Source organism: Rhizobium fabae (assembly GCF_003985135.1).
In the GTDB taxonomy this organism is placed as follows: Bacteria; Pseudomonadota; Alphaproteobacteria; order Rhizobiales; family Rhizobiaceae; genus Rhizobium; species Rhizobium pisi.
Map to the genome: position 1 here is coordinate 281,755 of NZ_ML133652.1, position 55,361 is coordinate 337,115.

Sequence of the window (55,361 nt, forward strand, 5' to 3'; positions counted from 1 at the left end):
ACGCCGTTGACATTGTCGTCGACATCGATCTTGGAGCAGAACAACCCGATGCGGAAGGGATAGCCGCGGAATTCGATATCGGAGCATTCACCGCTGACGCCGGCCTGATCGCGCGGGGCGATTGCTTTCAGTACCGTGGTCTTCAATGCGGAGGCCGCATAGAACCAGCCGCCGGTGTAGAGCGCGATTACCAGGAGGATGCCGCCACCCAGCAACCAGAATTTCTTGCCGCTGCTGGATTCGCCGCTGCCGGATCGGCTTGACGCTGCCATGATGTTCTCCAATGGTGAGTCGCAAATGTGATTCCGGTCTGGCGTGCGATATGGACGAATTTTGGGTATTTGGCTACGGCTCACTGATGTGGAATCCGGGCTTCGAGTTCTTGGAGCGGGCAGAAGCTCGGGTGCATGGCTACAGGCGTTCGCTCTGCGTTCGCTCCTTCGTCCACCGCGGCACCCGCGACAATCCCGGCCTCGTTCTCGGCCTCGACAGGGGCGGGGCCTGCCGCGGCATGGCGTTCCGCATTTCGCCGGAAAAATGGGATGAGGTGATCGACTATCTCCGCGCCCGCGAGCTTGTCACCAACGTCTACCTGGAGCGCCGGGTGCGGCTGCAATTTGCCGGCGGCCGCAAGGTCGAAGCGGTCTCCTACATCGTCGATCGCGATCATGAGCAATATGCAGGAAGCCTCGATGCGGTTGAGGCGGCACAGGTGGTGAACGTCGCCAAGGGCCAGTCCGGCCCGAACGATGCCTATGTCTTCAACACGCTCGCGCATCTGAGGCAGATGGGCATTCGCGACCATTGGCTGGAGCAGGTCGCCGGCGAAGTGGAGCGGCTGCGGGCTGCCTGACCGGGAAGGCGCTAATTTCAGGCCGTCGCGGCCTTCAGCCTGCGCAGCTCCCTCAGCCTTTCGACCGCTGTCGGCGGCAATGGCAGATGCGGATTGCGCTCGACCGTATCGATGAGCAGCTCGTCGCTTGCCCGCTCCGTCACCTCGATCAGATGGGCGAAGAAGGCGTCCGGATCCATTCCCGGCATGATCGGCGGCAGGATCTTCACCTTGAAATGACCGGGATAGCGCCGGAAACTCCGCCGCGGCCAGAAAAGACCGGGATGCATGGCGACCGGCACGACGGGAATGCCGAGATCGCGGTACATGCGGGCAATGCCGAATTTATAGACCGGCTCGGCGCCCGGCGGGCGGCGGGTGCCCTCGGGATAGATGATGAGCTGGCGGCCGGTCGAAAGCTCTTCCTTCGTGCGTTTCAGCACTTCCACCATCACCTTGCCGCGGGCGCCGCGGTCGACCGGAATCATGCGCTGCTTCTTCGCGTACCAGCCGAAGAGCGGAATCCACATCAGCTCGCGCTTCAGGATGTAGACCGGGTCCTTGAGCCTGGGCAGCAGCGCATAGGTATCCCAGAAGGATTGGTGCTTCGGCGCCAGGATGTAGCTACCATCAGGCAAGTTTTCCAGACCTTCGATCTCGAAGGTCGTGCCGACGATGATGCGCATCAGCCAGTGGTTGGAGCGTGCCCAGTTCTTCGGGATCGCATAGGCCGTCAGGCGCGGCACCACGAAATAATAGGGCGAGAGCACGATCATCCGTGTGATGAGATTGGCATAGAAGATCGTGTTGAAGAGAATGGAACGCAGGGCGATCATGAAACTTTCCCGAGGCATGCTCACGCGACCGGCCTACACGATATTGCCCGCCAGAAAAAGCGTTTGATGACGCCCTGGTGCAAAAGCCTCAGTCCGAGGCGGAAACGCTTGCCGAGCGCAGCCCGGTGTGGCGCCCGAAGCCGGTGACGTTGCGGGCGCCGGCCAGCAGCACCTTCACATATTCGGCGAGCATGACGCGCATCGCGTTCGGGTCGGTGAACCAGTTTCGGGTCTTCAAATCGGAATTGACCACCGGATAGGGGATGAACTCGATGTCGGGATCGACGTAGGAGAGTTCGGCGAGGCTCCGCGGCATATGATAGTTGTTAGTGACGACGATGACGCTCCTGTATCCGTTGGCATGGATCCAGTTGGAGGTCTCTTCGGCGTTGCCGATCGTGTCTATGGCGTCGTGGCCGATATCGACGCAGCAGGAAAAGAGATCGGCCGAACCCTGCGTCATCTTGCGGATCTGCCTCGGCGTTGTCGTCGGGTGGACACCGGAGATCAGGAGCCGCTTGCCGGCGCCCTTCTGCAGCAGCTCCACGGCCTGGTCGATGCGCTGGTAGCCGCCGGTCAGCACCACGATCGCATCCGCCTTCGGTTCGGCCGGGGGCTTCAGCGTCGTCACGGAATCGGCGAAACGCAGGAAGCCGCCGAACACCAGGGCAATCGCCAGCACGCAGGCAAAGCCGCCCCAGCGCAGCAGGCGGCGGACCGGTCCACGCCGCGGCGGCAGACCCGCCGGGCGATGAAGCTCCGGGTCCTGCCGAGTCGAATTGTGTGTCGTATGGCCCATGGTCATGAATCGTGATTATACGCTGATTGCGGCGCGGAACAGACGCTTTTCATGACAATGCGGCATGGTTGCGATCAACTTGCGATGCCGTCGGTGCGCGTCGGATCCGACCGCAGCGTATCGATTTCGTAGATCGTCCGCATGACAGTCAGCCGCGCTGTGAAGGTTGTCAGCAGTGCGATGACGATCATCGTCGCGAAGATGCCGGCATAACCGAGCACGCCGACGGAAAAGGTGCCGAAGAGCGCGGTCGCCTGGTCCGTTTCCGGGGTTGCGAGGGTGCGGCTCTGCCAGAAGCCGGCCGTGGCGAAGAAAAGTGCGGCAAGCGCGCTGCCGATCGCCGATCCCTTGAGGCTGATTTTCAGGAAATGTTTTTGGAATTCGGTGGCGACGAAGGAGCTCTCGGCGCCGACGAAATGCAGCACTTCGACGACGTGCCGGTTGCCCGACAGCGCGCCGCGCGTGGCGAAAACGACGGTGAGCACCATTGCCGTGAAGACCAGGAGCAGGATGCCGGTGCCGATCATGACAGTCGTGTGCGCCATGGACACCAGCCGATCGACCCAGGTGCGGTGATCGTCGAGGCTCGCCTGCGGGATGCTGTCCTTGAGGAGCGACCGCATCGCGTCGAAATCCGGCGGATTGCTTTCGTCGATGGTGACGACGATGAGGCGGGGAACGGGCAGGTCCTTGAGATCGAGGCCGGGGCCGAGCCAGGGTTCGAGCAGGCGGGCGGTCGCAGCCTCGTCGACGATCTGGCCGCTCTTGGTGCCGACGAAGGTCATGGCCAGGTCGCGCGCCTGCGTCAGCGCCTTTTCCATGTCGAGATTGTCGTCCGGCTTGATCTGGATGGTGATCTCGCGGGAGATCTGGCTCTCCCAGCTTGCTGCCGTCGAGCGCACCATGCTGACGCCGCCGAGCGTCAGGCAGGCGAGAAAGGCCATGATCGCGATGACCACCATCAGGGCATTGCCCTGGATGTTGGAGGGCGGCAGGATCGGCGCGGTCGGACGCACGCGCATTTCGGGCCGCTTCTGCTCCGCCTTGTCAGGCGCCTTCTCCCGGCTTCTGGATGGGGGCTCAGTCATAGATATCGAGATGCCCCCCCGAAAGGATCATGCGGCGGGCTTCCACTTGCTCCATCAGCGCCAGGTCGTGCGTCGCGATTACGACGGCGGTGCCGAGCCGGTTCAGCTCGAGGAAGAGATTGAGCAGGCGCCTCGCCATCGGCGGGTCGACATTGCCCGTCGGCTCGTCGGCCAGCAGCACTTCAGGCCGGTCCATCAGAGCCCGGGCAATCGCGGCGCGCTGTTTCTCACCGCCTGAAAGCACGGGCGGCAGCACGTTGATGCGCTCGCCGAGGCCGACCCATTTCAAAAGCTCCAGGACATCGGTCTTGTAGGAACTCTCATCCTTGCCGCGTACCCGCAGCGGCAGGGCGACATTCTCATAGGTGGTCAAATGGTCGAGGAGACGGAAATCCTGGAAAACGATGCCGACGCGGCGGCGCAGCAGCGGCAGTTCGGGGCGGGGAATTTCGGAAATATCGCGCCCGAACATGCGGATCAGGCCGCGCGTCGGCTGCAGCGACATGAAGAGCAGCCGCAGCAGCGAGGTCTTGCCGGCGCCCGAGGGGCCTGTCAGGAACTGAAAGGATTTCTTCGGAATGTCGAAGGTCAGGTCTCGGAGGATTTCCGGGCCCATGCCATAGCGCAAACCGACATTCTCGAAGTGGATCAACGGGCAGCTCAGTCTGTTGTGGGTTTCACCGCGTGACTTGTTAACCAACACCGTTAACAGCCGGTAAATTTTGCCGGAAAGACGCCCGTTTGATGGCAATCTTTGCGAAGCATTAACCATTAAAATTTACGACTGAGCGGGATTCGTTTCAATGCCAAGATTTCCCTTGGCATCGAAACCATGTGGACATCTGCGAGGCAGCCACCATGGAAGCATCCTCCTTCAGCCGCCGGACGCCGGGCCAGGCCTATGATTTCCTGCCGCCGGAACCCGCACGCCACCAATACCGCAGGGCGCGGCCTGCCGATATTTCCGACGCCGAATTCGTGACGGTCGGCAAAGTCCGGCCGCAGGAATTCAATGCCAGAACCCACAACGACAATCGCAGGCGCATGGCCGCCGCAAGCGTCGCGCAGCCGCCGTTCATGCAGGCGGCGTCTTCCGCCCTGCGGACGGCGGAATCCTGGCTGCAGCGCGCCTCTCTGCGCAGTTTTGCGGCGCTGGTGCTGGCGCTCGCCGTACTCGTCTTCGGGCTTGCCGGCGGTTTTTCCGGTCTTTCCGGCGAGCGGGCCTCTTCGGGAGCGCCGCTGCACTTCACCCATGTGACGGTGACGCCGCGCGATGCGAACGGCATGCGCGTGCTTGTCATCAATGGCATCGTCGAAAACGAGAGCGGCACGACGCAGACGGTGCATCCGATCCGCGCCGATTTCGTGACCGATGAACGGCTCACCGCAAGCATCGTCATCGATCCGCCTGTCGATGTCATCTACAGCGGCCAGAGCCGGGGCTTTTCGGCGCGTGTCCAGCATGCTGGTGGTAAGATGCCGGAGGTTCGGCTTTCCTTCCTGCCGTAGAGCTTTGAGATGTAAAATGGTCGACTTCCCGCCAGAGGTAGCGCCAATCGCGTTAATTTCATGGTCGGCGAGGCTGTTTCAGATCCGCATTTGTGCTAACGGCTTACCCTTCTTTTCATGGAGCAAGCCCTTATGCCTGTCGTGCGCGGAAAAAACATCGAGCCGCTCTTCACCGCCGAGCAGATCGCCGAGCGCAATCATTCGATGGCGCGGGAGATCGCCAGCGGCCCGACCAAGGACCTGCTCGTCATTGCCGTGCTCAAGGGGTCGTTCATTTTCGCCGCCGACCTGATTCGTGCCCTGCATGACAGCGGCCTTGCCCCGGAGGTCGAATTCATCACGCTGTCGAGCTATGGCAGCGGCACGGTTTCGCAGGGCGTGCGCATCGTCAAGGATATCGACAGCGACGTGCACGGCCGCGATGTGCTGCTGATCGACGATATTCTCGAATCCGGCCGCACATTGCTCTTTGCCAAGGAGCTGCTTTTCGAGCGTGGCGCGCGCAATGTCACGATCGCCGTGCTGCTCGACAAGCGCGTCAAGCGCAAGGAAAAGCTGGAGGCCGACTATGTCGGCTTCGAATGCCCTGACTACTTCGTCGTCGGCTACGGTATGGATGTTGCCTATGCCTTTCGCGAATTGCCTTTCGTCGGCGTCGTTACCGGGGATGCCTGAGCATCATCCGGTTTGGTGATCAAGACGGGTTGTTAACCATTCCGCTCATCGCTTCGTCATCTTTACCGATCGAAAAGGAAAGTCTGGTGATTTCCGTCGCGGGGCTGAAGACGGAGCAATGCACATATGGCAAGAATTCTGATTACGGAAGACGAGGACTCCCTGCGGTCTTTCGTAGCCCGGGCCTTGCGGCTCGACGGTCATGAGACCGATGAGGCGGCCGACGGCGCCGAGGGGCTGGAGAAGCTGAAGGACGGGGTCTACGATCTGCTGCTTTCGGATATCCGCATGCCCGTGATGGACGGTATCGAACTCGCCCATCAAGCAAAAGACGCCTTTCCAGGCCTGAAGATCCTGCTGATGACCGGCTATGCCGAGCAGCGCGAACGGGCTGACGACCTTGCCGAAAAGATCATCGACGTCGTTGCCAAGCCATTCGCGCTTCCCGATATCCGCAAGGCAGTTGCCCGGGCGCTCGTCGCTTAGCGAGCGCTCCTGATCATTGCACGGCGGTGTGAGGCTTACTGGATGTCCAGAAGACGTTCGAGATACCGCCGTTCCATCTCCTGCGGCGGATTATTGCTGAGCTTCTCGCGGATCGCATCGAGGATTTCGCGGGCGCGCTGAACGTCGATTTCGTCGGGAACCTTCACCTTGTTGTCGCCGAAATCCGGGCCTTCGGCACGCCGCAACCGTCCGAGTGGGTCGCGGCCGTTCTGGTCGCCCTGGCCAACCTGACCGTCCGGGCCCTGGCCCTGCTGGCCTCGTTGTGCCTGCATCATCTGGTTCATCATGTCGCGGGCGCCCTGGCGAAGCGCTTCCAGCGCGCGGCCCTGGTTCTCGACAGCCGTGTCGCCGCGGCCCTGGCCGAGTTCGCGGCCGGCGCCGTCCATCTCGCGTTGGGCCTGGCCGAAGCCCGGGCCGGGCTTCATGCCCATATCGCCCAGGTTTTTCTGCAGTTCACCGAGCTGCTTGCCGAGCGCATCCTGCTGGGCGCGCAACTGTTTCAGCGCTTCCTTGAGCTGCTCAGCCGTCATCTGGTCGGAGGGGTTCTGGCCCTGCTGGCCTTGCTGCTTATCCTGCGGCTCGCCATTTTCTCCCGGATTCATTTCGTCGAGCAGCGGGTCGTTCTCGCCCATATCCGGGTCGCCGCGCTGCATGCGGTCCTTGAGCTGCTGATCGAGGCGGAAGGTCTGTTCCATCAGTTTCTGCTGGTCGCGCAAGATCTCGCCGAGCTTATCGATCTGCTTGCGCGCCTCGCTGTTTTCCTGGCCCTGCTGGCCCCGCTGCGGGCGGCCCGCCTGCAGGTTGTTCATCATGCGCTGCAAGTCCGACAGCATCTGCTGGGCCGCATCACGATTGCCCGAGCGGGCGAGATTCTCGATCTGGTCCATCATCCGTTCCAGATCCTGCTGGCGCAGGATGTTCTGCGCATTCTGGTTCGGCTGCATCGGCGCGTTCTGCATGCGCTCCGCAAGCTCCGTCAGGTAATCCTGCATCGCTTTGCGCAGCTCATCCATCAGCTTCTTGATCTCCTCGTCGGATGCGTTGCGGTTCAACGCATCGGCAAGCTTCTGCTGGGCTTCGCGCAGCTTGCGTTCGGCAAGCGAAAGATCGCCGTCCTCCATGCCGAGCGCGATCTCCCAGAGATACTGGGCCGTATCCTTCAGCGCATCCTCGCCCCTTGCGAGCTTCATCCGCGCCAGGGCGGATTCGAGGAGCAGGTAGTTGGTGAGCTTGGGGATCGTCTCCTCCGGACGAATGGTCAGCGCCTCGTTCAGCGCGATCGCTTGCGGCATCTTGCGCGTGTCGAGCGCGAAAACCTGCCGCTCCTCGGCGACGGCGGCGGCAAGCGGCTCATTGAAGGGCCGCGACGGCAACGTCATCTCATAGGGCGGACTGCGGCCGGTCTGGCCGGCGGCATCCTTGGCGACGAGGGTGATGCGCACGCGTTTGCCGGAAAGCGGATGTTCGGTCAGGTTCCGGCTGGTGACGCCCTTGGTGTCGCGGGCGTTGCGGCGGGGAATATCCAGCCGGTATTCCGGCAGCGGATAGAGCGGTGTTGCGGCCGGATCGGTTTCAACGGGAACGATCTCGGCATGGCCCTCCTGGACCCCGTAATCATCCTTGACGGTGAAGCCGATTTCGAGGGCTCCGTTGACGCTGTGCTTCGGCAAACCGTCGAAGGCGATCTCCGGCGCCTTGTCGGGGAGAACGTTGAAACCCCAGCGGCGGCCGTTGACTTCAAGCGCGCCGTTTTCCTCGAGCTTCATCACATGCGTCTGGGCGATAAGAGCCTGGTTGGCGGGCGTGCCATCCGGCTGCTCTCCGGCTGTTGCCGGCGGTTGTTGCGGCTTTGTGTCCGCCTGCACCGCAATATCCTGGGCCTCGCCATTCGCCTTGCGAAACACGACTTTCTCGGCCGTTTTCCCACCGCTGACGCGCACGGTGAGGCCCGAAAACTGCGGAATGCCGATCGGCGCCTGCTCGCTGCCGTCTGTAGTCAGATAGACCGGCGCTCGGCCGGTATAGGATGGCGGCGTCACCCAGGCGTCGATGCGTACCGCCGGATCGACCGTTACCTGCTCGGGCGCCGCCTGCAACGCGTCACCGATCGAGCCGCCGTTGATCGACAGCGAATAGCCGAAGGCGGTGACGAGCAGCAGCGCCGGGATGGCGCGAAGGGCGAAGCGGTCATGCGCGGCGATATCAGGCCTCGGCATGCCGGCATCGAGGGCTGCGATCTTTTCGGCCATGCGCGCCTGGTGCTCGCGCCAAAGCACGTGCGCGAAGCGCGAGTCGAAGGCCGGCTCGTCTTCCTGGACTGTCACCGGCTGATGCGGCAGGCCGTTACGCTCTTCCAGCATGCGGTCGGCGTCAGCGACATCAGGCCAGCGCAGATTGCGGAAGGGGAGGAGCGAGACAAGGAAGGCAGCGGCGAAGGCCAACAGCAGCAGGATGCGCAGCCAGTCAGGCACGCTGCGGAAGAGCCCAAACCAGGAAACGCAGAGATAGAAGGCAATGACCGACAGGACGGGCATCAGAGGCGGCAGCAACTGCTCGAAGAAGAGCACCATGCGCGCCAGCATGCGTTTCGTCGTCACCAGCCGGGCGAGCGAAGGGCGGAGCGCAAATGCACCTTTCTTCTGCCTTGAGGGGCTGGTCATCAGTCCGGTCTCCGCGATCTGGCGTTCTGGTACAGAGGGCGCTTCCGGCGATTGCGGGGCAATACGCTCATGAACGAAAGGATAACACTCTTTGTGGCGAAGGCGAGGGCGAGCGGCCGGTAATGCCGGCTTTTCACGTTTATTCGCCAAAAAGTGATGGGCGGTTCAGTCGAGCCAGGTTGGAACCGAGTCGAGGCTGATCAGCTCGGCATAGGTTCTGCGCGGGCGAATCACATGGAAATCACCGCCCTTGACGAGAACCTCGGGCACCAGCAGGCGGCTGTTATAGGTGCCTGCCTGAACCGCGCCATAGGCGCCGGCGGTGCTGACCGCCATGAGGTCGCCGGGCTTCGGCATCGCCATTTCGCGGTCGAGCGCCAGATAATCGCCGGTCTCGCAGACGGGGCCGACCACATCGGCGCGGATGCGCGGGGCGTTCGCCGCTGAAATCGTTACCGGGCGGATCTCATGATAGGCCTCGTACAGCGTCGGGCGAATGAGATCGTTCATCGCGCCATCAACGATGACGAAGGTCTTTTCGCCGCCGTCCTTCACATAGAGGACTTCGGTCACGAGGATGCCGGCATTGCCGACGATCAGGCGGCCGGGCTCGGTGATGATCTTACAGTCCAGCCCGCGCAGCTGGTTCTTGACGATTGCGGCATAGGCATCGGGCAGCGGCGGCGGATTGTTATCGTCCTTGTAGGGAACGCCAAGGCCGCCGCCGATATCGACGTGATGGATGGTGTGGCCGTCGGCGCGCAACGTCGCGACTAGGTCGCGCAGCAGCTTGAAGGCGTCGTCAAAGGGCTGCAGCTCGGTGATCTGGCTGCCGATATGCATGTCGATGCCGGTGACTTCGATGCCCGGGAGCTTGGCGGCATGGGTATAGATGGCGCGGGCGCGCTCCCAGGATATGCCGAACTTGTTTTCCTTCTTGCCGGTCGAGATCTTCGCATGCGTCTTCGCATCGACATCCGGGTTTATGCGGAAGGAAACCGGCGCCTTCTTGCCCGCCTTGACTGCGCGCTGGTTGAGGATTTCAAGTTCCGGCTCGGATTCGACGTTGAAGCAGTAGATGCCGGCCTCAAGGGCGAAATCCATCTCCTGCGGCGTCTTGCCGACGCCCGAAAACATGATGCGGCTCGCCGGAATGCCGGCCGCAAGCGCGCGGCGCAACTCGCCTTCCGAGACGACGTCGATGCCGGCGCCGAGGCGCCCCAGCGTCTTCAGCACCGCCTGGTTCGAATTCGCCTTCATCGCGTAGCAGACCATGGAGTCGACATCGGCGAAGGCTTCGGAGAAGACGCGGTAGTGGCGCTCCAGCGTCGCGGTGGAGTAGACGTAGAAGGGCGTGCCGACCGCCTTGGCGATCTCGGGAACGGGAACGTTCTCAGCGTGGAGGATGCCGTCGCGGTATTCAAAGTGGTTCACGAGTGCGCGCCTTAAAGAAGGGGATCGAGAAGGAAGGGCTTGTCGACGGTGCCGGGCTGCTTCGTCGGCTTGGAAGAGTCGCCTTCCTTGGTTGCCGCTGCGCTCGGCGGATCGAGATCGCCTTTGCGCCCGCATCCGGCAACGGCAAGGCCGATGACGGCGAGCACCGCCGTCAGGCGGATGAGGTGCGGCAAGCTCTTCTGCATGGATATCCTCTTGTGCGGCATATGACGGACATCATTCCTATGGGACGATGGACATCTTCATAGCGAAGTTTAACCGCCTTGTGCACCCTGATTGTTGGGCGGTTTTCCCGCGCTGGCGGGAAGGGCGGGGCGAATTTTCGCCCACCCGATATCTCTCAGTTGCGGCCGCGCCAGAAGGCGATCTGCTTGCGCACCTCGGAGGGCGCCGTGCCGCCGAAGCTCTTGCGGCTGGCGACGGAAGCCTCCACCGTCAAGACGTCGTAGACCTTGTCGGTGATATCGGGATGGATCGCCTGCAGGTCGGCGAGCGGCAGTTCGGCAAGATCGCAGCCCTTGCTTTCGGCCAGCGCCACGGCGCGGCCGGTGACGTGATGGGCATCGCGGAAGGGGAGGCCCGCTTCGCGCACCAGCCAGTCGGCAAGGTCGGTCGCCGTCGAAAAACCGGAGCCGGCCGCCGCCTTCATGCGCGCGGTGTTGACGGTCATGTCGCGCACCATGCCTGTCATGGCGGCGATTGCCAGTTCCAGGCTCTCGGCGGCGTCGAAGACCTGTTCCTTGTCTTCCTGCATGTCCTTGGAATAGGCGAGCGGCAGGCCCTTCATGATCGTCAGCAGCGCGATCAGCGAGCCGTTGATGCGACCGGTCTTGGCGCGCACCAGCTCGGCCGCGTCAGGGTTTTTCTTCTGCGGCATGATCGAGGAGCCGGTCGAGAAAGCGTCGGAGAGGCGTACGAAGCCGAATTGCGGGGTCGACCAGATGACGATCTCCTCGGCAAGGCGCGACAGATGCATGGCTGAGATCGCGGCAATTGCGAGGAATTCGATGGCGAAGTCGCGGTCGGAAACCGTATCGATCGAATTGCGGGTCGGCTCACGGAAGCCGAGCGCCTTGGCCGTCATGTGGCGGTCGATCGGATAGCCGGTGCCGGCAAGGGCGGCAGCGCCGATCGGGCTTTCGTCCAGATGCTCGATGGCGTGGCGCACGCGCGAGCGGTCGCGGCCGAACATTTCGACATAGGCCATGCAATGATGGCCGAAGGTGACGGGCTGGGCGGTCTGCAGATGGGTAAAGCCCGGCATGACACTTTCGGCGTGCTCTTCGGCGCGGTCGAGGAAGGCGGCGATCAGGCCGGTCAGCATCCGTTCGGTCTTTTGCAGCTCTTCTTTCACCCAGAGGCGGAAGTCGAGCGCCACCTGGTCGTTGCGCGAGCGGGCGGTATGCAGCCGGCCGGCCGCCGGTCCGATCAGCGTCGCCAGCCGCGCCTCGACATTCATGTGGATGTCTTCGAGCCGGCGCGAAAATTCGAAATTGCCGCTTTCGATTTCTGACAGGATCGTGTTTAGCCCGTGAACGATCTTGTCCTTATCCTCGGCGGAAATGATCCCCCGATGGGCGAGCATCGTCGCATGGGCGACCGAACCACGGATATCCTGCGCGAATAGCTTCTTGTCGAAACCGATCGAGGCATTTATCTCCTCCATGATCGCGTCCGGGCCGGAGGCGAAGCGCCCACCCCACATCTGGTTGGAGGATTTGGTGTCCGTGTTGTTCTCGGCCATGGAAAATGCCCGTCCTGGAGAATGAAATGACGACAAAAAAACCCTTCGGCCTGCCGTCCGTAAAACTGATCGCAATCGCCGCCGTTGCAGGCGTCGTTGCCGGTGCGGCAGCGGTATACGTGAAGGAGACGGGGATTGGCAATGGTATCGGCGATAGCGCTTCGGCCGAATGCCCGCTGACGAAGGAGCGTGCTGCCAGTCTGACGCCGCTCATGAAGGGTCAGGTTGCCGCCATGGTTGCCGCCAACGAGCCGCGCAAGCTGACCGCGGTTTCCTTCAATGGCCCGGACGGCAAGCCGATGACGCTCGATCATTTCGCCGGCAAGACCGTGCTTCTCAATCTCTGGGCAACCTGGTGCGTGCCGTGCCGCGAGGAGATGCCGGCCCTGAACGCGCTGGAAAAGAATATGGGAAGCGACAAGTTTCAGGTCGTGCCGGTCAATATCGATACCGGCGACGATGAGAAGCCGAAGGCTTTCTTGAGCGAAATCGGCGTCGATGCGCTGCAGCTTTACCGCGACAATACGATCGGCGTCTTCAACAGCCTGAAGAAGGAAGGTCTCGCATTCGGTCTTCCAGTCACGCTGCTGCTCGACGACAAGGGCTGCCTGATCTCCGCGATGAACGGTCCAGCCGCCTGGGACAGCGAGGATGCCAAGGCGCTGATCAAGGGGGCGATCGGGTCGTAAGGACGCCGGTCAGGAATCTCCGTCCCCTTTGATGAGGAACACACCCGCAAGTCCGATAAGGACGAAGCATTGCAGCAGGAACATGGGTGTTTCGGTCGACATGATATTTCCTCCCCTTCACGGCAAGGAAAGCATTTCGCCGGCGTTTGTTCCATTCGCCCTTTGTGACGATAATCCGCTTTAGCGGGTGGGGACCGGCACTTCGCCGCGATAGTCGTAGAAGCCGCGGCCGGATTTGCGTCCGAGCCAGCCGGCTTCGACATATTTCACCAGCAGCGGGCAAGGACGGTATTTCGAGTCGGCCAGGCCGTCATGCAGCACCTGCATGATCGACAGGCAGGTGTCGAGGCCGATGAAATCGGCAAGCTGCAGCGGCCCCATCGGATGGTTGGCGCCAAGCTTCATCGCCGTATCGATGGCGTCGACGGTACCGACGCCTTCATAAAGCGTGTAGATCGCCTCGTTGATCATCGGCAGCAGGATGCGGTTGACGATGAAGGCCGGGAAGTCCTCGGCAACGGTGATGGTCTTCTCCAGCGTGCCGACGAATTCCTTGGCCGCGGAGAAGGTTTTCTCGTCGGTCGCGATGCCGCGCACCAGTTCGACCAGCTTCATCACCGGCACCGGGTTCATGAAATGTATGCCCATGAAGCGTTCGGGGCGGTCGGTGGCGGCGGCCAGCCTGGTGATGGAAAGGGAAGACGTGTTGGTGGCGAGCAGCGCCTCCGGCTTCAGCACCGGGCAGACCTGCGTGTAAATCTTGCGCTTGACGCTTTCGTCCTCGGTCGCGGCCTCGATGACGAGATCGGACGGAGCGAGATCGTTGACGTCGGCGGAGCCTGATATGCGCGACAAGGTCGATTTACGTTCCTCATCGGTCATCTTGCCATTCGTCACCAGCCGCGCGAGGTTGCCGTTGATGGTGGCAAGGCCGGATTCGATGCGGTCCTGCGAGAGATCGTAGATGTGAACCCTGTAACCTGCGGCGGCCGAAACATGCGCGATGCCGCAGCCCATCTGGCCGGCACCGATAATCCCAATATTCTTCAACACCGCATTCATCTCCAAACCCCCGCTCGGCACTCGCCCCCGCGTTGCCGCATTATTGTAGCAATACTGCCGGGCGAAGGATCGCCCGGCAGCAGTAGTAGCCCGATAAAAGACAAATTTCCAGTCATTCGCACGTGCGAAAGAAAAGCATTTGGCCCGGTCAGAGCGCCTTCTCGAGTTCCGGCAGGATGTCGAAGAGATCGCCGACGAGGCCGTAGTCGGCGACCTGGAAGATCGGCGCCTCCTCGTCCTTGTTGATGGCGACGATCACCTTCGAATCCTTCATGCCGGCCAGATGCTGGATGGCGCCCGAGATGCCGCAGGCGATATAGAGCTGCGGCGCCACCACCTTGCCGGTCTGGCCGACCTGCCAGTCGTTCGGCGCATAACCGGCATCGACGGCCGCACGGCTGGCGCCGACGGCAGCCCCGAGCTTATCGGCGAGCGGCAGGATGACTTCCTTGAACTTCTCGGCAGAGCCGAGCGCCCGGCCGCCGGAGATGATGATCTTCGCCGACGTCAGTTCCGGACGGTCGGAAGCCGACAGCGCATCGGAGACAAAGCGCGACAGACCCGGATCTGAAATCGCCGGGATCGCCTCGACGGTCGCCGAACCGCCTTCCGCTGCGGAGGCGAAGGAGGCGGTGCGCACGGTGATCACTTTCTTTGCATCCGTCGACTGCACCGTCTGGATGGCATTGCCGGCATAGATCGGCCGCTTGAAGGTATCGGCGGAGATCACCTCTGTGATCTCCGAGACCTGGGCGACATCGAGAAGGGCGGCCACCCGCGGCAGCACGTTCTTGCCGACCGAGGTCGCCGCCGAGAGGATCGTGTCATAGCCGCCGGCCAGCGAGACGATCAGGTCGGAGAGCGGTTCGGCGAGATTGTTGGCAAGCTCGTCGCTTTCGGCGAGCAGCACCTTGGAGACGCCGGACAGTTTTGCCGCCGCATCGGCGGCAGCCTTGGTGCCCTTGCCGGCGACGAGAATATGGATATCGCTTGCCTGTTCCTTGGCAATCTGGGTTGCCGCCGTCAGCGCCTTGGCGGTCTGATCGGAGAGGGTGACATTGTCGTGGTCGGCCAGAAGAAGAATGGTCATGATAATTTACTCCTGTTCCTGCCCGATCAGAGCACGCCGGCTTCGTTCTTGAGCTTGTCGACCAGTTCGGCGACCGACTTGACCTTGACGCCGGCCTTGCGGCCCGACGGCTCCTCGGTCTTCAGCACCTTCAGCCGCGGCGTCGTGTCGACGCCGAAATCGGCCGGAGCCTTCTTGTCGAGCGGCTTCTTCTTCGCCTTCATGATGTTCGGCAGCGAGGCGTAGCGCGGCTCGTTCAGGCGCAGGTCCGATGTGACCACCGCCGGCAGCTTGATCTCGATCGTCTGCAGGCCGCCATCGACCTCGCGGGTCACGGTCGCCTTGCCGTCACCGATCTCGATCTTCGAGGCAAAGGTCGCCTGGGCCGCGCCCATCAGTGCCGCCAGCATCTGGCCGGTCTGGTTCGAGTCGTCGTCGATCGCCTGCTTGCCGACGATAACAAGCCCCGGCTGCTCGGCCTCGGCCACGCCCTTCAGGATCTTGGCAACCGCCAGCGGCTCGACCGCATCGTCGGTCTCAACGAGGATAGCGCGATCGGCTCCCATGGCGAGCGCCGTCCTCAGCGTCTCCTCGGCCTTGGCAGGACCGATCGATACAACGATCACCTCTTCAGCCTTGCCGGCTTCCTTCAGCCGCAGCGCCTCTTCCACCGAGATCTCGTCGAACGGGTTCATCGACATCTTCACATTGGCAAGCTCAACACCCGTGCCATCCGGGCGAACCCGGATCTTCACGTTGTAGTCGACAACCCGTTTGACTGGGACGAGAATCTTCATGGGGTCCTTCCTTCGAGAGAAACTGGCTTCAGCGTTTTTAGGAAAATGCGCGCTTAGGCGCCGCTCCGATTGTCGAATGGCGACATGGATACGCGTTTTTCCTCCAAAGACAACGCTTCCATGACGCTGACAGGCGATTTGCCTCGGCAATATATAACGTTGACGTTCACGTCAATATCACTGCCGGCCTCGACCCCAAGGAAGGCGCGGCGCCGTTCGTCCGTCCGTGCCGGCCGCAACGGCTGGGCCGCTGCCGGTTTCATTTCTCACCGCGCGAGGTGTCACGATTTCCCGATCGAAGAGCGGCACGTCGGACCGGCGCAAGACTAGGATCAGAAGAGCGCCGGCAAGGATGCCGCCGACATGGGCGCCCCAGGAAACGTCGCCATCGGGAGCAATCGCCAGCATGAGGAATTGTTGGCCGATCCACAAAAGCAGCGGCACGAAGGCCGGCAGCGGCAAGGGTACACGGAAGAACACCAGCACCCAGACCCTGACGCGCGGATGCAGCATGACATAGGCGGCAATGACGCCGGAGATCGCCCCCGACGCGCCGACCAGCGGCGCTTCCGAGGTCGTGCCCAGCAGGCCATGGCAAAGCGCGCCGGCCGCCGCGCAGGCAATGTAGAAAACCAGGAATCGCAGATGCCCCATCGCATCCTCGACATTGTCTCCGAAGACCCAAAGGAAGATCATGTTGGAAGCCAGGTGCCAGAAGCCCGTATGGACGAAGGCATAGGTGAGGTAGGTCAGCGGCTCGGGCACGATTTCGAGGCCCTGCGCCAGCACAGCGTGGCCGAAAGCAATCGCCGGGATATAGCCGAGAGCGACCGTCGTCGCCTGGGCGGCCTGTTCGCTTTCCAGGCTGGTCAGAAGCCATATCGCTACATTCAGGGTGATCAGGGCGAGCGTCACCCACTGAACCTTGATATGTTTCAGCGTATTGGCATCATGGAGTGGTATGAACATTAAGGCCCCCCGGCGTGATGGCGGCAAGCCTATCTGTTTTTTCCCGGAACCCAAAGTACATCCGCCTGGCCCCCGTCATTTGCGTGACGCGCCGCGACGAAGAGGAAATCGGAAAGGCGATTGACATATTTCATCGCCGCCTCGCTGACGATCTCGCCGTCCGCGCGGCCAAGCGCCACCATCAGGCGTTCGGCGCGGCGCGCAATCGTGCGGGCAAGATGCAGATGCGCGGCCGCGGGGCTGCCGCCGGGCAGGATGAAGGATTTCAAGGGCTCCAGGCCGGCGTTCAACTGATCGATATCGCGCTCGATGCGGTCGACCTGCGTCTCGACGATCCGCAGCGGCTCGTAGGCAGGCGGCTCGCCGGTATCGGGCGTGGCGAGATCGGCGCCGAGATCGAAGAGGTCGTTCTGGATCAGCATCAGCATGGCGTCGAGCTCCGGCAAGCCTGTTGTGTGCAGGCGCGCCAGGCCGATCGCCGAATTGGCCTCGTCGATCGTGCCATAGGCCTCGACGCGCAGGTCGTCCTTTGTCCGGCGCGGGCCGGAGACCAGCCCGGTCGTGCCGTCATCGCCGGTTTTCGTGTAGATCTTGTTGAGTTTGACCACGATCTCCCCCTACGAACCCGGTCAGGTCGGCCGGCCGCCGCCGGTCAGCCAGAGCGTCAGCATGATCAGAATGACCGCGATCGCCTGCAACAGGACGCGAAGCTGCATCAGCTTGTTGGAAAGATTGGCATCGCCGCCCTTCATCATGTTGAAGAGGCCGCGGATCAGGACGAGGGCGACGACGCCCATGACGATGATCGCAAGGATATAGGTGACGGTGGACATGGCATTCAGCTTTCTCAGTCCGTCCAGCGCATCAGGCGGTAGAAGAGATCTGCCGGAAGCAGCCGCTTCAGGACCATGCCCTGTTTAGCCGGAGTCGTTACAGGATAATGTGGCCTCGGTTTTTTCGAGTTCAATGCGTGCTTCAACACCGAATAGACCGCCTCGGGGCCAAGTTTGTGGCGATTGACCGGCCCCGAACCGTCGAGCCTTGCCAACTGTCTGATATAGTCGACCGCGTGCGGCGAATTCTCGAGGTCGATATTCTCTTTGATCTTAGCGAGCGCATTGGCGGTGAAACGTGTCGCGATCGGACCGGGCTCGATCAGGCTCACATGAATGCCGCTGCCCTGCAGCTCCATGCGGAGCGTGACACTGAGGCCTTCGAGCGCGAATTTGGAGGCGGTGTAGGCGCCGCGATAGCGATAGGGCAGGACGCCGAGGATCGACGAGCACTGCACAATCCGTCCCTGGCCTCGTTTGCGCATCGGCGGAATGACCTGACGGGTCAATTCGTGCCAGCCAAAGAAGTTCGCCTCGAACTGCGCCCGCAACGCCGCCGTCGAAAGGTCCTCGACGGCGCCGGGCTGGCCGTAGGCGCCGTTATTGAAGAGCGCGTCGATGCGGCCGCCGCTGCGCTCCAGAACCGCTCCGACCAGCGTGGAAATCGTCTCGGCCCTGGTGTAGTCCATCAGGAAGGCTTCGATGCCGTCCGCTTCCAGTCCGGCTAGATCTTCCGCCTTGCGCACCGTCGCAAAGACACGCCAGCCGTCGGCTTTCAGCGCTCGCGCGCAATGCGCGCCAATACCGGACGAGCATCCGGTCACGACGATGGTGCGCTGCTCCGCCATGGAATGATTCCTGTACAAAATGGGACTCGTTTCCCATATTCGGCCAGAGGATACAATCTGGAAAGCCGGAGACGGAATGCCGAAGGTGCTGCGCACGATCTACGACGTGGTTTATGATGCGATCTGTCACCTGATCGAGGACGACGGCTTCGCCATGGCAAGCCATGTGGCACTGTCGAGCCTGCTTGCGGTTTTCCCCTTCCTGATCTTCGGCACGGCGCTCGCAAGCTTCCTCGGCGCCAATCAGTTTTCGTCGACCGCCATCCACCTGATCTTCGATACCTGGCCGGAGGCGATCGCCAAGCCGGTCGCCGACCAAGTGCTGCAGGTTCTGACCATTCCGCGCGGCGGGCTGCTGACGATATCGGTGCTGGCGGCGGCCTATTTCGCCTCGAACGGCGTCGAGGCACTGCGCATCTCGCTCAACCGCGCCTATCGGGTGCAGGAAACGCGGCCATGGTATCTCACGCGTCTCGCCAGCCTTGGCTACGTACTGATCGCGGTCGTCATCTTTGCGGCGATCAGCATACTGCTGGTCGCGCTGCCGCTCGCCCTCGATTATGCGCGCGGCTGGTTTCCGCTGTTTGCCGATACGCTCGACATCGTCTTCAGCTGGCGCATCTACGGCACGCTGGTGGTGCTGACGATCGCCCTGCTCGTCGTGCATCTCTGGCTGCCGGCCGGCAAACGGCGGGTCTTTGACGTCATTCCCGGCGTGCTGCTGACCCTGCTTCTCTGGCTCGCCGGCGCGCTAATCTTCGCCTACTATCTCGCGACCTTCGCCAATTATACGGCAACCTATGCCGGTCTCGCATCCGTCATGATCGTGCTGATCTTCCTTTATATGGTCAGCGTCATTTTCATCATCGGAGCGGAGATCAATGCGGCGCTGATCAAGTTCCGCGTCTTCCGGATGTTCTCCCATACGCTTTCGATCGTCGGCCGGCAGCGCGTGGCGAGGAAATCAGAGCCCGACAAGGCGGCGAACATCGGACCCTGACATGCCCCGGGCGCGCAATTCGCCAAGTCCGCTGTCGCCTTCGCTTTTCGAGAGCTTGCGGCCGTCTGCGTCGAGAATGAGCCGATGATGGTGGTAGATCGGTTGCGGCAGATCGAGCAGAACCTGCAGCAGCCGGTGCACCGACGTTGCGTGGAAAAGATCGAGCCCGCGCACGACATGGGTGACGCCCTGCAGAGCATCGTCGACGACCACCGAGAGATGATAGCTCGACGGGGCGTCCGAGCGCGACAGGATGACGTCGCCCCAGACTTCAGGCTCGGCGGCGATCTCGCCTGTCCTGCCGTCGCCGGTTTCCGTCCAGAACAAAAGCTCGCCGGTCAGATCCAGCGCCTTGCGCATATCGAGCCGCCAGGCATGCCTCTTCCCCGAGGCGAGCATTTGCCGCGATTCTGCCTCGGGGCGTTCGCGATCGGTTGCGGGATAATGCGGGGTACCATCGGGATCGCGCGGCCAGGCTTCGCCCGCCGCCTCGTAGGCGGCGACCCGCGTCTTCACCTCGCCCCGGGTGAGAAAAGCCGGATAGACGAGGCCGCGCTCGATCAGCGCATGCAGCGCCGCCTGATATTCGGGGAAATGTTCCGACTGGCGCCGCACCGGGCTTTCCCAGCTGAAATCAAGCCAGTCGAGATCGCTCAGGATGCTGGCCTCGAATTCCGGCGTGCAGCGCGTCAGGTCGATATCCTCGATGCGCAGCAGAAGGCGGCCATGGTTGGCCTCCGCCATATCGCGGTTCAGGAAGGCGGAGAGGGCATGGCCGAGATGCAGCGGCCCGTTGGGGCTCGGCGCAAAACGAAAGACAGGTTTTTGACGCTCGCTCGTGGTCATGCTTTCTTCTGCCATGGATTCAGGTTTCGAACCACTGCGAGGCAATGTGCAGATCATCCGCAATGAAGACGACGTCACGCAGGGGCTGGAAGCGCTGCTTCGCCTCGATCCGCGCCTTGCGCCGATTGCGGCGGATGCCGGGCCTATTCCGCTCAGGCTGCGTGAACCCGGCTTTGCAGGTCTTGCCCATATCATTGTCTCGCAGATGGTGTCGCGCGCCAGCGCCGAGGCGATCTGGCGTCGCATGCTGCCGGCGGACGGTCTGCTGACTGCGGAAGGTTATGCGCTGCTACACCCTGAGGCATGGCGGGAATTCGGCCTGTCGCGCGCCAAGGCCGAGACGCTCACACGGATCGCCGAAGCGGTGGCCTCCGGCCGCCTCGATCTCTCCGGCCTTTGCCTGAAGCCGCCGGGCGAAGCGCTCGGCGAACTCACCGCGCTGAAGGGCGTCGGCCCTTGGACGGCCGAGGTCTATCTGATGTTCTGCGGCGGCCATGCCGATGTCTTCCCGGCCGGCGACGTCGCGCTGCAGAATGCCGTCGGTGTGGCCTTCGGCCTTGAGGCTCGGCCACAGGCAAAAGCGCTTGCTCTCCTGGCAGAAATCTGGTCGCCGTGGCGTTCGGTCGCGGCCCGGCTTTTCTGGGCTTATTACGCCACGAAAATGCGCCGCGACATGGTGCCGATCGGCTGATCGGCAACACTCTTCAAATTGCCTTTATCCTCTGAATTTATTGGACTTCACAATCCTGTAACAACCGGCCTAATATACAGGTGCAGATGCCGAATCGATCAGGAGAGTCCCTTGACGATTGCAGTCTCCCCACAGGCCCTGCCGGCGCTCGTCCTGAACGCTGACTACCGGCCGCTGAGTTATTACCCCTTGTCGCTATGGTCCTGGCAGGACGCGATCAAGGCGGTGTTTCTCGACCGTGTGAACATCATCGCAGAGTATGAACATTCGGTTTCCTCGCCGAGCTTTTCGATGCGGCTTCCGAGTGTCGTGTGCCTCAAGACCTATGTTCAGCCGTCCCGCAATCCCGCGTTCACTCGGTTCAACGTCTTCCTGCGCGACCGGTTCGAATGCCAGTATTGCGGCACCCATGACGACCTGACCTTCGACCATGTCATCCCCCGCGCCCATGGCGGCGAGACGACCTGGGAGAATGTCGTGGCAGCCTGTTCGCCCTGCAATCTGCGCAAGGGCAGCAAGCTCCCGAAGCAGGCAGGCATGTTCCCGGCGCAAAAGCCCTATCAGCCGACGGTGCAGGATCTGCACAATAACGGCCGGCTGTTTCCGCCGAACTACCTGCATGACAGCTGGCTCGACTATCTCTACTGGGATACCGAACTGCAGCCCTGATCAACCTGCTTACGCCGCCTTGCGAACGCCGAGAAAGGCGAAGGCGGCGAGCAGGAGCCCTGCGATCACATTCCAGCCCGCGAAAGACAGGCCGAGCACGCGCAGCGCCGCGTCCGTGCAGGACGGGCCCTTGATCGTGTTGAGTTCGCCGAGCAGATCACCGGCATTGGTCGTCATGCTGCTTGCCGTGGTCGAGCAGGTGGCCGGGCCTGGCCAGAAATGCCATTCGACGCCGGCGTGATAGACGCCCATGCCCGCCGTGACCAGCATCAGTATGCCGGCCGCCAGAATCAGCGCGCGGGTGATCCAGTTCGGCACGCCGACGAGCGCCGAAATCGCACCGATGATGGCGATCGGAATGGCGTAGTAATAGGGCTGGCGCTGCAGCAGGCAGAGCGCGCAGGGAATATAGCCGCCGATATATTGGAAGCCGAGCGCCGTTCCGACCACCGCCGCCATGCCGATGGCAAGCAACAGGGAATAGGCAAAGCCGGGACGGGCGAGCGGCGAGGAAGTGGCAGTCATGGCGGAACTCCGCGGCCTGAAATCTGACCTTGAATCTAGTGAGCGAGATAGCGGTAGGCGAGGTATAACACGATCACGGCGGCGGCACCGATGCCGACGATCTGACCGAGGCGCTTTTCGATGAAGTGGCGGATCGGCTCGCCGTATCGGCGCAGCAGCCAGCCGAGGAAGAGGAAACGCGCGCCGCGGGCGACGATCGCCGAGACGATGAAGAGACCCAGATTGACGTGGATGACGCCGGACAGAATGGTGACCACCTTGATCGGCGGCAGATGCGCGAGACCGGAGGTCACGAGCAGCAGCAGGATCGTCTCGTAGGTGACGTAGGCCTTCATCTGCTCGAAGGCATCGAGCTTGCCGTAGAATTCGAGAATGGGCCGCGCCACCGTCTCATAGGCGTAATAGCCGAGCGTCCAGCCGGCGATGCCGCCGAGCACCGAGGCGACGGTTGCAATCAGCGCGTAGCGATAGGAGCGTTCCGGCTTGGCAAGCGCCATCGGCAGGAAAAGCACATCGGCGGGAACGAGAAAGATGGAGCTTTCGACGAAGGCGATGACGGCGAGCCAGACTTCGGCCGATTTGCGCGAGGCCAGAGACATGGTCCAGTCGTAAAGTCTGCGGAGCATTCCGTTCCCTTCCTGTTGCGGCGCAAAAAGCTTTAGGGGCCGTGCGCGGTGCTGTAAATGCTCGCCGTGGCCTTCTCGCCACCACCGTTTAAAAATTTTCGTGATCCGATGCATCCGGGTCTCTCACAAGATTTCATGGGATTGCGAATCTGCCATTCTGCGGCAAGCTTTTTTCGGATCGGCATGCAGGGTGGCGTGAGATGATATTCAAGGTGATCGAGGGCGGGCGCGGGCAGGCGGCGTTGGCGGACGAGTGGCCCGAGGCGGGTCACGGACCAAGCCCGGACGACGTGCGGTGGGAGGCCGCCCGGCGGCTCAACGAAAGCGGCTACCATCTCTCCCGCGTCCGGGAATTTGCGACCGGCGCGCCGATGCCGGCAGCACTCAGATATTTGTCGCTGCAGATCGATTTCGCTGCCGAGGCGCTGTCGCGGCTCGATCCTATCCCGGTGGACTTTCGTTCCGATGCCTACTGGCCGACATCTTCCTGAGGCAACCAGGACGGTGCGATCGCCGTTTCAGGACAAGTCCATCGACTTTTCCCATTGCTGGCGCAGCACGTTCATTTCCGTGCGCTTCTCGGCCATTTCGCTGACGATGGCGCGCAGATTGGGATGGCGCGACATGAACATGTTGAAGTCGCGCCGCTCGAGCACCTCGAACTGACAGAAGTCGACGGCGATGACGTCGGCGCTGCGCCGTCCGCCGGTCAGAAGCGCCATCTCGCCGAAGAAGGAGCCTGGCTCCAGGCGGATTGCGCCGCTGGCAAGCCGCACTTCCACGGCGCCGGAAGAGATGAAAAACATGCCGTCGCCGCGGTCGCCGCGGCGGATGACGCGTTCGCCGGGCGGGGCGGATTTCGCCTTGAAGAGCAGCAGTAGCTCCTCCTGCGCGTCCTCGTCGACCTGGGCAAACAGCGGGAAGGTTTCGATCAGCTGCTGCATCTTCAGCTGGTGCTGGCGTTCGCGCTCCTCGCCGAGTGCCCTGATTTTTTCCAGTTCCTTGCCGAGCGTCTTCTGCTTCTTCCTGCCGTAGCTTTCCCAGAGAGCAGGCCATTTCGAATGGACATATTTCTTCAGGCTGTCGGTCGAAAAGATCACCAGCGGGTTGAGGGTGATCGACAGGATCGCGGCGGCAAGGATCAGATCCTGACCCTCATGGGGCAGGAGCCCGAGCGAGACGCCGAGTCCGGCGAGGATGAAGGAAAACTCGCCAATCTGAGCAAGGCCGCCGGCCAGCGTCAGCCCCAGGCCGATCGGGTATCGCAGCAGCAGGACGATGAGGAAGGTGATGATGGCCTTGCCGAGGATGATGAGCGCCAGCGCGCTTATCACGGCCAGCGGCTGGCGCACCAGGATCGAAGGGTCGAAGAGCATGCCGACCGAGACGAAGAACAGCACGGAGAAGGCGTTCTGCAACGGCAGCGAGTCAGCCGCCGCCCTATGGCTGAGCTGGGATTCGCTCATGACGACGCCGGCGAAAAACGCGCCGAGCGCGAAGGAGACGCCGAAGATCGCCGCCGAGCCGAAGGCGATGCCGAGTGCGATCGCCAGCACCGTTAGTGTGAAAAGCTCGCGCGAGCCTGTGCGGGCGATCATGGTCAGCAGCCACGGCACGATGCGAGGGCCGAGGAAGATCGCCATTGCGGCAAAGGCCACCACCTTCAGCAGGGTCAGGGCGATCGCCAGCGCCAGCGGCAGGTCGCCGAGGCCATGGTTCGTCGTCGCGACCGCGTTGCCACCCAGAAGTTCCGCAAGCGCCGGCAGTAGCACCAACGCGAGCACCATCGCCAGATCCTCGACGATCAGCCAGCCGACGGCGACGCGCCCGCTCGGCGCATTGACGAGATTGCGCTCCTCCAATGCCTTCAGGAGAACCACGGTGCTCGCCACCGAGAGGCTGAGGCCGACGACGATGCCGGCGCCGAGGCTCCATCCCCAGAGCTTGCAGAGGCCGATGCCCAACAAGGTGGCAAGGATAATCCGCCCGATCGCGCCCGGCACGGCTATCCCTCGCACGGCGAGCAGGTCGGAGGCGGAAAAATGCAGCCCGACGCCGAACATCAGGAGGATAACGCCCATTTCGGCGAGCTGACCGGCAAGAGCGGTATCGGCGACAAAGCCCGGCGTGAACGGGCCCATCATGATGCCGGCCATCAGATAGCCGACCAGCGGCGGCAGCCGAAGCCTGTCGGCGCCGTAACCGAGGATCGCCGCGAAAACGAAACTGACGGCGACCGTTGCGATGAGTCCGACTTCCTGATGCACGTCTGCCTCTTCCTGTGATGACGGCGGCCACTCTGTACGAAGCGCAAGCAAAATTAAACAGTTGATTTGGGTGATGGGAACGCTGTTTTCGAGGTTCGATCGGTCGCGAACAGATTGTGGCCTCGCTCCGCCCGGCGCGACCGGCCCCTCGCCGATGTTGGAACCACTTTTGTCCTGTCTCGTTGCCTCTTCATCAGGAGAAGGAGAAATAAAATGCGAAAGATCATCCTGAACTGTACCGTGGTGGCCCTTGCCGCCTGTTCGTTTGCCGCACCGGCTCTCGCCGACAGCGTCTATGAGAGGGAGCGTTCCTATGACGACGGCTATCGCGATGAGCGGGTACGGCCCGGCATCACCATCAGCGAGCGCGGCATCACCTTCGGCGCCGTGCGCGAACGCGATCACCGCCGCTATCGCGATAGTGGCTGCGAAACCAGAAGCGTCACCCGCCAGACGGACGAAGGCGAGGTGACCAAGACGGTCCGCCGCTGCTACTGACGGATATATGCTACAATGACGAAGCCCGGTTCTTGTGCGAGCTGGGTTTTCGCCTTTCAGGCGCTCACATATCGATGCGGTGGTGGAAATCGATTTTCGATGTTATGAGCACGCCTTTGGTAAAAGCGCGTTCCCAGCGCAAAGACCTCCCGCACAGGATTTTTCAGCATGATTGAGCTTACCCCGTCCCAGATCGCCGCACTCAAACTCGCCCGGGATGGAGATCTTTATCCCCAGCCGGCCAACAAGTGGACGCACCAGAATGCGACGGTGACCTACGCAAAAACCGACCGGTGGAAAGAGCGGCCCCAGAAAATCAAATCGGTCACCGCTAAGACGTTGGGCGAGTTGAAGGAGCCGGGTTTCCTTGAGAGGCGTCATCTGGATGACGACGGATCAAAAGACGTCTACGGCATCACGATGGCCGGCAAGATGTGGCTGTTGAAGAATAAGTAGTTTTAGCTGGACGTGATGGCGCAGCTAACCGGCGCACCATCCGACCAGTCCGCCTTCGTTTCCGGCGGTACTACGGCGCGATGGTTTTCCGCTTAGCTGCTCTCGTCTGCCTGCCGAGCCAAAGCTCGCAGAGCGAAGGCTGGTGCCCCATGCCGGGGTCGAACCAGCACTTCTTTCGAAACTCGATTTTGAGTCGAGCGCGTCTACCAATTCCGCCAATGGGGCAACGGATACAGACCGGGCGGCTGTCTAACATGCGAGCGCCCGCGCGCGCAAGACGGTTGGGCGAAGTTATCGGGCTGATCCGATTGAAGAGATCCGGCTTCGTTTCGAGGCCGGATCTCTTTTGATCTCAATGGGCGGCGGCCGGCACGGGATTGGTCAGGCCGGACTTCTTCAGCGTGATTGCCAGGATCGAAGCCAGCAGGCAGAAGGCGCCGGCGACGAAGAAGGCGGGCAGATAGCTCGAAAGCTCCGTTCGCGAGAGGCCTGCGCCATAGGCGGCGGTGGCGGCTCCCAGCTGATGGCCGGCAAAGACCCAGCCGAAGACGAGGCCGACCTTTTCACGGCCGAAGCGGTCGGCAGCGATCTTGACGGTCGGCGGCACGGTGGCGATCCAGTCGAGGCCATAGAAGACGGCGAAGATGGAGAGGCCGTAAAAGTTGAAATTGCTGAAGGGCAGATAGAGCAGGGAGAGGCCGCGCAGGCCGTAGTACCAGAACAACAGCCAGCGATTGTCGAACCGGTCGGACAGCCAGCCGGAGCCGATCGTGCCGAAGAAATCGAAAATGCCCATGACGGCGAGAACGCTGGCGGCCGCCACCGGGACAATGCCGAAATCGCCGCAGAGGGTGACGAAGTGGGTCTGGATCAGGCCGTTGGTGCTGAGGCCGCAGATGAAGAAGGTGGCGAAGAGGATCCAGAAGGTCGAGGTCTTCGAGATTTCCCGGAGGACGGTGATCGGCGTCATCAGCGCGACACCGAGCGAGGTGCTTGCCGGCGGCGGCGTCACATGTGTTTCGCCGAGAGCCGGCAAGTTGAGGTCGGCCGGGCGGTCGCGCATGAAAGCCAGCACGGCAAGGGCTGCGACCATGATCATGGCGCATACGAAAAACACCGTCGAGCGCCAGCCGTAGCGTTCCGTCAGCTCGGCCATCAGCGGCAGAAAGACGAGCTGGCCGGTGGCCGAGCTTGCCGAAAGCATGCCGACGACGAGGCCGCGATGCCTGGTGAACCAGCGGGAGGAGACCGTCGCGGCGAGCACCATGGCCGTCAGGCCCGTGCCGAAGCCGACGACGATGCCCCAGAGCAGCAGCAACTGCCACAGCGTGGTCATGAACAGTGAACCGATGAAGCCGGCGCCGATCAGCGCAAGCGCGAAGACGATGACCTTGCGGACGCCGAAATAATTCATGAAGGCGGCGGCGAACGGTCCCATGAAACCGAAAAGAAGCAGACGGATCGCCAGCGCGGAGGAAATCTGTGACGTCTCCCAGCCGAACTCGTCCTGCAGCGGCTTGATGAGAACGCCGGGGGCGCCCATGGCGCCCGCCGTCACCAGCATGGTGAGGAAGGTGGCGGCAACGACGACCCAGCCGTAATGGATGTTGCGCCGGGCGAGGGAGGAGGCGAGGGCTGTGGAAACCATGAGCACAATCCGTTGAAATTCAGCTTCGGGAAGATACGGGAGCGATTTACATGATGATCATCATATTTCTTGCCTATTGATGATGGACGTCATATATTTTGTCAAGCGACTATTTCTGGAGACGACAATGCGGGTCAGCCGCGAGAAATTTGCCGAAAACCGCGAGAAGATCCTGAGCGTTGCCGGCGTGCTTTTCCGCGAGAACGGTTTCGACGGTGTCGGCGTTGCTGACATCATGAAGGCGGCGGGACTGACGCATGGCGGCTTTTACGGCCACTTCAACTCGAAGGACGACCTGGCGCTCGAGGTCAGCCGCAAGCTGATCGACAGGGTGGAAGAGCGCTGGAAGGAGCATATCGCCGAATCGCCGGAGCGGCCGTTGCAGGCGCTTCTCGACCATTACATCCACTGGCGCACCGTCGATGACCCGGGCGGCAGCTGCGTTTTCGCAACGCTGATCCAGGAGGTGAGCCGCAGCCGCGGCGCGGTGCGGGAGGTTTTCAGCGACGGGCTATCGGTGTTGGTCGACACGCTCGCCGACATCGTTCCGGGCGAGAGTGAAGAAGAGCGCCGCGCCAATGCCGCCACAACGCTTTCATCGATGATGGGCGCCGTCATTCTTGCCCGCGCGGTCGAGGACAGGGCGCTTGCCGAGCAGTTTCTGGTGACGATGCGCCGGCAACTTGATCCCGGCACCCGGACATAAACTTAGTCGCAGAAGGCGATGTTCGATCTCCTCTGCGCGTAGTCTCGGCCGATCACCGAGAAATCGACCGGCAAATTATTTGAAGCCGGCGACGGCGTGCGGGATGTAGGGTGCTTCCAGTGCCGCGACTTCCTCGGCCGTCAGCTTGACAGACAGCGAGGCGACGGCGTCCTTGAGATGGTTCGGTTTGGAGGCGCCGATGATCGGGGCCGTGACCGCACTCTTCTGCAGGATCCAGGCGGTCGCGACCTGGGCGCGGGAGATGTCGCGGGCCCTGGCGATTTGCGCCACCGCTTCGACGATCCTGCGGTCGGCGTCGATGGATTGCGTGTAGAGCGTCTTGCCGAATTCGTCGGTTTCGCTGCGCGCTGTCGTCTCGTCCCAGTCGCGGGTCAGGCGGCCGCGGGCGAGCGGACTCCAGGGAATGACGGCGATCTTCTGGTCTTCGCAGAGCGGCAGCATTTCACGCTCTTCCTCGCGGTAGAGCAGGTTCAGGTGGTCCTGCATGCTGACGAATTCAGTCCAGCCGTTCAGCCTGGAAACGTAAAGCGCCTTGGTGAACTGCCAAGCATACATGGAGGAGGCGCCGATATACCGCGCCTTGCCTGCTTTGACCAGGTCGTGCAGCGCTTCCAGTGTTTCCTCGATCGGCGTCGTATAGTCGAAACGGTGAATCTGGTAGAGATCCACATAATCTGTGCCGAGCCGCCGCAGGCTGTTGTCGATCTCGTCGAAGATTGCCTTGCGCGACAGGCCTGCGCCATTTGGCCCCGGCCGCATGCGGTTGAACACTTTGGTCGCCAGCACGATGTCCTCGCGCTTAGCGAAGTCCCGGATGGCGCGACCGACGATCTCCTCGGAGGAGCCGTTGGAATAGGTGTTGGCCGTGTCGAGGAAATTGATGCCGAGGTCGATCGCCTGTTTGATGATCGTCCGGCTTTCCTCCTCCCTGAGGCTCCAGGCGTGGTTGCCGCGGCCGGGATCGCCGAAGGTCATGCAGCCCAGGCAGATTTTCGAGACTTCGAGCCCGGTCTTGCCGAATTTTGCGTATTCCATGAAACGTCTCCGTGATGAATTTGACGACACCCCCTGCGGCTTTGCATGATCTAGTGCGGAACCGACAAAGTCGCAGGGAGCAGAACGAAGAATTTGCGCTGCTATGAGCGCACTGATGCGTGATCGCTTTGAAGCGGAGCTCATGTTTGCCGCTTCCGCCCTCGGCTTGCGCATCCGGGCCGCAAGGTGTTAGCTGGTGCAGCATTTTTACCGGAACCCGACCATGCAACTGCCGTCCCATGATCGCTATGACGATCTCTACCGCGATTTCTCCTGGCGGATTCCGGCGGAATTCAATATCGGCCGCGCCGTCAGCGACGACTGGGCGCACCGGGCGCCGGAGCGCGTCTGTCTCGAACATTTCAGCCCGAACGGCCATCACCGTACGATGAGCTATCGCGCGCTCGCAGACCGCTCCTCGGCCTTCGCAAATGCACTCGTCTCGCTCGGGGTCGAGCGCGGCGATCGTGTCGCGCTGCTCCTGCCGCAATCCTTCGAGACGGTGATCGCACATGTCGCGATCTATAAGATGGGCGCGATCGCGCTACCGCTGGCGCTGCTCTTTGGCGTCGAGGCGCTGGAATACCGGCTGAAGGCGGCAGGTACGGCGGCCATCATCACCAATAGCTTCGGCCTAGAGCGCATCCGGCAGATCCGCGATCGCCTGCCGATGCTGAAACATGTCGTCAGCATCGACGGGAAAAATAAGGACGCACTGGCTTTTTCCGAGCTGGTGGATGCCCATCCCTCCGTCTTCGAGGTCGCCAAGACTGGCCCGGACGATCCGGCGCTGATGATCTTCACATCGGGAACGACGGGGCCGCCCAAGGGCGCGCTGCATGGCCACCGTGTTCTGCCCGGCCATATTCCGGGTATGCAGTTTGCCCATGAGGGCTTTCCGAAAGAAGGCGACAAGGTCTGGACGCCGTCCGACTGGGCCTGGGCGGGCGGGCTGCTCAACGCGCTGCTGCCGAGCCTTCTGCTCGGTGTTCCCGTGGTCTCGTCGCCGGCGCAGAAATTCGATGCCGACATGGCCTACAGGATCATGGCCGAGATGAAGGTGCGCAACGCCTTCATTCCGCCGACGGCGCTGCGGCTGATGCGATCCGTTGCCGATCCGCGTTCGAAATATGACCTGGTGTTGCGCACCATCGGCTCGGCGGGCGAGGCGCTTGGCCGCGAGACCTATGAATGGGCGCGGCGCGCGCTCGGCATCACCGTCAACGAGTTCTACGGCCAGACGGAATGCAACTTCGTGCTCTCGTCGAGCGCTGCCTATGGCGTGACCAGGGCCGGCGCCATCGGCCGGACGGTGCCAGGACACCGCGTTGCGATCGTCGATGAAGCGGGCGAGGAATTGCCGGTAGGGGAACCCGGCCAGATCGCCATCGCCAGTCCCGATCCTGTCATGTTCCTCGGCTATTGGAACGATGTGGCGGCGACCGAGCGGAAGTTCGTCAAAGGCTGGCTGCTCACCGGCGATATCGGCCGGCAGGACGCGGACGGCTACGTCACCTTCGAGGGCCGCGACGACGACGTCATCACCTCGTCGGGATATCGTATCGGCCCGGCCGAAATCGAGGATTGCCTGATCGGCCATCCGGCCGTGCAGCTTGCCGCCGCTGTCGGCAAACCTGACGCCGTGCGCACCGAGATCGTCAAGGCCTATATCGTGCTGTCACCGGGCCATTCCCCAAGCGAGACGCTGGCCACCGATATCAGGGAATGGGTGAAAATGCGGCTTTCGATGCATGAATATCCGCGCGAGGTGGAGTTCATCGACTCCCTGCCATTGACGACCACCGGCAAGGTGATCCGCCGGCTGCTGCGCGAAAGGGCGGCGGCCGAAGGTTAGCCCCGGCCTGCCAGCGACATGATCTTCTCGCGCAGCATCTTCGCCATGTTGCGGGTACTGCGATACATATGGAGCTGGGCGGCGACCTGGCGCATGTCGCGGTCGCCGTTCTGCGTCAGGCCGATCACCAAGGTTCCCATTTCCTCGCGTTCCTGCCAGAAGCGGCTCATGATCGGATGGTCTGAGACGGCGCAGGAATCGGAGCGCACGATGTTAGCGTCGTCGAGATGCCACTCGGTGAGTTCGCTCATCAAGAGCTTGCCCGGCGAATAACGGGCATAGTTCTCGTCATAAGCAGTCTTCCAGGTGTAGGCCTCGCCGCCCATCATCAGAACCACGATGGCGGCGATCGCCTTGCCGTTGAGGTCGATCGTGTGGATGCGCACGGCATCGACGGCGGCAAGGTTCGATACGGCCTCGCGGGCAAAGGCGGTGTGATAGCGATCGGTCACGAGCGCGCTGCGGCGCTTGCCCTTCCAGCCGCCGGCCTCCATCGCCAGGAATTCCTCGAAGCGGACGTGGATTTCGCGAGGCTGGCGCGCGACGGCATAGACCGCCGTTCCCTGTTCCTCCAGCAGGCGCCACTGGCGGCGCATCTCGCGCATATGCGAGGAGGAGACGGTCTTGCCGAGATAGACAGGCGCCTCATCCTCGCTCTGCAGCATCGGGCGCAGGTAGGGATTGGTCACGGTGAGCGGCAGGTTGCGGCTGAGCGCCACGGCCTTGGCCATGCGCACGAAGATGCCGTTCAGCCTCAAATCCGGCAGAACCAGCGTGCTGGGCAGGTTGAGATCCGGGGTGGTCAGTCCCTCGAAGAAATTGTCGAGGGTCTCGGCGGCATCCTCGCCATCGACGAGAGGCGTGCCGAGCGGGCCGAAGCTGTTCGACCAGCCGCGGATGATCGAGGGGCCAACGGCAAAGCCCGGCTTGTCGATCGAAAACGGCATGAGGAAGCGCATGCGGCTGCGGCCGGCGCCGTGGTCACGGATGAGGGCGAAGTTCACCTGCCGATCTTCGAGCCGCGGCATGGCGGGCGCGAGGAAGCGGCCGGAGAAGAAGACGTTCGGTTCCATCGCCCGGTTGGAGAGGAAGTCGAGTTCTTCCTGCAGCTCGTAGCCGAGCTTGCCGGGATAGAGGCAGAGTTCGCGCCCCGGACGGCCGATCTCGGCGCGGGCCTCGGCCTGCGGCGCTTCGAAATTCAATGCGGCAAGGTCATGCACCATCCGATTGGCGATGCTGTCCGTGCTTTCGGTGACGGGGGGAAGGCGCACCATCTATCGAACTCTCATTTCTGGCGTTGCGGCGGAGGGGCTGGCGAAGGCGAAGAGCACGATGCCGAGCGTGCGGCGCACTGCGATATGCAGAAGGATCGCCTCGACCGCCATGGCTGAGGCCGTGGCGACCGCGGTGCCTTCGATGCCGTAATGCGGGATCAAAGCGAGGTTGAGGCCGATATTGGCGGTCAACGCGCCGGCGTAGAGCGCAACGCAGAGGTTCTGCCTGCCGGCCATCATCAGCAATGTTTCGGCCGGTCCGACCAGCGACTTGGCAAGGATGCCGGCAAGCAGGATCGCCATCAGCAGGTAACCCGCGGTGAAGGCGCCGCCGAAGAGCGAAAGCAGCAGGTGACCGGCTGCAAGCACTGCAAGGCCAACCCCGAGTGCCGGCCAGAAGGTCCAGCGGGCGGCGTCGGTGGCGGCAACCGCCAGCTGGGCGTGGTCGCCCTCGGCGATGATCGAGGAAAAGCGCGGGCCGGCGGCGGCCTTGACGGAGAAATTGATGAAATGCACCAGAGCCATCGTCTTGGCAGCGGCGAAATAAATCGCGACATCGTGCGGCTCGAGGAAAATGCCGACGACGACGACATCGGAATTGGTGAGCAGAAAGCTCACGCCCTCGATCAGGAAGATCGGGAAGGCGACGCTGAACCAGGCGAGGAAATCGACTTTGCGTGGGCCTTCGTCGTAATGCCGGCGAAGACGGTAGAGCGTGGCGCAGTATTGGCCGACGGCGGTGACGAAGGTGGCGGCGAGCGCTGCCTGCATGGCGGTGACCGCCGTATGCGGGGCTCCGATCGCGATCGCGATCAGCATGAAGGCGATGATGAGGATCGGGCGGACGATATAGACCGGGCTCAGCGCCATGACAGGCCAGTGGTTTGCCCGCGACGTGCCCTCCAGAATGTCGCCAAGCGCGATCATCGGCATGGCGAGCAGGCCGAGGAAAATCGGGACGAGGTAGTAGGTCTCGATCATATCGCCGAAGAAATGCAGCCCGAGCATGCCGGCGGCGAGCACCACCGTGCCGGAAAGCAGTGCGAAGATGCGTGCCGTGCCGGTGAGGCCGCGGATTTCCTCGAAAGCGCCTGCCGCCCTGTATTGGGGCAGGAAGCGGATGATCGCGGTGTGGAAGCCGAGGCAGGAGAGATCGCCGAAGACGACGACCAGCACCCAGACGAAGACGAAGATGCCGTATTCATATTCGCCCATCAGCCGGGCGAGCACGATCTGGGACAAGAAGGCGAGAGCGGCGCTGAGGATACGGATCGAAAAGGCCGTCAACGCCATGCGCTGAGCCGCCGCCTTCTCGCCGCGTTCGGTGAGCACGGCTGCAAGCATGCGCAGCGTACGGCCGCCGATCGGGCGCAAGCCCGCGGGCAGCATCTTTTCCGCTGTTTCTATGACCGCCATGATGAACACGCAAAACTCTGAAGGTCAGGCAAATCGTCCGCGAAGTCTTGACAGGTCAGGGTTAAGAAACGGTTCCAGGGCAGTCTCGCCACGAAGCCAAAATGCCGGTTTTCCGGTCTTGCCGCAGAAAAGAAAATGCCGCCCGGAGGCGGCATTTCAGGATCGTTGCGATTTGCCTCAGACCTGTTCGAAGGCGCCGTGGCAATGCTTGTATTTCTTGCCGGAGCCGCACGGGCAGGCCTCGTTGCGGCCGACCTTGCCCCAGCTGGCGGGGTCATCAGGATTGCGGTTCTCAGGCGAGACGATGACTTCCGATGCCTGGTAGATCGGAGCGTAATCATCCTCGCCGGTCGTCGGATCCAGGTGATGGGCCTGCATCAGCGGCGGCTCGGGCTCGGCCGGCGCCTGCTGCACCAGTTCGACGCGCATCAGCTGGGCGGTGACCGCCTCGCGCAGATTGTTGAGCAGCGCGGTGAAGAGTTCGAAGGCTTCGGATTTGTATTCCTGCAGCGGATCGCGCTGGGCATAACCGCGGAAGCCGATGACGGAGCGCAGATGGTCGAGGTTGACGATGTGCTCGCGCCAGAGATGGTCGAGCGTCTGCATGACGATCGAGCGCTCGACATAATGCATGATGTCGTCGCCGAAACGCTCGGCCTTTTCCGTGAAGGCGGCATTGGAGGCCTGCGTCAGGCGCTCGCGGATATCGTCCTCGCCGATACCTTCCTCCTTGACCCAGTCCTCGATCGGCAGGTCGAGGTTCAGGGTGTTGGCGGCGGCGGTCTTCAGGCCGACGGCATCCCATTGCTCGGCATAGGCGCGCTCGGGGATATGCTTGTCGACCAGATCCTCGATCACTTCGCGGCGCATGTCGGAGACGGTCTCGGAAATATTGGTCGATTCCATCAGCTCGAGACGCTGTTCGAAGATCACCTTGCGCTGATCGTTGAGAACGTCGTCATACTTCAGAAGGTTCTTGCGGATATCGAAGTTGCGGGCTTCGACCTTCTTCTGCGCGCGCTCGAGCGCCTTGTTGATCCAGGGATGGACGATCGCCTCGCCTTCCTTGAGTCCGAGCTTGGTCAGCATGCTGTCCATGCGTTCGGAACCGAAGATGCGCATCAGGTCGTCCTGAAGCGAGAGATAGAATTTCGAGCGGCCGGGATCGCCCTGACGGCCGGAGCGGCCGCGCAGCTGGTTGTCGATGCGCCGGCTCTCGTGGCGTTCGGTGGCGATGACGTAGAGACCGCCGGCGGCGAGCGCCTTCTGCTTGAGTTCCTTGATCTCCTCGACGATCGCCTGGACCCTGGCGTCGCGCTCCGGACCCGCTTCGACTTCGCCCAATTCGCTCTCGATACGCATGTCGAGGTTGCCGCCGAGCTGGATGTCGGTACCGCGGCCGGCCATGTTGGTGGCGATCGTGACGGCACCCGGCACGCCGGCCTGGGCGACGATATAGGCTTCCTGCTCGTGGTAGCGGGCGTTCAGTACCTTGAAGTTGTCGAAGCCCTGCTTGCGCAGGCGCTCAGCGAGCAACTCCGACTTCTCGATCGAGGTGGTGCCGACGAGCACCGGCTGGCCGCGCTTGTGGGCGTCGAGGATCTCTTCGATGATCGCCTTGAACTTCTCGTCGAAGGTCCGGTAGACCTCGTCGTCCTCGTCAAGGCGCTTGATCGGCAGGTTGGTCGGGACTTCGATGACGTCGAGATTGTAGATGTTGGCGAATTCTTCCGCTTCCGTCTGCGCCGTGCCGGTCATGCCGGCGAGCTTGTCGTACATGCGGAAATAATTCTGGAAGGTGATCGAGGCGAGCGTCTGGTTTTCCGGCTGGATCTGCACCTTTTCCTTGGCTTCAAGCGCCTGGTGCTGACCTTCCGAATAACGCCGGCCCGGCATCATGCGGCCGGTGAACTCGTCGATGATGACGACTTCGTCGTTGCGGACGATATAGTCCTTGTCGCGCTGGAAGAGCTTGTGGGCCTTCAGCGCGTTGTTGATGTGGTGGACGATCGCGACGTTCTCAATGTCGTAGAGCGCGTTGCCCTTCAAAAGGCCGGCCTGGCGGAGCAGGTTTTCGAGCTTTTCGGTGCCTTCTTCGGAGAAGTTGGCGGAGCGCTGCTTTTCGTCGATCTCGTAATCACTAGGCGCCAGCAGCGGGATGAAGGCATCGATCGTGTTGTAGAGTTCGGAGCGGTCATCGAGCGGGCCGGAGATGATTAGCGGCGTGCGCGCCTCGTCGACGAGGATCGAGTCCACTTCGTCGACGATCGCGAAATTGTGGCCGCGCTGGACCATCTGGTTCTTCTCGTACTTCATGTTATCGCGCAGATAATCGAAGCCGAGTTCGTTGTTGGTGGCGTAGGTGATGTCGCAGGCATAGGCCGCGCGGCGCTCCTCGTCGGAAAGGCCGTGAACGATGACGCCCGTGGTCATGCCGAGGAAGCCATAGACGCGGCCCATGGTCGCGGCATCGCGCTGGGCGAGGTAATCGTTGACGGTGACGACGTGCACGCCCTTGCCGGAAAGCGCGTTCAGATAGACCGGCAGGGTGGCGACGAGGGTTTTGCCTTCGCCGGTCTTCATCTCGGAGATCGCATTCGAATGCAGGATCATGCCGCCGACGAGCTGTACGTCAAAAGGTCGCAGGCCGAGAACGCGGCGCGAGGCCTCGCGCACCACGGCAAAGGCGGGAATCAGGATGTCGTCCAGCGTCTTGCCCTCGGCAAGCAGCGCGCGGAATTCCACCGTCTTCGCTGCGAGCTGCTCGTCCGTCAGAGCCTTCGTCTTCTCTTCGATAGAGTTGATGGCAGTGACGTTCGGCTGATACGACCGCACGCGGCGATCATTGGACGATCCAAATAACTTGCGGGCTATGCCGCCAAAGCTGACCATGTGACTGGCCCTTTCTCAATATTTCATCCCCGGCGTTTCTTGTTGGCGACCCAGCCGAAAATCAGGCGCGCAGCTTAAAACGCCCGGAAACTGTTCTGGACGCGAGGTTGCGTGACAGATAAGAGGGGGGTCGAATGATGTCAACGGATTTGGCGGATACAGAAAGGCCACAATCCGATGTTGATGGCTATTTTGGGCTGGATTCAGGGGATACTGAAGCCGGCGATGTAACTGTGAAGGGTATTTCATGTTGAGCACCAACAAATTCGCCGCGCTGGCGTTTGTAACTTTTGTTGCGCTCCAGGCGCCCGCCTTTGCTGACGATGCAATCGTCGCCAAGGTCGGTAAACTGGAGATCCATCAGTCGGAACTCGATCTCGCCGTCGCCAATCTCGATCCGCAGCTGGCGCAGCTGCCCGATGAGCAGAAGAAGGTCGCAGCCCTGTCGGCCGCCATCGATGTGAAGCTGCTCGCAGCCGACGCCATCGCCGAGAAGCTCGATCAGACCGACGAATTCAAGAAGCGCATGCAGTATCTCGCCGACCGCGAGCTGCACAATGCCTATTTCAAGAAGCATGTCGTCGACACCGTGACGCCCGACGAAGTCAAGGCGCGCTACGACAAGGAAGTCGCAGCCCTGCCGAAGCAGGAGGAAGTCCACGCCCGCCACATCCTCGTCAAGACCGAGGACGAAGCCAAGGACATCATCAAGCAGCTCGACGCCGGCAAGGATTTCGCCGAACTCGCCAAGGAAAAGTCCACCGATCCGAACAAGTCGGAAGGCGGCGATCTCGGCTATTTCACCCGCGGCCGCATGGTCAAGGAATTCGAGGACGCAGCCTTCGCGCTCGAAAAGGGCACCTATTCCAAGACTCCCGTCAAGACCGACTTCGGCTATCACGTCATCAAGGTCGAGGATAAGCGCGACGCTGCTCCGCCGCCCTTCGAGCAGGTGCAGGATCAGGTTCGTCAGCTTGTCATGCGCGACAAGTATCTTGCGCTCCTCGCCCAGGCGAAGACGTCCGCCAAGGTCGAGATCATGGATGAGACGCTGCGCAAGGGCTACGACGAGGCCAACAAGCAGCCGGAGCCGGGCAGCGAGCCCGTAGCGCCCGCGCCGCAGAAGTAATATTCGCATCAAGGGCCCGGTTCTTCCGGGCCCTTCGTTAGATCCGGGGCCGGAAATCCGAATCCGGATCTAAATCAAAAGCAGAGCGTGATGCCGAAAACCGCTCGCACTTTTCGGCATCATGCTCGATCATCGTTTATGGTCGCATTTCCGGACGGCGAACCGGTTCCCATTTCGCCTGGAAATGCTCTTTGGCAGGTGTCGCATCATGTCCGGTTCCGTCTCCCCGCTCGCTCCGAAATCTTTCGTCGCCATGCCCTCGCTGCGCGGCGTGCGCATGGCGACGGCTTCTGCCGGCATTAAATACAAGAACCGCACCGACGTGCTGCTGATGGTCTTCGACAAGCCGGCAGCGGTCGCAGGCGTCTTCACCCGCTCCAAGTGCCCGTCGGCGCCGGTCGATTTCTGCCGCGCGAACCTTCCTCATGGCAGTGCGCGGGCCGTCGTCGTCAACTCAGGCAACGCCAACGCCTTCACCGGCCTGAAGGGTCGCCAGGCGACCGCGCTGACGGCGAAGTCGGCTGCAGCAGCCGTCGGCTGCGGCGAAAACGAGGTCTATCTGGCCTCGACCGGCGTCATCGGCGAGCCGCTGGATGCCACCAAATTCTCAGGCGTCCTGGAGCGGATGCAGGCCGAGGCCACCAGCGATTTCTGGTTCGAGGCCGCAAAAGCGATCATGACGACCGACACCTATCCGAAGGTCTCGACCCGCAGCGCTGAGATCGGCGGCGTCACTGTCACGATCAACGGCATTGCCAAGGGTGCCGGCATGATTGCGCCCGATATGGCGACGATGCTTTCCTTCGTCGTCACCGATGCCGATATCGCGCCCGCGGCTTTGCAGGCGCTTCTGTCCGACGGCGTCGGTCCGACTTTCAATTCCATGACCGTCGACAGCGACACGTCCACCTCCGACACGCTGATGCTGTTTGCGACGGGTGCCGCGGCCGAGGACGGTCAGGCCCGCATCGAACGTGCCGACGACCCGCGCCTTGCCGCCTTCCGGGCCGCTCTCAACGACGTGCTGAAGGATCTGTCGCTGCAGGTGGTGCGCGACGGCGAAGGAGCGACGAAGATGCTGCAAATCACGGTGACGGGCGCCGAGAGCGACGCCGCCGCCAAGCGCATTGCGTTGTCGATCGCCAATTCGCCGCTGGTCAAGACGGCGGCCGCCGGCGAAGACGCCAATTGGGGCCGTATCGTCATGGCCGTCGGCAAATCGGGCGAGATGGCAGACCGCGACCGGCTCGCCATCTGGTTCGGCGACGTCAGGGTCGCCGTCAATGGCGAGCGCGATCCCGATTATTCCGAGGAGGCCGCCTCGAATGTCATGAAGGCGCAGGATATCCCCGTCAAAGTCGATATCGGCCTCGGCACTGGTTCGGCAACCGTCTGGACCTGCGACCTCACCAAGGAATATGTTGCGATCAATGGCGACTATCGGAGCTGATCGTTCATTGGCGCAGGCATCCACTTCCCCGCAAAATCTGCCGCTGGTCCGCAGGCTGGAGGCCGTCGGCTTTCGTGCCTGGCCGGCGGCTTCCGTGCAATATGACGGCAGCTGGCAGGTACGGCTGACAGCCGGCCACCCGTCCAACCGGCTGAATTCCATCGTGCCGCTCGATCCCTCGGATCATCGCGACGTCGAAATCCGCCTGGAAAAGGCGCGCCGGAAATTCGAGGCCTATGGCCGCGCCGCCGTGGTCCGCCAGACGCCGCTTGCCTCGCCGGTGCTGATCGATCTTCTGCGCGCGCAGAACTGGACGCAGTTCGACGAGACAGTTGTGATGACCTGCGATCTCGCCGAGGCGGAACTGCCGGATACGCTTGATCACCTGCCGACCCACGATGTCGGCCGTTTCGTCGACGCCAACCTTGCCGTCGACCGGGCGCCACCGACGCTGAAGCCGGCGCTTGCCGAAATCATTTCGGCGATCAAGCCGCCGTCGGGCCTGTTCTTGATCGAGAATGCGATGGAAGGCCCGCTTGCGACCGTGCTCTGCGTCCAGGACAACGACCTTGCCGGCATCATGTCGCTTTCGGTTTCCGAGACGCGGCGGCGCGAGGGGCTCGGCACCGAAATTCTGACTTCGGCTCTACGCTGGGCGCGCATGCGCAGCGCCCGCTCGGCCTGGCTGCAGGTGAAGCTTTCCAATCGCCCGGCCATCGCCCTCTATGAGCGCCTCGGCTTTCGCGACGCCTATCATTATTGCTATTGGCAGCAGGAGCCACGATGAGCGATGCAGGTCGGAAGATATTGCTGGTCGCGGCCTGTGCGCTGATCGATGCCGACGGGCGTATTCTATTGGCACAGCGGCCAGAGGGAAAGTCGCTTGCTGGGCTCTGGGAATTTCCGGGCGGCAAGGTTGAGCCCGGCGAGACGCCGGAGGAAACGCTGGTGCGCGAACTCGAGGAAGAGCTCGGCATCAGGACCAAGATCGCCTGTCTGGCGCCGCTCACCTTTGCCAGCCATTCCTACGAGACCTTCCACCTGCTGATGCCGCTTTATATCTGCCGGCGCTATGAGGGCATTGCCGAAGGTCGCGAGGGTCAGGCTCTGAAATGGGTGCGTCCGCAGGCGCTGCGCGACTACCCGATGCCGCCGGCCGACGAGCCGCTCATCCCGATGCTGCAGGATTTACTTTAGCGTTACCTGATTATTATCACCCAACGCCATTTTCGGCTGTGGATATTAATAGATCGTTTAACACCTTCTGCCAAAGATCGGCCTCAATCAAGCATCTGGCGTGCGTGTATAAAAAGGCTTGACGTCATGGACGATGATTTCTGGAAAGCTGTCCGGGAAAAGGAACGGGCTTCGTCTGCCTCGCGCAGGACGGGTGCGCTCAATATCGCCCTTCTGTTCGGCACGGCGGTGGTGGCCCTGACGCTCATCCTGACGCCCATGCTTGCGGATTCCTCGAAGAAGAGTGTCTTTGCCAGCGCTCCGGTGGATTTCGACACGATCACGACGGGATCGATTCCGAAGGATGAAGGCGGCAAGCGTTATACGATCCGCCGCAGCGTCCTTCAGGAGACGCCCGGTTCGGTCTGCGTCGTCCAGGGATACGGGGTCGGCTCCGGTTGCTGAAAATGCCGGCCGTCGCCCGATGGCCGTGGAATTTGTTGAAGCATTCGGTTCACGCAGAGGGATGGGGTAATGCGTCTTTTGAAAGCATTTTTTGCAGATGACAGAGGTGCGACGGCGGTCGAATACGGCCTGATCGCCGCCCTCATTTGTACCGCGCTCATTTCCGGTCTCGGTTTTTTCACCAATGCCCTGCAGAACGTCTTCGGCGTGATCAGTAACAATCTGCCCGCAAATTGAATAGGCCGCCTGCGGCTACTGTCTGAGCTTGTGCTCGTCCACCTTCAGCGCATCGGCAAGGCGTGCCTTGGCGGAGCCCGGTTGGAGCGGCTTTTGCTGGCTCTCGTGCGGAGCCCATCCCGAGACATAGATGATCGAAAAGGTCGCGCGGATGCGCCCGTCGGGATCGGAATAACGTTCGGCATAGATCTCCGCCGCGCGCAGGAAAAAGGCGCGCGTCAGCGGCATGCGGCCGCGGGCTGCGAGCGGATTGCTCATGCCCATCGCTCTGAGGTCCCGCATCAGGGGGAAAAGCGAGTCGTACCGTACCATGTAGTTCTCCGCGTCGATCACTGGCAGCGTGAAGCCGGCGCGTTGCATGAGGCTGCCGACATCGCGCACATCAGCGAAGGGAATGACGCGTGGGCTTGCGCCGCCCGTCATCTCGGCCTCGGCGGCCAGCAGCACCTCGCGCAATTCCTGCAGCGTGCCGGCGCCGGGGATCGCGGCCAGGAACAGGCCGTCCGGCTTCAAGGCGCGCCGGATCTGGATGAAAACACCCGGCGTATCATTGGTCAGATGCAGGCTGAGCGGCGCAAGGACGAGGTTGGCCGATTGCGGCTCGAGCGGCACCTCTTCGAGCGGCGCCTCGATCAAGGTTTCGCCTGGGGCCGCATAGGCTGTCTCGCTTTCGACGCGGATCATCCTGCCGATCTTGCCGGTCGCCATTGCCGCCCGGGCGGCCGCACCTGTCGCGCCGTGCAACTCGACAGCTGTTTCGAAGCGGCGCTCGACGACGGCAAGCCTTTCGGCCATTTCTTCGGCGGCGATGTCGAGCAGGAAGGCGGCTTTCGGATCGTTGCCGACAAGCGCGCGATGGCGATGTGCGGCAATCAGGGCTCTGTCGAAGATCGTTTCCATGGCGATGTCCATAGTCCCGCCTCGCTGAAGCGGCAAGGCGATTTTCCTTTTCGAGGCTATGCGGTAGTCTGAGCCGCATGGAGCCGATCGATTTCGAAACTCCGTCAAAATTCTTGCGGGCGCATCTCTTGCGGCCGCTTTCGGCGCTGGCCGATTTCCTCTATCCGCCCGCCTGTTCCGTCTGCGGTATTTCCACAGGCGGCCATCGCGGGCTCTGCGCGAAATGCTGGTCCGGCATCCGCTTCATCGAACGGCCCTATTGCGAGGTGCTCGGCATTCCTTTCTCGCATGATCTCGGCACGGGCATCCTCAGCGCCGAGGCGATCGCCAATCCGCCGCCCTTCGACCGGCTGCGGTCGGCAGCGACCCACGACCATGCGGTCCGCGATCTCGTTCACGGGCTCAAATATCGCGATCGCACCGATCTGGCGCCGATGATGGCGGCCTGGATGCTGCGCGCCTCCGACGGCACGGTCGAAAGTTGCGATGCGCTGATCCCGGTGCCGCTGCATCGCACCCGCATGCTGGCACGCAAGTTCAACCAGGCGGCCGAGCTTGCCCGCCATATGGCTGGGCTTTCGGGCAAGCCGCTGCTTGCCGCCACCCTTGTCCGCGTCAAGCGCACCAGTCAGCAGGTCGGTCTTGGGGCGAAGGCGCGCGAAGACAATGTCAGGGGTGCTTTCGCGATTGCCAAGGATTGCGAAAACGATGTCTCCGGCAAGCGCATCGTGCTTATCGACGATGTCTATACGACGGGGGCGACGGTCGCCGCCGCAAGCCGGACGCTACGCAAGGCGGGGGCTGCGGATATCACGGTTTTGACCTTTGCAAGGGCTCTCGCCGAGCCTATATGACAGAAAATACCCGGCATCCGTCTGGAGATATCATGGTACCCGTCACGATCTATACACGGCAGTTTTGCGGCTATTGCACCCGCGCCAAGTCCCTTCTCGAAGAAAAGGGCGTCGAATATGTCGAGCACGATGCGACTTTCTCGCCTGATCTTCGCCAGGAAATGATCGGTAAGTCGAACGGGCGCACCACCTTTCCGCAGATCTTCATCGGTGTCGATCATGTCGGCGGTTGCGACGATCTTTTTGCGCTCGATCGGGCCGGCAAGCTCGATCCGATGCTGGCGGCCTGAGGAAGAACCGATGAGCTTCAAGGCTGCTGCTGTTCAGATGTGCTCCGGGGTCGATCCGGTGAGGAACGCCGCCGCCATGGCGCGGCTCGTCCGTGAAGCCGCTGCCCAGGGCGCGACCTATGTGCAGACGCCCGAAATGACCGGAATGCTGCAGCGCGACCGCGCAGCGGCGCGCGCCGTGCTTGCCGACGAGACTGATGACATCATCGTCAAGACCGGCTCCGAGCTCGCCGGGGAACTCGGCATCTACATGCATGTCGGCTCGACGGCCATCGCGCTTGCCGACGGCAAGATCGCCAATCGCGGCTTTCTGTTCGGTCCCGATGGCCGGATCCTCAATCGCTACGACAAGATCCATATGTTCGACGTCGACCTCGACAATGGCGAGAGCTGGCGCGAAAGTGCGGCCTATACGGCCGGCTCGGAAGCGCGCGTCGTGTCGCTGCCCTTTGCGGAAATGGGCTTTGCCATTTGCTACGACGTTCGGTTCCCGGCGCTCTTTCGCGCCCAGGCCGTTGCGGGCGCCGAGGTCATGACGGTTCCTGCCGCCTTCACCAGGCAGACTGGTGAGGCGCATTGGGAGATCCTGCTCAGGGCGCGGGCGATCGAAAATGGCGTCTTCGTCATTGCCGCCGCGCAGGCCGGCCGGCACGAGGACGGGCGCGAAACCTTTGGCCATTCGATGATCATCGATCCGTGGGGTACGGTGCTGGCCTCGGCTGGCGCCACCGGTGAGGCGGTCATTGTCGCCGAAATCGATCCCGGCGCGGTCAAGGCTGCGCATGACAAGATTCCGAACCTCAGGAACGGTCGGGAATTCTCGGTCGAGAAGATCGCGGGAGCAGTCGCTGGAGGCGTCGCCGCTTGATCCGTTATTCCCTCACCTGTGACAATGCCCATGAATTCGAAGGCTGGTTTTCGGAAAGCGCCGATTTCGACCATCAGGTGGAAACCGGTTTGCTGACCTGTCCCGTCTGCCATTCCGCCGTCATCTCCAAACTCCTGATGGCGCCTTCGGTATCGACGGCGCGCAAGAAGGACGAGCGGCAGACACTGGCGATGGATGCTATGCGCCGGGAGGCCCTGCAAAAGCTGAAAGAAGCGGTCGCGGCCGTCAAAGCCAATTCCGAGGATGTCGGCGCGAAGTTTCCGGAGGAAGCGCGCAAGATCCACTATGGCGAGGCGGACGCCCGCGGCATCATCGGCCAGGCAACGGTCGACGAGGCCCAGGCGCTCGTGGAAGAGGGCATCGAGATCGCTGCTATCCCCGTTTTGCCGGAAGACGTGAACTGAAATGCAGCCGGCGCGTCTGGCCTTTTACAATTTCGGCCTGCATGTCGCTTCTGCCGAAAGTGAAGAGGTCAAGGGCTTCGTTCTCCGCGAGCCCGCGAATTTCGAAGCCGCGGCTCGCGCCTGCGGTTTCATCGGACGCTCTGGCTATGTTGTTTATCCCGGCGCCAGGAGCTGGGGGATTCAAGTATTTCCTCGCTACATCAAGGGCAGCGGCTTTGAGTCCGCGCCTTCGTCCCTTTCGCTCTGGGCCGATATTGAGTCCCTGATGGCCTTCACCTATAACGGTGTGCACGCCGAGGCCCTGAAAAATGCCCGCAATTGGAATGTGAAGCAGACATGGCCGCCGCTGGTTTTGTGGTGGGTGTCAGCCCATCATCGACCGGAGTGGCAAGACGGCGTCGAGCGTCTTGAATACCTTGCCGATCACGGCTCAAGCCCTTACGCCTTTACCTTCAAACAGCCCTACGGACCTGACGGTACCGAGACGGCAATCGATCGCGACCGGGTCAAGGAACTTGCGGCACGCAATGCGGAAGCCCAGAAAGATCTGCTTGCCTACGTCCAAGCCCTAAAAGCGTAGCCAGCTAATTGACGGCGGGATTACGCCGGTCGCTTTGCCAGCAGCATATAATTCACGTCCATATCTCTGGACAGGCTCCACTGGTTGGACAGTGGATTGAAGAAGACGCCCGTGCGGTCGGTGACCTCGAGGCCGTCTGCGGCTAGCGGCTTTTCCAGTTCTTCCGGACGCACCAGCTTTTCATACTGATGGGTGCCGCGCGGCAGCCAGCGTAAAATGTTTTCGGCAGCGAAGATGGCAAGGGCTGCCGCCTTCATCGTGCGGTTGATGGTGGCGACGAAGATCAGGCCGCCGGGGCGGACCATTTTTGCGCAGGTCGCCATGAAAAATTCGACGTCGGCGACATGTTCGACCACTTCCATGTTCAAGACGATATCGAAGGTCTCGCCGGCCTCGGCAAGCTGCTCGGCGGTGACAGCGCGATAATCGACCGACACGCCGGACGATTTCGCATGGGTCGAGGCTATGCCGATATTCTTCTCGGAAGGATCGGCGCCGACGACAGCGGCGCCCATGCGCGCGACAGGCTCGGACAGGAGGCCGCCGCCGCAACCGATATCGAGCACGCGCAGGCCTTCAAGCGGGCGGGCGCCTTTCGGATCACGGCCGAAATTCTCGCAGGCCTTGTCTCTTATATAAGTGAGACGGACAGGATTGAACTTGTGCAGCGGCCTGAACTTGCCGGTCGGGCTCCACCATTCCGCCGCCATCGCCGAGAAGCGGTCCACTTCGCCCTGGTCGATCGTGCTTCTGGCGGTTTCCGTCATCGTCCACTCCTTGCGTTCGTGACAAGTGAAGTCGGACGATCGGGGGCATAAGTCAAGGGGCGTGGGTATCGGCGGATTGGCCAAGGTGCAGAAGCCCGGCGATTGCTTTTATCGCGCGCTTGCCTCCCCCTGCCAAACTCGCTAAGAGACGCCGCAACTTGGGGCCTTCAGGGCCTGGGCTTTTAGAGTGGTTCCAGAAAATGGGAATCCGGCTCTTTCGCCAAGCGGTCCGCCCCAGAGCTTTCGTGATGCCGGGTCCGGGTTTCCGTTTTCCGGCGCCAGTCGTGGTAGAGGCATATGGCACGCATCGTAATGAAATTCGGCGGCACGTCCGTCGCTGACCTGGACCGCATCAAGAACGTTGCCCGCCATGTGAAACGCGAAGTCGACGCTGGCCACGAGGTGGCGGTGGTGGTCTCGGCCATGTCCGGCAAAACCAATGAGCTGGTCGGCTGGGTGCAGGGCATGCCGAAGGTGATCGGCGCCAATTCTCCCTTTTATGATGCGCGCGAATATGATGCGGTGGTCGCCTCCGGCGAACAGGTGACCTCGGGGTTGCTTGCGATCGCATTGCAGGCGATGGATATCAATGCGCGCTCCTGGCAGGGCTGGCAGATCCCGATCCGGACCGACAACGCCCATGGCGCGGCGCGCATCCTGGAGATCGACGGTTCCGACATCATCAAGCGGATGGGCGAGGGCCAGGTCGCTGTCATCGCTGGCTTCCAGGGATTGGGACCTGACAACCGCCTCGCGACGCTCGGGCGTGGCGGATCGGATACGTCGGCTGTCGCCATCGCGGCAGCTGTCAAAGCGGATCGCTGCGATATCTATACCGATGTCGACGGCGTCTATACGACCGATCCGCGCATTGTGCCGCAGGCGCGCAGGCTGAAGAAGATCGCCTTCGAGGAAATGCTGGAAATGGCCTCGCTCGGCGCCAAGGTGCTGCAGGTGCGTTCGGTCGAGCTTGCCATGGTGCACAAGGTGCGTACCTTCGTGCGCTCGTCTTTCGAAGATCCCGATGCTCCGGGCATGGGCGATCTGTTGAACCCGCCCGGAACGCTGATTTGTGACGAGGATGAAATCGTGGAACAGGAAGTAGTCACCGGCATCGCCTATGCCAAGGATGAGGCTCAGATCTCGCTTCGCCGTCTTGCCGACCGGCCGGGCGTCTCCGCCGCAATCTTCGGGCCGCTTGCCGAATCCCATATCAATGTCGACATGATCGTCCAGAATATTTCCGAGGATGGATCGAAGACCGACATGACCTTCACCGTGCCGTCAGGCGACGTCGAGAAGGCCATCAAAGTGCTTGGCGACCATAAGGAGAAGATCGGTTACGATGTCGTGCAGAACGAATCGGGGCTGGTGAAAGTATCGGTGATCGGCATCGGCATGCGCAGCCATGCGGGCGTTGCTGCGACTGCGTTTCGTGCACTTGCCGAAAAAGGCATCAACATCAAGGCGATCACGACCTCCGAGATCAAGATTTCCATCCTGATCGACGGTCCCTATGCAGAACTCGCTGTCAGGACTTTGCATTCCTGCTACGGTCTGGATAAGAATTGATTCCCAGCGGGCGGCCTGCCCCTTCAGGTTGAGGAGACGAGGCGGGCCCGCCGGGACATAGAGTGTTGTTTCGGGAGCTTGAGACGTCATGAGAGACCTTTCCGGCGGTCCGCGCGTGTTGCTCAGGCGGCTGCGCGAGTTGATGGCAGAGCCGCTGGAGCCGCAGGATCGTCTCGACCGGATCGTCCGACAGATCGCCAGCAACATGGTGGCCGAGGTCTGCTCGGTCTATGTGCTGCGCGCCGACGGCGTGCTCGAACTCTACGCGACCGAAGGCCTCAACCGCGAGGCCGTGCATCTTGCGCAGCTGAAGATGGGGCAGGGCCTCGTCGGCACGATCGCCGCTTCGGCCCAGCCGCTGAACCTTTCCGATGCGCAGTCGCATCCGGCCTTCCGCTACCTGCCGGAGACCGGCGAAGAAATCTACCATTCCTTCCTCGGCGTGCCGATCCTCCGAACCGGGCGCTCGCTCGGCGTTCTCGTCGTGCAGAACAAGGCAAGCCGCAACTATCGCGAAGAAGAGCTGGAAGCGCTCGAAACGACGGCGATGGTGCTTGCCGAGATGATCGCCACCGGCGAGCTCAAGAAGATCACCAAGCCCGGCCTCGAACTCGACCTGACACGCTCGGTGACGATCGACGGCGATACCTACAATGACGGCATCGGCCTCGGTTACGTCGTGCTGCACGAGCCGCGCATCGTCGTCACCAACCTGCTGAACGAGGATACCGACAAGGAGATCCGGCGGTTGGCGGAGGCCATGGGTTCGCTCCGGATTTCGATCGACGACATGCTGTCGCGCCGCGACGTCTCGATGGAGGGCGAGCATCGCGAGGTGCTCGAAACCTATCGCATGTTCGCGCATGACCAGGGCTGGGTGCGCAAGCTCGAGGAGGCGATCCGCAACGGCCTGACGGCGGAAGCGGCGGTCGAGAAGGTGCAGAGCGACACCAAGGCGCGGATGATGCGGTTGACCGATCCTTATCTGCGCGAACGCATGCATGATTTCGAGGATCTGGCAAACCGGCTGCTCAGGCAGCTGACGGGTTATACCGGGCGGACGACTGGTGAAGGTTTCCCCAACGACGCGATCATCCTGGCGCGCGCCATGGGGGCGGCCGAGTTGCTCGATTATCCCCGCGCCAATGTGCGCGGGCTGGTGCTGGAGGAAGGGGCGGTGACGAGCCACGTGGTGATCGTCGCCCGCGCCATGGGCATTCCCGTCATCGGCCAGGCGGCGGGCGTGGTGGCGCTCGCCGAAAACGGCGATGCTGTCATCATCGACGCCGACGAGGGGCATGTGCATCTCCGGCCGATGGCCGATCACCGGCGATCCTACGAGGAAAAGGTCCGCTTCCGCGCCAGGCGGCAGGAGCAGTTCCGGGCGCTGCGCGCCATCGAGCCGGTCACCAAGGATGGACAGCGCATCTCGCTCATGATGAATGCCGGCCTGCTGGTCGATCTGCCGCAGCTTTCGGAATCGGGCGCGGAGGGCATCGGCCTCTTTCGCACCGAGCTGCAATTCATGATCGCCTCCACCATGCCGAAGGCGGAGGAGCAGGAGCAGTTCTACCGCAATGTGATCAAACAGGCGGCCGGCCGTGTTGTCACCTTCCGGACGCTCGATATTGGCGGCGACAAGGTGGTGCCCTATTTCCGTGGCCACGAGGAAGAAAACCCCGCGCTCGGCTGGCGCGCCATTCGGCTGTCGCTCGACCGGCCGGGACTGCTGCGAACCCAGCTGCGCGCCATGCTGAAGGCATCCGCTGATACCGAGCTGAAACTGATGGTGCCGATGGTGACCGAGGTTTCCGAGCTGAAGATGGTGCGCGAGCTCTTGCAGAAGGAAGTGCAGCATCTCTCGCGTTTCGGCCACGGGCTGCCGCGCAAGCTGCAATTCGGAGCAATGCTTGAGGTGCCTGCACTGCTGTGGCAACTCGACGAGCTTATGGAAGCGGTCGATTTTGTCTCGGTCGGTTCGAACGACCTCTTCCAGTTCTCGATGGCCGTCGATCGCGGCAATGCGCGTGTTTCGGATCGTTTCGATCCGCTCGGCAAGCCGTTTCTGCGGATCCTGCGCGATATCGTGCGCGGGGCGGACCGCAACAAGACGCCAGTGACGCTCTGCGGCGAGCTTGCCGGCAAGCCGATCTCGGCGATGGCGCTGCTCGGCATCGGCTTCCGCTCGATTTCGATGTCGCCGGCTTCGATCGGACCCGTCAAGGCGATGCTGCTCGGGCTCGATGTCGGCGCACTGACGAAGGCGATGGAAGAGGTACTGGACGATAGCCACTCGACGGTGCCGATGCGCGAAGTGCTTGCCCGCTTCGCCGAGAGCCACAATATTCCCCTTTAGACATATACAAGAAGAATCGGAGTGAAGGGTGGCGAAGCTTCCCGTTGAAAAAATGCGCGAGCTGGAACGCCGTTTCGGCGAGATCGAGGCGCGCATGTCGGCAGGCCCCGCCGCCGACGTCTATGTGAAGCTGGCATCCGAATATTCCGAGCTGCAGCCTGTCGTCACGAAGATCCGCGCCTATGAGAGGGCGGTCGCTGAGCTTGCCGATCTCGAGGCGCTGCTCGAGGACAAATCGGTTGACCGCGAAATGCGCGATCTCGCCGAACTCGAACTGCCTGAGGTGAAGGAACAGATCGAAGCGCTGGAGCAGGATATGCAGATCCTGCTTCTGCCGAAGGATGCGGCGGACGAGAAAAGCGCGATCCTGGAAATCCGCGCCGGTACGGGCGGCTCGGAAGCGGCACTTTTTGCCGGCGATCTCTTTCGCATGTACGAGCGTTTCGCAGCGGAAAAGGGCTGGAAGGTGGAGGTGCTCTCGGCAAGTGAAGGCGAAGCCGGCGGCTACAAGGAAATCATCGCGACGATCACGGGCCGGGGCGTCTTCGCCAAGCTGAAATTCGAATCCGGCGTGCACCGCGTGCAACGCGTGCCGGAAACGGAGGCTGGCGGGCGCATCCATACGTCGGCTGCGACGGTGGCGGTGCTGCCGGAGGCCGAGGAGATCGACATCGAGATCCGGCAGGAAGATATCCGCATCGACACGATGCGATCTTCGGGCGCGGGTGGCCAGCACGTCAATACGACGGATTCGGCGGTGCGCATTACCCACCTGCCGACCGGCATCGTCGTCACCAGCTCGGAAAAATCGCAGCATCAGAATCGCGCCAAAGCGATGCAGGTGCTGCGCTCCAGGCTTTACGACGCCGAGCGGCAGCGGGCCGACAGCGAGCGTTCGGCCGATCGCAAGAGCCAGGTCGGCTCCGGCGACCGTTCCGAGCGTATCCGCACCTATAATTTTCCGCAGGGACGCGTGACGGACCATCGCATCAATCTGACGCTCTACAAGCTGGACCGGATGATGGAAGGCGAGATCGAGGAGGTCGTCGACGCGCTGATGGCGGACTACCAGGCAAGCCAGTTGGCGCAACTCGGCGAACAGCAGTGAGCTCGACGGTCGCCGAGACGCTTGCCGAAGTACGACGCCGCTTCACGGAAGGTGGTATCGCCGATCCGGCGACCGACGCGCGGCTGCTTGTCGCAGGCCTTTTGAAACTGTCCTCGACGGAGCTCTTGACGCGATCGGCCGAGAAGCTTTCGCGCGAGCAGGCAGGCGAGATTTTGAAGGCGCTGGAGCGGCGGCTTGCCCATGAGCCGGTGCACCGCATTCTCGGCGAGCGGGAATTTTACGGCCTGCCGCTCGGGCTCTCGGCGGAAACGCTGGAACCGCGGCCGGATACGGAAATCCTGGTCGATACGGTGCTTGTCTATCTCAAGGACCTTGCAAAGGCCGAGGGCCATCTCCATATCCTTGATGTGGGAACCGGGACTGGGGCGATATGCCTTGCGCTTTTGAGCGAATGTCCCGAGGCGTCGGGTATCGGCAGCGACATATCGTCGGATGCACTTCGGACGGCAAAATCAAACGCGGAAAGAAACGGGTTGCAGGATCGCTTTCAGGCCGTGCAGTCGAAATGGTTCGGGAACATTCAGGGCTCGTTTCACGCGATTGTCTCAAATCCGCCCTATATTGCTTCCAATGTCATTCACGATCTCGCTCCCGAAGTGACCAAATTTGATCCCGTTGCAGCACTGGATGGCGGCCCGGATGGGCTTGACGCCTATAGGGCCATAGCCAAGGATGCGGCAAGCTTCATGAGACCCAATGGGGTCGTGGGACTGGAAATCGGCTACGATCAGCGAGATGATGTGACGGCGATCTTCGAAGCGAAAGGCTTCAGATGCCTCAAATCCGTTAAAGATTATGGTCAGAACGACAGGGTGCTCGTGTTCGCGCTCGCGTGACGGGCGGTAATTGCCAGCATCGAACAGAACATTGTTGCTATTGCGAAGAAAAGGCTTGGATTTCCGGGGGAAGCAATATAGGTTGCGGTCACGTGTTGGGCAGATAGGAATGAACGAGATTCGTTCGGTACTTGGTTTGCCTCGGGGGTCCGCTCTTTTAAACGAGAGTTTCAACGGTTGAACACGACCCAACGCGTGAATCAGTCAAACTGACTTGAGAACCAAGCGGCAGGTCGGCGCAAAGGCGCAGTATGCTCGCGGCACAAAGGTCCTGACCCGGTTTTCCGGTCATGGCGGTTGGTGCCATGTATCCATCACAAACAGAGAATTCAGGTGAACGATCTATGAGGCCAGGACAGCAGAACAAGCGCGGTCGAGGGCGTGGTAACAACAATAACAATGGCGGCGGTGGAAATAATAATAACAACAATTTCAACCGCAAAGGCGGCAACCCGCTGACCCGGACCTATGACAGTTCCGGCCCCGATGTGAAGATCCGCGGTACTGCGCAGCATATCGCAGAAAAATATGCGCAACTTGCCCGTGATGCTCAGAGTTCCGGCGACCGCGTGATGGCCGAGAACTATCTTCAGCACGCCGAGCATTACAATCGCATCATCGCAAGCGCCCAGGCGCAGATGCAGGAACGCTTCCAGCGCGACGACCGCGGCGAATACAATGATCGCGAAGGTGCGGACCGCGACGGCGACGACATCGATGGAAACGACAATGACGGCGACGATGTCGTTGTCGTCCAGCCGCCGCAAAACAGGCAGCATCAGCCGCAGGCACAGCCGAAGCCGGCAGCCGCTGCGGCGCCTGCCCCGGCGCCCCAGCCCGAAGTCATCGACGGAACCGGCCCGCAGCCGGAGATCGAAGGCATTCCCGCCGAGGTCGCCATGGACGAGGAAGGTTCCGCCGGTCAGCCGCGCGAACGCCAGCCCCGCCGCCGCACCGCCGGCAACCGTCCCCGTCGCCCGCGTCGTGGTGCGGAAGGCAACGCGGCCGCTGAAGGCGAGGACGCCTCTGCCGAGGCGCCGGTGCTGGCGGATGTCGCATCGGAATGAAGGATTTCGCGTCTCCCTTCGGGCAGACGCGGATGGCTCATTCGATCTGCTCGAATTTCCTTGAGAATCCCCGGCCCTGTGCCGGGGATTTTCATTTTGCGGGCTCTTTAAACTCTTAAAACAGCGTACCATATTCTCCTCGAACTGCTTCGCCCAAATCCCAGACGGGCCAAGCGCGGCCTGCCTTTTAAGGGGGCCGATCTCAATCATCGGTCTGCGCCTCGTCAGGGCAGGGCGATCCATGGAGGTAGAATATGAATATCGAGAAATATTCCGAGCGGGTGCGCGGTTTCATCCAGTCGGCGCAGACCTATGCGCTGGCGCAGGGTCACCAGCAATTCACGCCCGAGCATGTGCTGAAAGTCCTGCTCGACGACGATCAGGGCATGGCTGCGTCGCTGATCGAGCGCGCCGGCGGCGATGCCAAGGCTGCCCGTCTTGCCAATGACGCGGCGCTTGCCAAGCTGCCCAAAATCTCAGGCGGCAATGGCAATATTTATCTGGCACAGCCGCTCGCCAAGGTGCTTTCCACCGCCGAAGAGGCCGCGAAGAAGGCCGGCGACAGCTTCGTCACCGTCGAGCGGCTGCTGCAGGCGCTGGCGATCGAATCCTCGGCCTCGACCTTTTCGACGCTGAAGAATGCCGGTGTGACGGCTCAGGGCCTCAACCAGGTCATCAACGACATCCGTAAGGGGCGGACGGCGGATTCCTCCAATGCCGAACAAGGGTTCGATTCGCTGAAGAAGTTCGCCCGCGATCTCACCGCCGAGGCCCGCGAGGGCAAGCTCGACCCCGTGATCGGCCGCGATGACGAAATCCGCCGCACCATCCAGGTTCTGTCCCGCCGCACCAAGAACAATCCGGTACTGATCGGTGAACCCGGTGTCGGCAAGACGGCGATCGTCGAGGGCCTGGCGCTGCGCATCGTCAACGGCGACGTGCCGGAATCGCTCAAGGACAAGAGGCTGATGGCGCTCGACATGGGCGCGCTGATTGCCGGTGCGAAATACCGCGGCGAGTTCGAGGAGCGGCTGAAGGCCGTGCTCAACGAGGTGCAGGCCGAGAACGGCGAGATCATCCTGTTCATCGACGAAATGCACACGCTGGTCGGCGCCGGCAAGGCGGATGGAGCAATGGATGCCTCCAACCTCCTGAAGCCTGCCCTTGCACGCGGCGAGCTGCATTGCGTCGGCGCGACCACGCTCGACGAATATCGCAAACACGTCGAGAAGGATCCGGCGCTTGCCCGCCGCTTCCAGCCCGTCGTCGTCGATGAGCCGACGGTCGAGGATACGATCTCGATCCTGCGCGGCCTGAAGGAAAAATACGAGCAGCATCACAAGGTGCGTATCGCCGATGCCGCGCTGGTGGCGGCGGCGACGCTTTCCAACCGCTACATCACCGACCGCTTCCTGCCCGATAAGGCGATCGACCTGATGGACGAGGCGGCCGCACGCCTGCGCATGCAGGTGGATTCCAAGCCGGAAGAGCTCGATGAGCTCGACCGCCGCATCATCCAGCTGAAGATCGAGCGCGAGGCGCTGAAAAAGGAAACCGACGTTGCCTCCGCTGACCGGCTGAAGCGGCTCGAGACCGAACTTGCCGACCTCGAAGAGGAAGCCGATGCGCTGACGGCCCGTTGGCAGTCGGAAAAGCAGAAGCTCGGCCTTGCAGCCGATCTCAAGAAGCAGCTCGACGATGCCCGCAACGAACTGGCGATCGCCCAGCGCAAGGGTGAGTTCCAGCGCGCCGGCGAGCTGACTTACGGCGTCATTCCGGATCTCGAAAAGCAGCTCGTCGAAGCCGAGAAGCAGGACGGCGAGCGCGGTGCGATGGTGCAGGAGGTGGTGACCCCCGACAATATCGCCCATATCGTTTCCCGCTGGACCGGCATTCCCGTCGACAAGATGCTGGAAGGCGAACGCGACAAGCTGCTGCGGATGGAAGACGAGCTGGCGAAGTCGGTGATCGGCCAGGGCGATGCGGTTCAGGCCGTATCGCGCGCCGTTCGCCGCGCGCGTGCAGGACTGCAGGATCCGAACCGGCCGATCGGCTCGTTCATCTTCTTGGGTCCCACCGGCGTCGGCAAGACGGAACTCACCAAGGCGCTCGCCCGCTTCCTCTTCGACGACGAGACGGCGATGGTGCGCATGGACATGTCCGAGTACATGGAGAAACACTCCGTTGCCCGGCTGATCGGCGCGCCTCCCGGCTATGTCGGCTATGACGAAGGCGGGGCGCTGACGGAAGCCGTGCGCCGCAGGCCCTATCAGGTCGTGCTGTTCGACGAGATCGAAAAAGCTCATCCCGACGTCTTCAACATCCTGCTGCAGGTGCTGGACGACGGACGCCTGACGGACGGCCAAGGCCGGACGGTTGATTTCCGCAATACGATGATCATCATGACCTCGAACCTCGGCGCCGAATATCTGACGCAGCTTAGGGACGGCGACGACAGCGACA

Annotated in this window: 57 protein-coding genes and 1 tRNA gene (2 of these 58 only partly in view); 30 read left to right on the plus strand and 28 right to left on the minus strand. The window is 62.1% G+C overall.

Annotated features, from left to right (window positions below):
• Positions 1-272, minus strand: the start of a protein-coding gene (locus EFB14_RS18665) for a DUF2125 domain-containing protein (RefSeq protein WP_126827863.1). 745 nt of this gene lie to the left of the window's left edge; the window shows 272 of its 1,017 coding nt (coding positions 1-272); the start codon lies at positions 270-272; the stop codon falls past the left edge of the window.
• A 50-nt stretch (positions 273-322) separates the two neighbouring features.
• Between EFB14_RS18665 and EFB14_RS18670 the strand changes: the two genes are divergently transcribed.
• Positions 323-853, plus strand: a complete 531-nt coding sequence (locus tag EFB14_RS18670; RefSeq protein ID WP_126827865.1) for a gamma-glutamylcyclotransferase — start codon at positions 323-325, stop codon at positions 851-853.
• Positions 854-870: 17 nt separating this feature from the next.
• Here EFB14_RS18670 and EFB14_RS18675 read toward each other — a convergent pair whose 3' ends face one another.
• The 4 genes from EFB14_RS18675 to ftsE form a co-directional block, all read right to left on the minus strand.
• Positions 871-1,668 carry a lysophospholipid acyltransferase family protein gene (locus tag EFB14_RS18675; RefSeq protein WP_126827867.1) on the minus strand — a complete coding sequence of 266 codons (798 nt, stop codon included), beginning with the start codon at positions 1,666-1,668 and terminating at the stop codon, positions 871-873.
• Between the two features lie 88 nt (positions 1,669-1,756).
• Positions 1,757-2,473, minus strand: a complete 717-nt coding sequence (locus EFB14_RS18680; protein ID WP_183604869.1) for a YdcF family protein — start codon at positions 2,471-2,473, stop codon at positions 1,757-1,759.
• A 68-nt stretch (positions 2,474-2,541) separates the two neighbouring features.
• Entirely contained in the window at positions 2,542-3,555 is a 1,014-nt protein-coding gene (locus EFB14_RS18685; RefSeq protein ID WP_126827869.1) for a cell division protein FtsX, read from the minus strand.
• Complete coding sequence (ftsE, locus tag EFB14_RS18690; RefSeq protein WP_126827871.1) at positions 3,548-4,207, minus strand: cell division ATP-binding protein FtsE; 660 nt, start codon at positions 4,205-4,207, stop codon at positions 3,548-3,550. The genes EFB14_RS18685 and ftsE overlap by 8 nt, the downstream gene beginning before the upstream one ends.
• A 206-nt stretch (positions 4,208-4,413) precedes the next feature.
• On the opposite strand from ftsE, the gene EFB14_RS18695 reads away from it, so the two are divergent.
• The 3 genes from EFB14_RS18695 (at position 4,414) to EFB14_RS18705 (ending at position 6,225) form a co-directional block, all read left to right on the plus strand.
• A complete protein-coding gene (locus EFB14_RS18695) occupies positions 4,414-5,064 on the plus strand; it encodes a hypothetical protein (protein ID WP_126827874.1) in 651 nt (216 codons plus the stop codon).
• A gap of 132 nt (positions 5,065-5,196) precedes the next feature.
• Positions 5,197-5,739, plus strand: a complete 543-nt coding sequence (hpt, locus tag EFB14_RS18700) for a hypoxanthine phosphoribosyltransferase (protein ID WP_126827876.1) — start codon at positions 5,197-5,199, stop codon at positions 5,737-5,739.
• A 126-nt stretch (positions 5,740-5,865) separates the two neighbouring features.
• Positions 5,866-6,225, plus strand: a complete 360-nt coding sequence (locus tag EFB14_RS18705) for a response regulator (protein ID WP_003543311.1) — start codon at positions 5,866-5,868, stop codon at positions 6,223-6,225.
• Positions 6,226-6,260: 35 nt separating this feature from the next.
• Here the strand turns inward: EFB14_RS18705 and EFB14_RS18710 are convergent, their stop codons facing one another.
• The 4 genes from EFB14_RS18710 to argH all read right to left on the minus strand — a co-directional run bounded on the left by EFB14_RS18710 (position 6,261) and on the right by argH (position 12,105).
• Positions 6,261-8,906, minus strand: coding sequence for a TIGR02302 family protein (locus EFB14_RS18710; RefSeq protein WP_126827879.1), 2,646 nt, complete (start codon positions 8,904-8,906; stop codon positions 6,261-6,263).
• A gap of 165 nt (positions 8,907-9,071) precedes the next feature.
• A complete protein-coding gene (lysA, locus tag EFB14_RS18715) occupies positions 9,072-10,340 on the minus strand; it encodes a diaminopimelate decarboxylase (RefSeq protein WP_126827882.1) in 1,269 nt (422 codons plus the stop codon).
• A gap of 11 nt (positions 10,341-10,351) precedes the next feature.
• Entirely contained in the window at positions 10,352-10,546 is a 195-nt protein-coding gene (gene lptM / locus EFB14_RS18720) for an LPS translocon maturation chaperone LptM (protein WP_125849442.1), read from the minus strand.
• Positions 10,547-10,701: 155 nt separating this feature from the next.
• Positions 10,702-12,105 (minus strand): argininosuccinate lyase, encoded by a 1,404-nt coding sequence (gene argH / locus EFB14_RS18725; RefSeq protein WP_126827884.1) that lies wholly within the window; start codon positions 12,103-12,105, stop codon positions 10,702-10,704.
• A gap of 26 nt (positions 12,106-12,131) precedes the next feature.
• Between argH and tlpA the strand changes: the two genes are divergently transcribed.
• Positions 12,132-12,794, plus strand: a complete 663-nt coding sequence (gene tlpA / locus EFB14_RS18730) for a thiol:disulfide interchange protein TlpA (protein WP_126827887.1) — start codon at positions 12,132-12,134, stop codon at positions 12,792-12,794.
• Positions 12,795-12,974: 180 nt separating this feature from the next.
• Here tlpA and EFB14_RS18735 read toward each other — a convergent pair whose 3' ends face one another.
• From EFB14_RS18735 to EFB14_RS18765, 7 genes are all read right to left on the minus strand, one after another.
• Positions 12,975-13,856 carry a 3-hydroxybutyryl-CoA dehydrogenase gene (locus tag EFB14_RS18735; protein ID WP_125849432.1) on the minus strand — a complete coding sequence of 294 codons (882 nt, stop codon included), beginning with the start codon at positions 13,854-13,856 and terminating at the stop codon, positions 12,975-12,977.
• A gap of 148 nt (positions 13,857-14,004) precedes the next feature.
• Complete coding sequence (locus EFB14_RS18740; protein WP_126827889.1) at positions 14,005-14,946, minus strand: electron transfer flavoprotein subunit alpha/FixB family protein; 942 nt, start codon at positions 14,944-14,946, stop codon at positions 14,005-14,007.
• Between the two features lie 26 nt (positions 14,947-14,972).
• On the minus strand, positions 14,973-15,722 hold the full coding sequence (locus EFB14_RS18745; RefSeq protein WP_126827891.1) for an electron transfer flavoprotein subunit beta/FixA family protein: 750 nt from the start codon (positions 15,720-15,722) through the stop codon (positions 14,973-14,975).
• Between the two features lie 177 nt (positions 15,723-15,899).
• Positions 15,900-16,691, minus strand: coding sequence for a rhomboid family intramembrane serine protease (locus tag EFB14_RS18750; protein ID WP_126827893.1), 792 nt, complete (start codon positions 16,689-16,691; stop codon positions 15,900-15,902).
• 29 nt (positions 16,692-16,720) lie between these two features.
• Positions 16,721-17,299 carry a cob(I)yrinic acid a,c-diamide adenosyltransferase gene (locus tag EFB14_RS18755; RefSeq protein WP_126827895.1) on the minus strand — a complete coding sequence of 193 codons (579 nt, stop codon included), beginning with the start codon at positions 17,297-17,299 and terminating at the stop codon, positions 16,721-16,723.
• A gap of 21 nt (positions 17,300-17,320) precedes the next feature.
• Positions 17,321-17,524 carry a twin transmembrane helix small protein gene (locus EFB14_RS18760; RefSeq protein WP_088677727.1) on the minus strand — a complete coding sequence of 68 codons (204 nt, stop codon included), beginning with the start codon at positions 17,522-17,524 and terminating at the stop codon, positions 17,321-17,323.
• Positions 17,525-17,538: 14 nt separating this feature from the next.
• Complete coding sequence (locus EFB14_RS18765) at positions 17,539-18,372, minus strand: SDR family oxidoreductase (RefSeq protein ID WP_126827897.1); 834 nt, start codon at positions 18,370-18,372, stop codon at positions 17,539-17,541.
• 76 nt (positions 18,373-18,448) lie between these two features.
• On the opposite strand from EFB14_RS18765, the gene EFB14_RS18770 reads away from it, so the two are divergent.
• Complete coding sequence (locus tag EFB14_RS18770; RefSeq protein ID WP_125850804.1) at positions 18,449-19,372, plus strand: YihY/virulence factor BrkB family protein; 924 nt, start codon at positions 18,449-18,451, stop codon at positions 19,370-19,372.
• Here the strand turns inward: EFB14_RS18770 and gluQRS are convergent.
• Positions 19,337-20,218, minus strand: coding sequence for a tRNA glutamyl-Q(34) synthetase GluQRS (gene gluQRS / locus EFB14_RS18775; RefSeq protein ID WP_126827899.1), 882 nt, complete (start codon positions 20,216-20,218; stop codon positions 19,337-19,339). The genes EFB14_RS18770 and gluQRS overlap by 36 nt on opposite strands.
• On the opposite strand from gluQRS, the gene EFB14_RS18780 reads away from it, so the two are divergent.
• Together EFB14_RS18780 and EFB14_RS18785 are read left to right on the plus strand one after the other, a co-directional pair.
• On the plus strand, positions 20,217-20,909 hold the full coding sequence (locus EFB14_RS18780; RefSeq protein WP_126827901.1) for a DNA-3-methyladenine glycosylase family protein: 693 nt from the start codon (positions 20,217-20,219) through the stop codon (positions 20,907-20,909). The genes gluQRS and EFB14_RS18780 overlap by 2 nt on opposite strands.
• A 111-nt stretch (positions 20,910-21,020) precedes the next feature.
• Positions 21,021-21,578 (plus strand): HNH endonuclease, encoded by a 558-nt coding sequence (locus EFB14_RS18785; protein WP_125850798.1) that lies wholly within the window; start codon positions 21,021-21,023, stop codon positions 21,576-21,578.
• Between the two features lie 9 nt (positions 21,579-21,587).
• Here EFB14_RS18785 and EFB14_RS18790 read toward each other — a convergent pair whose 3' ends face one another.
• Together EFB14_RS18790 and EFB14_RS18795 are read right to left on the minus strand one after the other, a co-directional pair.
• Positions 21,588-22,103: a disulfide bond formation protein B gene (locus tag EFB14_RS18790; RefSeq protein WP_126827903.1), complete on the minus strand. Its 516-nt coding sequence runs from the start codon at positions 22,101-22,103 to the stop codon at positions 21,588-21,590.
• Between the two features lie 35 nt (positions 22,104-22,138).
• Positions 22,139-22,729 carry a YqaA family protein gene (locus EFB14_RS18795; protein ID WP_125850794.1) on the minus strand — a complete coding sequence of 197 codons (591 nt, stop codon included), beginning with the start codon at positions 22,727-22,729 and terminating at the stop codon, positions 22,139-22,141.
• A 200-nt stretch (positions 22,730-22,929) separates the two neighbouring features.
• Between EFB14_RS18795 and EFB14_RS18800 the strand changes: the two genes are divergently transcribed.
• The gene (locus EFB14_RS18800) at positions 22,930-23,220 is read left to right on the plus strand and encodes a hypothetical protein (RefSeq protein ID WP_126827905.1); all 291 of its coding nucleotides are present in this window, start codon (positions 22,930-22,932) and stop codon (positions 23,218-23,220) included.
• Between the two features lie 27 nt (positions 23,221-23,247).
• On the opposite strand, the gene EFB14_RS18805 is transcribed toward EFB14_RS18800, so the two are convergent.
• Positions 23,248-24,996 carry a cation:proton antiporter domain-containing protein gene (locus EFB14_RS18805; RefSeq protein ID WP_126827907.1) on the minus strand — a complete coding sequence of 583 codons (1,749 nt, stop codon included), beginning with the start codon at positions 24,994-24,996 and terminating at the stop codon, positions 23,248-23,250.
• 213 nt (positions 24,997-25,209) lie between these two features.
• Between EFB14_RS18805 and EFB14_RS18810 the strand changes: the two genes are divergently transcribed.
• A complete protein-coding gene (locus tag EFB14_RS18810) occupies positions 25,210-25,494 on the plus strand; it encodes a hypothetical protein (RefSeq protein WP_126827909.1) in 285 nt (94 codons plus the stop codon).
• Positions 25,495-25,662: 168 nt separating this feature from the next.
• Complete coding sequence (locus EFB14_RS18815) at positions 25,663-25,950, plus strand: hypothetical protein (protein WP_003582583.1); 288 nt, start codon at positions 25,663-25,665, stop codon at positions 25,948-25,950.
• A 140-nt stretch (positions 25,951-26,090) separates the two neighbouring features.
• Here the strand turns inward: EFB14_RS18815 and EFB14_RS18820 are convergent.
• Together EFB14_RS18820 and EFB14_RS18825 are read right to left on the minus strand one after the other, a co-directional pair.
• Positions 26,091-26,175: transfer RNA gene (locus tag EFB14_RS18820), tRNA-Leu, on the minus strand.
• Between the two features lie 127 nt (positions 26,176-26,302).
• Positions 26,303-27,598 (minus strand): MFS transporter, encoded by a 1,296-nt coding sequence (locus EFB14_RS18825; RefSeq protein ID WP_126827911.1) that lies wholly within the window; start codon positions 27,596-27,598, stop codon positions 26,303-26,305.
• 127 nt (positions 27,599-27,725) lie between these two features.
• Here EFB14_RS18825 and EFB14_RS18830 point away from each other — a divergent pair, with 127 nt between their 5' ends.
• Positions 27,726-28,304, plus strand: a complete 579-nt coding sequence (locus tag EFB14_RS18830; RefSeq protein WP_126827912.1) for a TetR/AcrR family transcriptional regulator — start codon at positions 27,726-27,728, stop codon at positions 28,302-28,304.
• A 75-nt stretch (positions 28,305-28,379) separates the two neighbouring features.
• Here the strand turns inward: EFB14_RS18830 and EFB14_RS18835 are convergent, their stop codons facing one another.
• Positions 28,380-29,360 carry an aldo/keto reductase gene (locus tag EFB14_RS18835; protein ID WP_126827914.1) on the minus strand — a complete coding sequence of 327 codons (981 nt, stop codon included), beginning with the start codon at positions 29,358-29,360 and terminating at the stop codon, positions 28,380-28,382.
• Positions 29,361-29,583: 223 nt separating this feature from the next.
• Between EFB14_RS18835 and EFB14_RS18840 the strand changes: the two genes are divergently transcribed.
• On the plus strand, positions 29,584-31,215 hold the full coding sequence (locus tag EFB14_RS18840; RefSeq protein WP_126827915.1) for an AMP-binding protein: 1,632 nt from the start codon (positions 29,584-29,586) through the stop codon (positions 31,213-31,215).
• Here the strand turns inward: EFB14_RS18840 and EFB14_RS18845 are convergent.
• From EFB14_RS18845 to secA, 3 genes are all read right to left on the minus strand, one after another.
• Positions 31,212-32,489, minus strand: coding sequence for a GNAT family N-acetyltransferase (locus tag EFB14_RS18845; RefSeq protein WP_126827917.1), 1,278 nt, complete (start codon positions 32,487-32,489; stop codon positions 31,212-31,214). The genes EFB14_RS18840 and EFB14_RS18845 overlap by 4 nt on opposite strands.
• Positions 32,490-33,905 carry a lipopolysaccharide biosynthesis protein gene (locus EFB14_RS18850; RefSeq protein WP_126827919.1) on the minus strand — a complete coding sequence of 472 codons (1,416 nt, stop codon included), beginning with the start codon at positions 33,903-33,905 and terminating at the stop codon, positions 32,490-32,492.
• Between the two features lie 177 nt (positions 33,906-34,082).
• Entirely contained in the window at positions 34,083-36,797 is a 2,715-nt protein-coding gene (gene secA / locus EFB14_RS18855; RefSeq protein WP_126827921.1) for a preprotein translocase subunit SecA, read from the minus strand.
• Between the two features lie 247 nt (positions 36,798-37,044).
• Here secA and EFB14_RS18860 point away from each other — a divergent pair, with 247 nt between their 5' ends.
• The 6 genes from EFB14_RS18860 to EFB14_RS18885 all read left to right on the plus strand — a co-directional run bounded on the left by EFB14_RS18860 (position 37,045) and on the right by EFB14_RS18885 (position 41,254).
• Positions 37,045-37,926, plus strand: a complete 882-nt coding sequence (locus tag EFB14_RS18860; protein ID WP_126827923.1) for a peptidylprolyl isomerase — start codon at positions 37,045-37,047, stop codon at positions 37,924-37,926.
• A 208-nt stretch (positions 37,927-38,134) separates the two neighbouring features.
• A complete protein-coding gene (argJ, locus tag EFB14_RS18865) occupies positions 38,135-39,376 on the plus strand; it encodes a bifunctional glutamate N-acetyltransferase/amino-acid acetyltransferase ArgJ (protein WP_126827925.1) in 1,242 nt (413 codons plus the stop codon).
• On the plus strand, positions 39,357-40,163 hold the full coding sequence (locus EFB14_RS18870; protein WP_126827927.1) for a GNAT family N-acetyltransferase: 807 nt from the start codon (positions 39,357-39,359) through the stop codon (positions 40,161-40,163). The genes argJ and EFB14_RS18870 overlap by 20 nt, the downstream gene beginning before the upstream one ends.
• The gene (gene mutT, locus EFB14_RS18875; RefSeq protein ID WP_126827930.1) at positions 40,160-40,573 is read left to right on the plus strand and encodes an 8-oxo-dGTP diphosphatase MutT; all 414 of its coding nucleotides are present in this window, start codon (positions 40,160-40,162) and stop codon (positions 40,571-40,573) included. The genes EFB14_RS18870 and mutT overlap by 4 nt, the downstream gene beginning before the upstream one ends.
• Positions 40,574-40,699: 126 nt before the next feature.
• Positions 40,700-41,017, plus strand: a complete 318-nt coding sequence (locus EFB14_RS18880; RefSeq protein ID WP_125850763.1) for a hypothetical protein — start codon at positions 40,700-40,702, stop codon at positions 41,015-41,017.
• 69 nt (positions 41,018-41,086) lie between these two features.
• On the plus strand, positions 41,087-41,254 hold the full coding sequence (locus tag EFB14_RS18885) for a Flp family type IVb pilin (RefSeq protein WP_125850761.1): 168 nt from the start codon (positions 41,087-41,089) through the stop codon (positions 41,252-41,254).
• A gap of 15 nt (positions 41,255-41,269) precedes the next feature.
• Here EFB14_RS18885 and EFB14_RS18890 read toward each other — a convergent pair whose 3' ends face one another.
• Positions 41,270-42,154 carry a methyltransferase domain-containing protein gene (locus EFB14_RS18890; RefSeq protein ID WP_126827970.1) on the minus strand — a complete coding sequence of 295 codons (885 nt, stop codon included), beginning with the start codon at positions 42,152-42,154 and terminating at the stop codon, positions 41,270-41,272.
• Positions 42,155-42,231: 77 nt separating this feature from the next.
• Here EFB14_RS18890 and EFB14_RS18895 point away from each other — a divergent pair, with 77 nt between their 5' ends.
• Genes EFB14_RS18895 through EFB14_RS18915 form a run of 5 tightly spaced genes read left to right on the plus strand, consistent with a single transcriptional unit; the run spans position 42,232 to position 45,171 of the window.
• Positions 42,232-43,008: a ComF family protein gene (locus EFB14_RS18895; protein ID WP_126827932.1), complete on the plus strand. Its 777-nt coding sequence runs from the start codon at positions 42,232-42,234 to the stop codon at positions 43,006-43,008.
• A gap of 32 nt (positions 43,009-43,040) precedes the next feature.
• Entirely contained in the window at positions 43,041-43,298 is a 258-nt protein-coding gene (grxC, locus tag EFB14_RS18900) for a glutaredoxin 3 (protein WP_008527594.1), read from the plus strand.
• 10 nt (positions 43,299-43,308) lie between these two features.
• Complete coding sequence (locus EFB14_RS18905) at positions 43,309-44,166, plus strand: carbon-nitrogen hydrolase family protein (protein ID WP_126827934.1); 858 nt, start codon at positions 43,309-43,311, stop codon at positions 44,164-44,166.
• Positions 44,163-44,591 (plus strand): DUF1178 family protein, encoded by a 429-nt coding sequence (locus EFB14_RS18910; protein WP_126827936.1) that lies wholly within the window; start codon positions 44,163-44,165, stop codon positions 44,589-44,591. Before EFB14_RS18905 ends, EFB14_RS18910 begins: the two co-directional genes overlap by 4 nt.
• A gap of 1 nt (position 44,592) precedes the next feature.
• Positions 44,593-45,171: a DUF3291 domain-containing protein gene (locus EFB14_RS18915; protein ID WP_126827938.1), complete on the plus strand. Its 579-nt coding sequence runs from the start codon at positions 44,593-44,595 to the stop codon at positions 45,169-45,171.
• A 20-nt stretch (positions 45,172-45,191) separates the two neighbouring features.
• Here the strand turns inward: EFB14_RS18915 and ubiG are convergent, their stop codons facing one another.
• Positions 45,192-45,938, minus strand: coding sequence for a bifunctional 2-polyprenyl-6-hydroxyphenol methylase/3-demethylubiquinol 3-O-methyltransferase UbiG (gene ubiG / locus EFB14_RS18920; RefSeq protein ID WP_126827940.1), 747 nt, complete (start codon positions 45,936-45,938; stop codon positions 45,192-45,194).
• 297 nt (positions 45,939-46,235) lie between these two features.
• Here ubiG and EFB14_RS18925 point away from each other — a divergent pair, with 297 nt between their 5' ends.
• From EFB14_RS18925 to clpB, 6 genes are all read left to right on the plus strand, one after another.
• The gene (locus EFB14_RS18925) at positions 46,236-47,510 is read left to right on the plus strand and encodes an aspartate kinase (protein ID WP_064686444.1); all 1,275 of its coding nucleotides are present in this window, start codon (positions 46,236-46,238) and stop codon (positions 47,508-47,510) included.
• Positions 47,511-47,598: 88 nt separating this feature from the next.
• Positions 47,599-49,866 (plus strand): phosphoenolpyruvate--protein phosphotransferase, encoded by a 2,268-nt coding sequence (gene ptsP / locus EFB14_RS18930; RefSeq protein ID WP_125850746.1) that lies wholly within the window; start codon positions 47,599-47,601, stop codon positions 49,864-49,866.
• Positions 49,867-49,894: 28 nt separating this feature from the next.
• Complete coding sequence (gene prfA / locus EFB14_RS18935) at positions 49,895-50,974, plus strand: peptide chain release factor 1 (RefSeq protein WP_126827942.1); 1,080 nt, start codon at positions 49,895-49,897, stop codon at positions 50,972-50,974.
• Positions 50,971-51,831: a peptide chain release factor N(5)-glutamine methyltransferase gene (prmC, locus tag EFB14_RS18940; RefSeq protein ID WP_126827944.1), complete on the plus strand. Its 861-nt coding sequence runs from the start codon at positions 50,971-50,973 to the stop codon at positions 51,829-51,831. The genes prfA and prmC overlap by 4 nt, the downstream gene beginning before the upstream one ends.
• A gap of 344 nt (positions 51,832-52,175) precedes the next feature.
• Complete coding sequence (locus EFB14_RS18945; RefSeq protein ID WP_126827946.1) at positions 52,176-52,898, plus strand: DUF4167 domain-containing protein; 723 nt, start codon at positions 52,176-52,178, stop codon at positions 52,896-52,898.
• A gap of 254 nt (positions 52,899-53,152) precedes the next feature.
• Positions 53,153-55,361, plus strand: partial view of an ATP-dependent chaperone ClpB gene (gene clpB / locus EFB14_RS18950; protein WP_126827948.1) — the 5' portion only. The gene runs 392 nt beyond the window's last position; the window shows 2,209 of its 2,601 coding nt (coding positions 1-2,209); its start codon is at positions 53,153-53,155; its stop codon lies off the right edge, out of view.

Coding starts and splice junctions, on each gene's coding strand:
- lptM (WP_125849442.1), bottom strand. CDS start 10,546: ATGCAGAAGAGCTTGCCGCACCTCATCCGCCTGACGGCGGTGCTCGCC.
- EFB14_RS18945 (WP_126827946.1), top strand. CDS start 52,176: ATGAGGCCAGGACAGCAGAACAAGCGCGGTCGAGGGCGTGGTAACAAC.
- hpt (WP_126827876.1), top strand. CDS start 5,197: ATGCCTGTCGTGCGCGGAAAAAACATCGAGCCGCTCTTCACCGCCGAG.
- EFB14_RS18880 (WP_125850763.1), top strand. CDS start 40,700: ATGGACGATGATTTCTGGAAAGCTGTCCGGGAAAAGGAACGGGCTTCG.
- EFB14_RS18745 (WP_126827891.1), bottom strand. CDS start 15,722: ATGAAGATTCTCGTCCCAGTCAAACGGGTTGTCGACTACAACGTGAAG.
- EFB14_RS18780 (WP_126827901.1), top strand. CDS start 20,217: ATGCTTTCTTCTGCCATGGATTCAGGTTTCGAACCACTGCGAGGCAAT.
- EFB14_RS18695 (WP_126827874.1), top strand. CDS start 4,414: ATGGAAGCATCCTCCTTCAGCCGCCGGACGCCGGGCCAGGCCTATGAT.
- EFB14_RS18705 (WP_003543311.1), top strand. CDS start 5,866: ATGGCAAGAATTCTGATTACGGAAGACGAGGACTCCCTGCGGTCTTTC.
- tlpA (WP_126827887.1), top strand. CDS start 12,132: ATGACGACAAAAAAACCCTTCGGCCTGCCGTCCGTAAAACTGATCGCA.
- EFB14_RS18790 (WP_126827903.1), bottom strand. CDS start 22,103: ATGACTGCCACTTCCTCGCCGCTCGCCCGTCCCGGCTTTGCCTATTCC.
- EFB14_RS18825 (WP_126827911.1), bottom strand. CDS start 27,598: ATGGTTTCCACAGCCCTCGCCTCCTCCCTCGCCCGGCGCAACATCCAT.
- EFB14_RS18885 (WP_125850761.1), top strand. CDS start 41,087: ATGCGTCTTTTGAAAGCATTTTTTGCAGATGACAGAGGTGCGACGGCG.
- EFB14_RS18675 (WP_126827867.1), bottom strand. CDS start 1,668: ATGATCGCCCTGCGTTCCATTCTCTTCAACACGATCTTCTATGCCAAT.
- grxC (WP_008527594.1), top strand. CDS start 43,041: ATGGTACCCGTCACGATCTATACACGGCAGTTTTGCGGCTATTGCACC.
- ubiG (WP_126827940.1), bottom strand. CDS start 45,938: ATGACGGAAACCGCCAGAAGCACGATCGACCAGGGCGAAGTGGACCGC.
- EFB14_RS18895 (WP_126827932.1), top strand. CDS start 42,232: ATGGAGCCGATCGATTTCGAAACTCCGTCAAAATTCTTGCGGGCGCAT.
- EFB14_RS18765 (WP_126827897.1), bottom strand. CDS start 18,372: ATGGCGGAGCAGCGCACCATCGTCGTGACCGGATGCTCGTCCGGTATT.
- EFB14_RS18735 (WP_125849432.1), bottom strand. CDS start 13,856: ATGAATGCGGTGTTGAAGAATATTGGGATTATCGGTGCCGGCCAGATG.
- EFB14_RS18770 (WP_125850804.1), top strand. CDS start 18,449: ATGCCGAAGGTGCTGCGCACGATCTACGACGTGGTTTATGATGCGATC.
- EFB14_RS18815 (WP_003582583.1), top strand. CDS start 25,663: ATGATTGAGCTTACCCCGTCCCAGATCGCCGCACTCAAACTCGCCCGG.
- argH (WP_126827884.1), bottom strand. CDS start 12,105: ATGGCCGAGAACAACACGGACACCAAATCCTCCAACCAGATGTGGGGT.
- EFB14_RS18890 (WP_126827970.1), bottom strand. CDS start 42,154: ATGGAAACGATCTTCGACAGAGCCCTGATTGCCGCACATCGCCATCGC.
- EFB14_RS18795 (WP_125850794.1), bottom strand. CDS start 22,729: ATGCTCCGCAGACTTTACGACTGGACCATGTCTCTGGCCTCGCGCAAA.
- EFB14_RS18830 (WP_126827912.1), top strand. CDS start 27,726: ATGCGGGTCAGCCGCGAGAAATTTGCCGAAAACCGCGAGAAGATCCTG.
- EFB14_RS18915 (WP_126827938.1), top strand. CDS start 44,593: ATGCAGCCGGCGCGTCTGGCCTTTTACAATTTCGGCCTGCATGTCGCT.
- EFB14_RS18870 (WP_126827927.1), top strand. CDS start 39,357: ATGGCGACTATCGGAGCTGATCGTTCATTGGCGCAGGCATCCACTTCC.
- secA (WP_126827921.1), bottom strand. CDS start 36,797: ATGGTCAGCTTTGGCGGCATAGCCCGCAAGTTATTTGGATCGTCCAAT.
- mutT (WP_126827930.1), top strand. CDS start 40,160: ATGAGCGATGCAGGTCGGAAGATATTGCTGGTCGCGGCCTGTGCGCTG.
- EFB14_RS18925 (WP_064686444.1), top strand. CDS start 46,236: ATGGCACGCATCGTAATGAAATTCGGCGGCACGTCCGTCGCTGACCTG.
- EFB14_RS18810 (WP_126827909.1), top strand. CDS start 25,210: ATGCGAAAGATCATCCTGAACTGTACCGTGGTGGCCCTTGCCGCCTGT.
- EFB14_RS18845 (WP_126827917.1), bottom strand. CDS start 32,489: ATGGTGCGCCTTCCCCCCGTCACCGAAAGCACGGACAGCATCGCCAAT.
- EFB14_RS18685 (WP_126827869.1), bottom strand. CDS start 3,555: ATGACTGAGCCCCCATCCAGAAGCCGGGAGAAGGCGCCTGACAAGGCG.
- EFB14_RS18750 (WP_126827893.1), bottom strand. CDS start 16,691: ATGTTCATACCACTCCATGATGCCAATACGCTGAAACATATCAAGGTT.
- EFB14_RS18850 (WP_126827919.1), bottom strand. CDS start 33,905: ATGGCGGTCATAGAAACAGCGGAAAAGATGCTGCCCGCGGGCTTGCGC.
- EFB14_RS18905 (WP_126827934.1), top strand. CDS start 43,309: ATGAGCTTCAAGGCTGCTGCTGTTCAGATGTGCTCCGGGGTCGATCCG.
- EFB14_RS18670 (WP_126827865.1), top strand. CDS start 323: ATGGACGAATTTTGGGTATTTGGCTACGGCTCACTGATGTGGAATCCG.
- EFB14_RS18835 (WP_126827914.1), bottom strand. CDS start 29,360: ATGGAATACGCAAAATTCGGCAAGACCGGGCTCGAAGTCTCGAAAATC.
- EFB14_RS18680 (WP_183604869.1), bottom strand. CDS start 2,473: ATGACCATGGGCCATACGACACACAATTCGACTCGGCAGGACCCGGAG.
- argJ (WP_126827925.1), top strand. CDS start 38,135: ATGTCCGGTTCCGTCTCCCCGCTCGCTCCGAAATCTTTCGTCGCCATG.
- ptsP (WP_125850746.1), top strand. CDS start 47,599: ATGAGAGACCTTTCCGGCGGTCCGCGCGTGTTGCTCAGGCGGCTGCGC.
- gluQRS (WP_126827899.1), bottom strand. CDS start 20,218: ATGACCACGAGCGAGCGTCAAAAACCTGTCTTTCGTTTTGCGCCGAGC.
- EFB14_RS18840 (WP_126827915.1), top strand. CDS start 29,584: ATGCAACTGCCGTCCCATGATCGCTATGACGATCTCTACCGCGATTTC.
- EFB14_RS18760 (WP_088677727.1), bottom strand. CDS start 17,524: ATGTCCACCGTCACCTATATCCTTGCGATCATCGTCATGGGCGTCGTC.
- EFB14_RS18710 (WP_126827879.1), bottom strand. CDS start 8,906: ATGACCAGCCCCTCAAGGCAGAAGAAAGGTGCATTTGCGCTCCGCCCT.
- EFB14_RS18860 (WP_126827923.1), top strand. CDS start 37,045: ATGTTGAGCACCAACAAATTCGCCGCGCTGGCGTTTGTAACTTTTGTT.
- EFB14_RS18740 (WP_126827889.1), bottom strand. CDS start 14,946: ATGACCATTCTTCTTCTGGCCGACCACGACAATGTCACCCTCTCCGAT.
- EFB14_RS18800 (WP_126827905.1), top strand. CDS start 22,930: ATGATATTCAAGGTGATCGAGGGCGGGCGCGGGCAGGCGGCGTTGGCG.